Annotated in this window: 52 protein-coding genes (1 of these 52 only partly in view); 15 read left to right on the top strand and 37 right to left on the bottom strand. The window is 62.9% G+C overall.

Annotation, left to right across the window (positions count from 1 at the left end; translation table 11 throughout):
• From CO660_RS11250 to CO660_RS11280, 7 genes are all read right to left on the bottom strand, one after another.
• On the bottom strand, positions 1-161 hold a 161-nt coding region (locus tag CO660_RS11250), incomplete at its 3' end, for an ACT domain-containing protein (protein ID WP_141504835.1).
• 89 nt (positions 162-250) lie between these two features.
• On the bottom strand, positions 251-1558 hold the full coding sequence (gene glnT, locus CO660_RS11255) for a type III glutamate--ammonia ligase (protein WP_097598747.1): 1308 nt from the start codon (positions 1556-1558) through the stop codon (positions 251-253).
• Positions 1559-1637: 79 nt separating this feature from the next.
• Positions 1638-2966 carry an FMN-binding glutamate synthase family protein gene (locus CO660_RS11260; protein ID WP_097598748.1) on the bottom strand — a complete coding sequence of 443 codons (1329 nt, stop codon included), beginning with the start codon at positions 2964-2966 and terminating at the stop codon, positions 1638-1640.
• A 14-nt stretch (positions 2967-2980) separates the two neighbouring features.
• Positions 2981-3667 carry a GXGXG domain-containing protein gene (locus CO660_RS11265; RefSeq protein ID WP_097598749.1) on the bottom strand — a complete coding sequence of 229 codons (687 nt, stop codon included), beginning with the start codon at positions 3665-3667 and terminating at the stop codon, positions 2981-2983.
• Between the two features lie 56 nt (positions 3668-3723).
• Positions 3724-4629 (bottom strand): glutamine amidotransferase family protein, encoded by a 906-nt coding sequence (locus tag CO660_RS11270; RefSeq protein WP_097598750.1) that lies wholly within the window; start codon positions 4627-4629, stop codon positions 3724-3726.
• An 89-nt stretch (positions 4630-4718) separates the two neighbouring features.
• Positions 4719-5402, bottom strand: coding sequence for a helix-turn-helix domain-containing protein (locus CO660_RS11275; protein WP_085781211.1), 684 nt, complete (start codon positions 5400-5402; stop codon positions 4719-4721).
• Between the two features lie 78 nt (positions 5403-5480).
• Positions 5481-6440, bottom strand: coding sequence for a GlxA family transcriptional regulator (locus CO660_RS11280; RefSeq protein WP_097598751.1), 960 nt, complete (start codon positions 6438-6440; stop codon positions 5481-5483).
• 86 nt (positions 6441-6526) lie between these two features.
• On the opposite strand from CO660_RS11280, the gene CO660_RS11285 reads away from it, so the two are divergent.
• From CO660_RS11285 to CO660_RS11300, 4 genes are read left to right on the top strand one after another with little or no spacing between them, the layout of a single operon-like run.
• Positions 6527-7777, top strand: coding sequence for a sarcosine oxidase subunit beta family protein (locus CO660_RS11285; RefSeq protein ID WP_097598752.1), 1251 nt, complete (start codon positions 6527-6529; stop codon positions 7775-7777).
• Positions 7778-7790: 13 nt separating this feature from the next.
• Positions 7791-8072 (top strand): sarcosine oxidase subunit delta, encoded by a 282-nt coding sequence (locus CO660_RS11290; RefSeq protein WP_085740046.1) that lies wholly within the window; start codon positions 7791-7793, stop codon positions 8070-8072.
• Positions 8069-11023 (top strand): sarcosine oxidase subunit alpha family protein, encoded by a 2955-nt coding sequence (locus tag CO660_RS11295; RefSeq protein ID WP_097598753.1) that lies wholly within the window; start codon positions 8069-8071, stop codon positions 11021-11023. Before CO660_RS11290 ends, CO660_RS11295 begins: the two co-directional genes overlap by 4 nt.
• The gene (locus CO660_RS11300) at positions 11016-11561 is read left to right on the top strand and encodes a sarcosine oxidase subunit gamma family protein (RefSeq protein WP_097598754.1); all 546 of its coding nucleotides are present in this window, start codon (positions 11016-11018) and stop codon (positions 11559-11561) included. The genes CO660_RS11295 and CO660_RS11300 overlap by 8 nt, the downstream gene beginning before the upstream one ends.
• A 115-nt stretch (positions 11562-11676) precedes the next feature.
• Here CO660_RS11300 and CO660_RS11305 read toward each other — a convergent pair whose 3' ends face one another.
• Both CO660_RS11305 and CO660_RS11310 read right to left on the bottom strand, forming a co-directional pair.
• Entirely contained in the window at positions 11677-12954 is a 1278-nt protein-coding gene (locus CO660_RS11305; RefSeq protein WP_097598755.1) for an L-fuconate dehydratase, read from the bottom strand.
• An 80-nt stretch (positions 12955-13034) separates the two neighbouring features.
• Positions 13035-13769: an SDR family oxidoreductase gene (locus CO660_RS11310; RefSeq protein WP_085781217.1), complete on the bottom strand. Its 735-nt coding sequence runs from the start codon at positions 13767-13769 to the stop codon at positions 13035-13037.
• 300 nt (positions 13770-14069) lie between these two features.
• Between CO660_RS11310 and CO660_RS11315 the strand changes: the two genes are divergently transcribed.
• The 3 genes from CO660_RS11315 (at position 14070) to CO660_RS11325 (ending at position 16657) form a co-directional block, all read left to right on the top strand.
• Positions 14070-14852: an IclR family transcriptional regulator gene (locus CO660_RS11315; RefSeq protein WP_097598756.1), complete on the top strand. Its 783-nt coding sequence runs from the start codon at positions 14070-14072 to the stop codon at positions 14850-14852.
• 303 nt (positions 14853-15155) lie between these two features.
• Positions 15156-15992 carry an amidohydrolase gene (locus CO660_RS11320; protein ID WP_097598757.1) on the top strand — a complete coding sequence of 279 codons (837 nt, stop codon included), beginning with the start codon at positions 15156-15158 and terminating at the stop codon, positions 15990-15992.
• Positions 15993-16252: 260 nt separating this feature from the next.
• Positions 16253-16657 (top strand): helix-turn-helix transcriptional regulator, encoded by a 405-nt coding sequence (locus tag CO660_RS11325; protein WP_085781220.1) that lies wholly within the window; start codon positions 16253-16255, stop codon positions 16655-16657.
• Positions 16658-16698: 41 nt separating this feature from the next.
• Here CO660_RS11325 and CO660_RS11330 read toward each other — a convergent pair whose 3' ends face one another.
• The 13 genes from CO660_RS11330 to CO660_RS11385 all read right to left on the bottom strand — a co-directional run bounded on the left by CO660_RS11330 (position 16699) and on the right by CO660_RS11385 (position 29494).
• Complete coding sequence (locus CO660_RS11330) at positions 16699-16965, bottom strand: hypothetical protein (protein ID WP_003594963.1); 267 nt, start codon at positions 16963-16965, stop codon at positions 16699-16701.
• A gap of 65 nt (positions 16966-17030) precedes the next feature.
• A complete protein-coding gene (locus CO660_RS11335) occupies positions 17031-17774 on the bottom strand; it encodes a TfuA-like protein (protein ID WP_085781221.1) in 744 nt (247 codons plus the stop codon).
• Entirely contained in the window at positions 17771-19033 is a 1263-nt protein-coding gene (locus CO660_RS11340; RefSeq protein WP_097598758.1) for a YcaO-like family protein, read from the bottom strand. Before CO660_RS11340 ends, CO660_RS11335 begins: the two co-directional genes overlap by 4 nt.
• A 15-nt stretch (positions 19034-19048) precedes the next feature.
• The gene (locus CO660_RS33285; RefSeq protein ID WP_176536271.1) at positions 19049-19192 is read right to left on the bottom strand and encodes a hypothetical protein; all 144 of its coding nucleotides are present in this window, start codon (positions 19190-19192) and stop codon (positions 19049-19051) included.
• A gap of 103 nt (positions 19193-19295) precedes the next feature.
• Complete coding sequence (locus CO660_RS11345) at positions 19296-21251, bottom strand: BTAD domain-containing putative transcriptional regulator (RefSeq protein WP_097598759.1); 1956 nt, start codon at positions 21249-21251, stop codon at positions 19296-19298.
• 270 nt (positions 21252-21521) lie between these two features.
• Positions 21522-22388 carry a carboxylating nicotinate-nucleotide diphosphorylase gene (nadC, locus tag CO660_RS11350; RefSeq protein WP_097598760.1) on the bottom strand — a complete coding sequence of 289 codons (867 nt, stop codon included), beginning with the start codon at positions 22386-22388 and terminating at the stop codon, positions 21522-21524.
• Position 22389: 1 nt separating this feature from the next.
• Positions 22390-23934 carry an L-aspartate oxidase gene (locus CO660_RS11355; protein WP_097598761.1) on the bottom strand — a complete coding sequence of 515 codons (1545 nt, stop codon included), beginning with the start codon at positions 23932-23934 and terminating at the stop codon, positions 22390-22392.
• Positions 23931-24902: a quinolinate synthase NadA gene (nadA, locus tag CO660_RS11360; protein ID WP_097598762.1), complete on the bottom strand. Its 972-nt coding sequence runs from the start codon at positions 24900-24902 to the stop codon at positions 23931-23933. Before nadA ends, CO660_RS11355 begins: the two co-directional genes overlap by 4 nt.
• 69 nt (positions 24903-24971) lie before the next feature.
• Entirely contained in the window at positions 24972-25910 is a 939-nt protein-coding gene (locus CO660_RS11365; protein WP_176536272.1) for a hypothetical protein, read from the bottom strand.
• 78 nt (positions 25911-25988) lie between these two features.
• Positions 25989-26804, bottom strand: coding sequence for a 3-methyl-2-oxobutanoate hydroxymethyltransferase (locus CO660_RS11370; RefSeq protein ID WP_176536273.1), 816 nt, complete (start codon positions 26802-26804; stop codon positions 25989-25991).
• A gap of 26 nt (positions 26805-26830) precedes the next feature.
• Positions 26831-28057: an FAD-dependent oxidoreductase gene (locus CO660_RS11375; RefSeq protein WP_097598763.1), complete on the bottom strand. Its 1227-nt coding sequence runs from the start codon at positions 28055-28057 to the stop codon at positions 26831-26833.
• 11 nt (positions 28058-28068) lie between these two features.
• Positions 28069-28383 carry a MocE family 2Fe-2S type ferredoxin gene (locus tag CO660_RS11380; RefSeq protein ID WP_097598764.1) on the bottom strand — a complete coding sequence of 105 codons (315 nt, stop codon included), beginning with the start codon at positions 28381-28383 and terminating at the stop codon, positions 28069-28071.
• A 22-nt stretch (positions 28384-28405) separates the two neighbouring features.
• Positions 28406-29494 (bottom strand): fatty acid desaturase family protein, encoded by a 1089-nt coding sequence (locus CO660_RS11385; protein ID WP_097598765.1) that lies wholly within the window; start codon positions 29492-29494, stop codon positions 28406-28408.
• 131 nt (positions 29495-29625) lie between these two features.
• Here CO660_RS11385 and CO660_RS11390 point away from each other — a divergent pair, with 131 nt between their 5' ends.
• Positions 29626-30654: a LacI family DNA-binding transcriptional regulator gene (locus tag CO660_RS11390; RefSeq protein ID WP_085781298.1), complete on the top strand. Its 1029-nt coding sequence runs from the start codon at positions 29626-29628 to the stop codon at positions 30652-30654.
• Between the two features lie 162 nt (positions 30655-30816).
• Positions 30817-31629: a TIM barrel protein gene (locus tag CO660_RS11395; protein WP_097598766.1), complete on the top strand. Its 813-nt coding sequence runs from the start codon at positions 30817-30819 to the stop codon at positions 31627-31629.
• 58 nt (positions 31630-31687) lie between these two features.
• Here CO660_RS11395 and cobM read toward each other — a convergent pair whose 3' ends face one another.
• Positions 31688-32446, bottom strand: a complete 759-nt coding sequence (cobM, locus tag CO660_RS11400) for a precorrin-4 C(11)-methyltransferase (RefSeq protein ID WP_097598767.1) — start codon at positions 32444-32446, stop codon at positions 31688-31690.
• Positions 32447-32450: 4 nt separating this feature from the next.
• On the bottom strand, positions 32451-33683 hold the full coding sequence (gene cbiE / locus CO660_RS11405) for a precorrin-6y C5,15-methyltransferase (decarboxylating) subunit CbiE (protein ID WP_097598768.1): 1233 nt from the start codon (positions 33681-33683) through the stop codon (positions 32451-32453).
• On the opposite strand from cbiE, the gene CO660_RS11410 reads away from it, so the two are divergent.
• Entirely contained in the window at positions 33682-34452 is a 771-nt protein-coding gene (locus CO660_RS11410; protein ID WP_097598769.1) for a cobalt-precorrin-6A reductase, read from the top strand. The genes cbiE and CO660_RS11410 overlap by 2 nt on opposite strands.
• On the opposite strand, the gene CO660_RS11415 is transcribed toward CO660_RS11410, so the two are convergent.
• From CO660_RS11415 to cobF, 5 genes are all read right to left on the bottom strand, one after another.
• Positions 34416-35180 (bottom strand): precorrin-3B C(17)-methyltransferase, encoded by a 765-nt coding sequence (locus tag CO660_RS11415; RefSeq protein WP_097598770.1) that lies wholly within the window; start codon positions 35178-35180, stop codon positions 34416-34418. The two genes, CO660_RS11410 and CO660_RS11415, sit on opposite strands and share 37 nt — an antisense overlap.
• Entirely contained in the window at positions 35177-35908 is a 732-nt protein-coding gene (locus CO660_RS11420; RefSeq protein WP_097598771.1) for a precorrin-2 C(20)-methyltransferase, read from the bottom strand. Before CO660_RS11420 ends, CO660_RS11415 begins: the two co-directional genes overlap by 4 nt.
• Positions 35905-36537, bottom strand: a complete 633-nt coding sequence (locus CO660_RS11425; protein ID WP_097598772.1) for a precorrin-8X methylmutase — start codon at positions 36535-36537, stop codon at positions 35905-35907. Before CO660_RS11425 ends, CO660_RS11420 begins: the two co-directional genes overlap by 4 nt.
• A 2-nt stretch (positions 36538-36539) precedes the next feature.
• The gene (gene cobG, locus CO660_RS11430) at positions 36540-37919 is read right to left on the bottom strand and encodes a precorrin-3B synthase (protein WP_097598773.1); all 1380 of its coding nucleotides are present in this window, start codon (positions 37917-37919) and stop codon (positions 36540-36542) included.
• 63 nt (positions 37920-37982) lie between these two features.
• Positions 37983-38747 carry a precorrin-6A synthase (deacetylating) gene (cobF, locus tag CO660_RS11435; RefSeq protein ID WP_097598774.1) on the bottom strand — a complete coding sequence of 255 codons (765 nt, stop codon included), beginning with the start codon at positions 38745-38747 and terminating at the stop codon, positions 37983-37985.
• 201 nt (positions 38748-38948) lie between these two features.
• Between cobF and repA the strand changes: the two genes are divergently transcribed.
• From repA to CO660_RS11455, 4 genes are all read left to right on the top strand, one after another.
• Positions 38949-40145: a plasmid partitioning protein RepA gene (gene repA, locus CO660_RS11440; RefSeq protein ID WP_085781242.1), complete on the top strand. Its 1197-nt coding sequence runs from the start codon at positions 38949-38951 to the stop codon at positions 40143-40145.
• Complete coding sequence (gene repB, locus CO660_RS11445; protein ID WP_085781243.1) at positions 40142-41137, top strand: plasmid partitioning protein RepB; 996 nt, start codon at positions 40142-40144, stop codon at positions 41135-41137. The genes repA and repB overlap by 4 nt, the downstream gene beginning before the upstream one ends.
• Positions 41138-41291: 154 nt before the next feature.
• Entirely contained in the window at positions 41292-42506 is a 1215-nt protein-coding gene (repC, locus tag CO660_RS11450; protein ID WP_097598775.1) for a plasmid replication protein RepC, read from the top strand.
• Positions 42507-42662: 156 nt separating this feature from the next.
• Positions 42663-43796 carry an RHE_PE00001 family protein gene (locus tag CO660_RS11455; protein ID WP_097598776.1) on the top strand — a complete coding sequence of 378 codons (1134 nt, stop codon included), beginning with the start codon at positions 42663-42665 and terminating at the stop codon, positions 43794-43796.
• A gap of 122 nt (positions 43797-43918) precedes the next feature.
• On the opposite strand, the gene CO660_RS11460 is transcribed toward CO660_RS11455, so the two are convergent.
• The 3 genes from CO660_RS11460 to CO660_RS11470 are packed head-to-tail and all read right to left on the bottom strand — an operon-like array spanning position 43919 to position 45943.
• A complete protein-coding gene (locus CO660_RS11460) occupies positions 43919-44629 on the bottom strand; it encodes a Bax inhibitor-1/YccA family protein (protein WP_097598777.1) in 711 nt (236 codons plus the stop codon).
• 20 nt (positions 44630-44649) lie between these two features.
• On the bottom strand, positions 44650-45417 hold the full coding sequence (locus CO660_RS11465; RefSeq protein WP_097598778.1) for an anti-sigma factor: 768 nt from the start codon (positions 45415-45417) through the stop codon (positions 44650-44652).
• A complete protein-coding gene (locus CO660_RS11470; RefSeq protein ID WP_097598779.1) occupies positions 45404-45943 on the bottom strand; it encodes a sigma-70 family RNA polymerase sigma factor in 540 nt (179 codons plus the stop codon). Before CO660_RS11470 ends, CO660_RS11465 begins: the two co-directional genes overlap by 14 nt.
• 201 nt (positions 45944-46144) lie before the next feature.
• Between CO660_RS11470 and CO660_RS11475 the strand changes: the two genes are divergently transcribed.
• Positions 46145-46381, top strand: coding sequence for a hypothetical protein (locus CO660_RS11475; protein WP_245421317.1), 237 nt, complete (start codon positions 46145-46147; stop codon positions 46379-46381).
• 24 nt (positions 46382-46405) lie between these two features.
• Here the strand turns inward: CO660_RS11475 and cueR are convergent, their stop codons facing one another.
• The 5 genes from cueR to CO660_RS11500 all read right to left on the bottom strand — a co-directional run.
• Positions 46406-46795 (bottom strand): Cu(I)-responsive transcriptional regulator, encoded by a 390-nt coding sequence (gene cueR, locus CO660_RS11480; protein WP_097598780.1) that lies wholly within the window; start codon positions 46793-46795, stop codon positions 46406-46408.
• A gap of 9 nt (positions 46796-46804) precedes the next feature.
• Positions 46805-49324 carry a heavy metal translocating P-type ATPase gene (locus CO660_RS11485; RefSeq protein ID WP_097598781.1) on the bottom strand — a complete coding sequence of 840 codons (2520 nt, stop codon included), beginning with the start codon at positions 49322-49324 and terminating at the stop codon, positions 46805-46807.
• A gap of 161 nt (positions 49325-49485) precedes the next feature.
• A complete protein-coding gene (gene treY, locus CO660_RS11490) occupies positions 49486-52095 on the bottom strand; it encodes a malto-oligosyltrehalose synthase (RefSeq protein WP_097598782.1) in 2610 nt (869 codons plus the stop codon).
• A gap of 60 nt (positions 52096-52155) precedes the next feature.
• Positions 52156-54237: a penicillin-binding protein 1C gene (gene pbpC / locus CO660_RS11495; RefSeq protein ID WP_097598783.1), complete on the bottom strand. Its 2082-nt coding sequence runs from the start codon at positions 54235-54237 to the stop codon at positions 52156-52158.
• A protein-coding gene (locus CO660_RS11500; protein ID WP_097598784.1) for an alpha-2-macroglobulin family protein crosses the window boundary here: on the bottom strand, positions 54234-57177 show its 3' portion. 2528 nt of this gene lie beyond the right edge of the window; only the last 2944 of its 5472 coding nucleotides appear in the window; its start codon lies beyond the right edge, outside the window; the stop codon is at positions 54234-54236. The genes pbpC and CO660_RS11500 overlap by 4 nt, the downstream gene beginning before the upstream one ends.

Genomic DNA, 57177 nt, shown 5'->3' on the forward strand with positions numbered 1-57177 from the left:
TCGGAAATGAAGCTGACGCGCATGAAGAACCTGCCGGTATCGAGATCGTCGAACTGGCTGGAGTCGACGATGTTGCAACCCTTCTCGGCCAGATAGCTCGAAATCGCTGCAACGATGCCGCGCGTCGACTTGCAGGATACGGTAAGTATGAAGCTCTTCATGCTGTCTCTTCCTTCGCCCTTTCAGGTACAGAGAGTCCGGTCATGCCGAGCTGTCCAACCCGGCATGGCGAAGACGTCGGTCCGGCTGCTCAGATGTCGAGCGTGCTGTCGCGTTCCCACTGGGTGAAATGCGAGCAGTAGGCATTCCATTCCAGGTGCTTGAGCTTGAGATAGGCGGAGGAAAACTCAGCCCCGATTGCCGCCTTCAAGCCCTCGTCGGCATCAAAGGCGCGCAGCGCATCGAGCAGGTTGAGCGGCAGGCGCGGCGCATCCTTCACCAGGTGGCCCTCGGCATACATATCGATATCATAATGCTGGCCTGGGTCCGCCTGGCTGCGGATGCCGTCGAGGCCGGCCGCAATGATGATCGCCTGTAGGAGGTATGGATTGACCGCGCCGTCCGGCAGGCGCAGCTCGAAGCGCCCCGGTCCCGGCACGCGCACCATGTGAGTGCGGTTGTTGCCCGTCCACGTCACGGTGTTCGGCGACCATGTCGCGCCCGAGGTGGTGCGCGGCGCGTTGATGCGCTTGTAGGAATTGACCGTCGGATTGGTGATCGCGGCCAGCGCCGAGGCATGCTTCATGATGCCGCCGAGGAAGGTTTTACCCTGAGCCGACAGCCCAAAGGCCATTTCCTTGTCCGCGAAGGCGTTTACCCTGCCATCGACGTCCCAGACCGAGATGTGCGCATGGCATCCGTTTCCGGTCAGGCCCTTGAAGGGCTTCGGCATGAAGGTAGCGCGAAGGCCGTGCTTTTCGGCGACCGATTTGACCATGAACTTGAAGAAAGAGTGCTTGTCAGCGGTCTTCAGGACATCGTCATATTCCCAGTTCATCTCGAACTGGCCGTTCGCATCCTCGTGGTCGTTCTGATAGGGCTTCCAGCCGAGTTCCAGCATATAGTCGCAGATCTCGGCGATGACATCGTATCGACGCATCACGGCCTGCTGGTCGTAGCAAGGTTTCTCGGCGGTATCGAACTGGTCTGAAATCACCGAACCGTCAGCAGAGATGAGAAAGAATTCGGGCTCCACGCCGGTCTTTACCCGAAGTCCTTCCTTCGCAGCTTCAGCCACCAGTCTTTTCAGCACGACACGCGGTGCCTGTTCGACAGGCCGTTCGTCCATGACGCAGTCGGCGGCGACCCATGCGACGTCCTTCTTCCAGGGCAATTGGATGACGGAGGAAGGATCGGGAACAGCAAACAGGTCCGGATGGGCCGGCGTCAGATCGAGCCAGGTTGCAAAGCCTGCAAAACCGGCGCCATCCTTCTGCATGTCGGCGATGGCTTCCGCGGGGACCAGCTTGGCGCGTTGACCGCCGAACAGGTCGGTATAGCTGATCATGAAATATTTGATGCCTTTGTCTCTCGCAAAAGCAGCAAGGTCCAGTGTCATTCTCGTTCCCCTTTGGATTTCTTCGAGACACTTTGGTTATGGATATGAGACGGCCGGGATATTGCCCGGCCGGTAGAAATCAGAAGCCTCCCTTGCCAGGGATCCAGTTGGTACCGGCGAGCGGCACCTGCGCCATGGCCGATGCCTCGATCGTCAATGCAACGAGGTCTTCCGGCTCGAGATTGTGCAGGTGGTTCTTACCACAGGCGCGTGCGATCGTCTGAGCTTCGAGCGTCATGACTTTGAGGTAGTTGGCGAGGCGGCGGCCGGCCGCAACCGGGTCGAGGCGTTTTGCCAGCTCCGGGTCCTGGGTGGTGATGCCCGCCGGATCCTTGCCTTCATGCCAATCGTCATAGGCGCCGGCCGTGGTGCCGAGCTTCTGATATTCCTCTTCCCAGCGTGGATCGTTGTCGCCGATGGCGACGAGCGCCGCCGTGCCGATCGCGACCGCGTCGGCGCCTAGCGCCAGCGCCTTCGCCACGTCGGCGCCCGAGCGGATGCCACCGGAGATGACCAGCTGCACCTTTCGATGCATGCCGAGATCCTGCAGCGCCTGGACAGCCGGACGTATGCAGGCGAGCGTCGGCATGCCGACGTTTTCGATGAAGACATCCTGGGTCGCCGCAGTGCCGCCCTGCATACCATCGAGCACCACGACGTCGGCGCCCGCCTTCACGGCAAGAGCGGTGTCGTAGTAGGGACGTGCGCCGCCGACCTTGACGTAGATCGGCTTTTCCCAGTCGGTGATCTCGCGCAACTCCATGATCTTGATTTCCAAATCGTCGGGGCCGGTCCAGTCCGGATGGCGGCAGGCCGAGCGCTGGTCGATGCCCTTCGGCAGGTTGCGCATGTTGGCGACGCGGTCGGAGATCTTCTGGCCGAGCAGCATGCCGCCGCCGCCGGGCTTGGCGCCCTGGCCGACCACGACTTCGATTGCGTCGGCGCGGCGCAGGTCCTTCGGGTTCATGCCGTAGCGCGACGGCAGATATTGGTAGACCAGCGTCTGCGAATGACCGCGTTCCTCATCCGTCATGCCGCCGTCGCCTGTCGTGGTCGACGTACCTGCGATCGTCGCACCCCGGCCGAGCGCTTCCTTGGCGTTGCCGGAAAGCGCGCCGAAACTCATGCCGGCGATGGTGATCGGCGTCTTGAGCGTGATCGGCTTCTTGGCGAAGCGGGAGCCGAGCACCACTGTCGTATCGCACTTCTCGCGGTAGCCTTCGAGCGGATAACGCGAGATGGAGGCGCCGAGAAACAGCAGATCGTCGAAATGCGGAACCTTGCGTTTGGTGCCGGCGCCGCGGATGTCATAGATGCCTGTGGCGGCCGCGCGGCGGATTTCGGCGAGCGTATAGTCGTCGAAAGTCGCGGACTTGCGTGGCGGGGTATAGGGGTTGTGATAGCTCATGAGTGTCCCTCGCCTCAATACGCGTCTGCGTTGTCGATGTTGAAATTGTAGAGCTTGCGGGCGGAGCCGTAGCGCTTGAACTCTTGGGGTCTGACGTCCGTCACACCTGCCTTGTCGAGCAGTTCGGCAAGCTTCTCCAGATGCTCCGGCCGCATCTCTTTCTCGATACAGTCGGAGCCGAGACTTTTCACCTCGCCGCGAACGAAAAGCTTCGCTTCGTAGAGCGAATCCCCGAGTGCATCGCCGGCGTCGCCAAGGACGACGAGATGGCCGGACTGGCCCATGAAGGCCGACATGTGGCCGATGCTGCCGTGTACAACGATGTCGATGCCCTTCATCGAAATGCCGCAGCGCGAAGCGGCATTGCCCTTGATGACGAGCAGGCCACCCCGGCCGGTCGCGCCGGCATACTGGCTGGCGTCGCCCTCGATGACGACGGTGCCGGACATCATGTTTTCGGCAACACCCGGTCCAGCCGAGCCATGAACCGTAATCTTGCCGCCGTCATTCATGCCGGCGCAGTAATAGCCGACAGATCCCCTGACAGCGACCGTCACCGGGCTGTCGATCCCGACGGCGACGGCATGGCTGCCGCGCGGGTTGATGACCTCGAATTCAGTGTCGTTGGCACCTTTGGAGAGAGCGTGTAGCGCGCTGTTCAATTCGCGAAGAGGCGTGTTGGAAAGATCGAATGTCGGCATTGAATCCTCATTGGTCCGGGAGACGGTCCGCGCCGCCTCTTGGCTTTCAGCGCGCCTCAGGCCGCCTTGTCGTGATCCCAGAAGTAGACAGTTGCCGGCTCCGGCTCCCAGACGCGGGCATTCTCGATGCCGGGAAGATTGACCAGCGCACGGTATTCCGAGCCGAAGGCGACATATTGCTCCGTCTCGGCCATGACGGCGGGCTTGCAAGCGATCGGGTCGCGCACCACGCCGAAGCCGGACTTGGTGCCGACGACGAAGGTGAAGAAGCCGTCGAGATCGTCGAGCGCACCGGCCAGCGCCTGGCCGAGATCCTTGCCCTTGGCCATTTCGGCCGTCAGATAGGCGGCGGCGACTTCCGAATCATTCTGCGTCTCGAAGGTCATGCCTTCGCGAAGCAGCTCGCGGCGCAGGTTGTTGTGGTTGGACAGCGAGCCGTTGTGCACGAGGCACTGGTCGGCGCCGGTCGAGAACGGATGGGCGCCGAGCGTGGTGACGGCGGATTCCGTCGCCATGCGGGTATGGCCGATGCCGTGGGTTCCGCTCATCGCGCGGACTCCGAAGCGCGCCACGACCTCTTTCGGAAGGCCGATTTCCTTGTAGATCTCGACGCTCTCACCCGAGCCCATAAGACGAACTGCCGGGCGAATCCGTTCGAGCGCCTCGCGCACTGCTCCAAGCTTGGAGGCATCAAGCTCAATGACCGCGTGCGTGCTCTTGATCCACACATGGGCTTTGATGCCGGCTGCCTCGAGGTCAGTGGCGAGGCCCTCGAAGTCCGCGCCTGGATTGCTGGACTGGATAGTGATTTTCGCCTTGCCCTCTGCAGAGCCGCCATAGATCGCGATACCGGCCGAGTCCGGCCCGCGATCCGTCATGGTGATCAGCATATCCGAAAGCAGGTTTCCGAGCTGAGGCTCAAGGCTCTTGTCCTTGAGGAACAATCCAACAATGCCGCACATCGCCTGTGCCTCCTTTCATGTTGAGAAAGGACTAGCAGGTCTATGTATGGACTTCAACTGGTAGGAATAAACTTTTCTTCTAAGGCAAGTCAGCTTCGCGAGTTCTGCTGGGGATAGCTGATGATCGAAAGGTACCTGCTCGGCAGTTTTACCAGTTGCTCCGGCCCATGCGGCGCATCGGCGTCGAAGAACAGGCTGTCGCCCGGCTGCATCTGGAAAAGCTGGTCGCCGTGGCGGTAGATGACCTCGCCTTCGAGCATGTAGAGAAACTCCATGCCCTCATGCTGGAAGGTCGGGAAAACATCGGAATCGGCCGTCAGCGTGATGAGATAAGGCTCGACGATGACGCCGCTGGTGTTGTTGTCGATATGGCCGAGCAGATTATATTGATGACCGGCGCGGGTGCCGCGCCGTTCCAGCTCGACGCCCTGCCCCGCCTTGACGAAGACGGCATTGCGCGGCTCCTCGTAGCGGCGAAAAAAGGCCGTCAGCGGCACGCCGAGCGCCCGCGACAACGATTGCAGCGTCGTCAGCGACGGCGAGATGTTGCCGTTCTCGATCTTCGACAGCATTCCGAGTGAAATGCCGGTCGCAGCCGCGAGATCGGTGACGGTGATGCCGAGTTTCTTGCGGTACGCCCGCACCTCATGGCCGATCGCCATTTCGAGGTTGTTTTCCTTCGGTTCCCGAACGGCGTGCGGGTCTTGGGAAAAGGGGGTGCGTCCGCCCTGCGCCTGTTCCGGTTGGTCTGCCGCTTCACCTTTGGCTTTCATCAGATTTACTGCTGCCTTCTCTTTTGGGTCAAGGCAACGCTATCGCCATAGTGAAAATTTCTCAACCGTGAAGAAAACTTATTCCCGCCGCGCCTCTCGCGGGGCGATGCCGTAGACGACACGGAACATCCGGGAAAAATGGCTGAGGCTGGAAAAACCGGTGGCAACAGCGATCTCCGAGACGGAAAGCGGGCTCTGCTTCAGCAGGCGATGGGCATGCTGAAGCCTGATCCTGCGGTATTGATCGTGGAAGCTGGTGCCGAGATGGGCCGCAAAGAGCCGGTCGAGATGGCGGGTGGTGACACCGGCGATCCGCGCCATGGCGGCGCGCTCGAGCGGCATCTCGATCGTCTCCTCCATCCGTTCGAGAACGCTGAGCAGGCCAGGGTGGTGGACACCGTATCGCTCGGCGAGAGACGCACGCTGCGGAGCAGCGGGTTCGTTGACCTCGGTGTGAAGATACCAGTCGCTGACCCGGCGGGCGAAATCCGGCCCCATCCGCTCGGCGATCAGCACATGCATCATGTCAAGTGGAGCGATACCGCCGCCGCAGGTGATCCTGTTGCTGTCGATCACGAAGCGCGCCTGGCGCGGCGTGAGATCCGGGAAGGCTTCGAGAAGGGCGGCCGCATGCTCCCAATGGATAGTGAAGTCGCGGCCCCCAAGCAGTCCGGCGGCGGCCATCAGATAGGGGCCGCCGGAAATGCCGCCGATCCGCATGCCTTCGCGCGACAACTGCCTCAGGCAGGCAAGCACGCCAGGATATCGCCAATCCCGAGGCAAGCCGCCGGCGCAGACGAAGGCGGTACTAAGGCCCGATCCCCTCATGGGAAGGGGATCCGCGGGCACGCTGACGCCGGAGGAGGAAAGGGCCGGCGCGCCATCCGGCGAATAGGTGGAGACACGATAGATCTCGCGGCCTGCCAGCAGATTTGCCGCCCGCAGCGGCTCCGTCGCCGAGGCATAGGACATCAGCGCAAATCCCGGAATCAGGATGAAGCCGATCGTCTGAACATTTCTGCCATCAAGCGAGGACATGTCCCTTTCTTAGCGACATATGTCCGTTTTGTGCAAGTCTCGTCGATTCTTTCTGGCATCATGCAGCTGTTCTTTCCGGGTGACCCATGCGCTATTCCGCTCTTTCGATTTTTCTGAACGGCCTTCGCGGCAACAAGGGCTGGGCGCCCGCCTGGCGCGATCCGGCGCCGAAGCCGCATTACGACGTCGTCATCGTTGGTGGCGGCGGTCATGGTCTGGCCACTGCCTATTATCTTGCCAAGGAGTTCGGCATCACCAATGTCGCCGTCCTGGAAAAGGGCTATCTCGGCTCCGGTAATATCGGCAGGAACACCACGATCATCCGTTCCAACTACCTGCTGCCTGGCAACAATCCCTTCTACGAACTGTCGATGAAGCTTTGGGAAGGGCTGGAGCAGGACTTCAACTTCAACGCCATGGTCTCGCAGCGCGGCGTGTTGAACCTCTTCCATTCCGACGCGCAGCGTGACGCCTATACGCGTCGCGGCAACGCCATGCGGCTGCACGGCGTCGATGCCGAGCTGCTCGACCGGCAGGCCGTGCGCAGGAAATTGCCCTTTCTCGATTTCGACAATGCCCGTTTCCCGGTCATGGGTGGTTTATACCAGCCGCGCGGTGGCACGGTGCGCCATGACGCGGTCGCCTGGGGTTATGCCCGCGGCGCCGACGGCCGCGGCGTCGACATCATCACCCAATGCGAGGTCACCGGCATTCGCACTGAAAACGGGAAGGTGACCGGTGTCGAGACCAGCAGGGGCTTCATCGGCTGCGGCAAGCTGGCGCTGGCGGCGGCCGGCAATTCCACCGTGGTCGCCGATATGGCCGGCCTTCGCCTGCCGATCGAGAGCCATGTGCTGCAGGCCTTCGTCTCCGAAGGGCTGAAACCCTTCATCGACAATGTCGTCACTTTCGGCGCCGGTCATTTCTACGTCTCCCAGTCCGACAAGGGCGGCCTCGTCTTCGGCGGCGACATCGACGGCTATAATTCCTATGCGCAGCGCGGCAATCTCGCCACCGTCGAGCACGTCGCCGAAGCCGGGATCGCGATGATCCCCTCCTTGTCGCGCGTGCGCTACCTGCGCTCCTGGGGCGGCGTCATGGACATGAGCATGGATGGCTCGCCGATCATTGACCGCACCCATATCGACAATCTCTATCTCAACGCCGGCTGGTGTTACGGCGGCTTCAAGGCCACGCCCGCCTCCGGCTTCTGTTACGCCCATCTGATCGCCCGCAACACGCCGCACCAGACGGCATGTGCCTTCCGGCTCGACCGTTTCGCGCGCGGCTATCCGATCGACGAAAAGGGCGTCGGCGCCCAGCCCAACCTGCACTGAGGACATTTAGACAATGGCAAGCCTGATTTCATGTCCCCATTGCGGCGTCCGCCCCAAGGAGGAATTCTCGATCCGCGGCGATGCGAACCTTGTCCGGCCGGCGCCGGATGCCGGCGCGGATGCCTGGTACGACTATGTCTACCTGCGCGACAATCCGAAGGGCCGCCACAGCGAATATTGGCACCATTCCTCCGGATGCCGCCGCTGGCTGATCGTCGAGCGTGACACCGTCACCCATGCGGTCCACGGCGTCAGGGATGCCGCCCTTGCCAAGCTCGGCGGAGAACCGGCATGACGAGCTTCCGTCTTCCCTCCGGCGGTCGCATCGACCGCGACAAGACACTCGGCTTCACCTTTGACGGCAAGGCGCTGCAAGGCCATCCGGGCGACACGCTCGCCTCGGCGCTGCTTGCCAACGGTATCCAGCTCGTCGGACGCAGCTTCAAATATCACCGCCCGCGCGGCATTCTGACGGCGGGGGCCGCCGAACCGAACGCGCTGGTGACGACAGGCAACGGCGGGCGCACCGAACCGAATACGCGCGCGACGATGATCGACCTTTACCAGGGCCTGGCGGCCAAAAGCCAGAACCGTTGGCCTTCGCTCGGTTTCGATGTCGGCGCGGTCAACGGCCTGCTCTCACCTTTCCTCAGCGCCGGCTTCTACTACAAAACCTTCATGTGGCCGGCAGCGCTCTGGGAAAAGCTCTACGAGCCGGTGATCCGCAAGGCTGCGGGCCTCGGCAGAGCCTCTTACGAGGCTGATCCCGATTCCTATGAGAAATGCTGGGCGCATTGCGATCTACTGGTGATCGGCGCCGGCCCTGCCGGCCTTGCTGCAGCGCTGACCGCCGGCCGCGCCGGCGCACGTGTCATTCTCGCTGATGAGAGCCCCGAACTCGGCGGCAGCCTGCTTTGCGAAAGCGGCGCAGTTGACGGCAAGCCGGCGGGGAGCCTTCTCGGCGAGCTGCTTGCCGAGCTGGAGGGCCTGGAAAATGTGCGCCGCCTGCCACGCACGACTGTTTTCGGCTGGTACGACGACAATGTTTTCGGAGCCGTCGAGCGCGTCCAAAAGCATTTAGCGCTGCCCGATCCGGATCGTCCGGTGGAACGGCTGTGGCGCATCATTGCCCGGCAGGCGATTCTTGCGACGGGGGCCGAGGAACGACCGCTGGTCTTCGGCGGCAACGATATTCCCGGCGTGATGATGGCAGGCGCCATGCGCAGCTATCTCAATCGGCAAGCGGTCGCGCCAGGCCAAAGCACGGTGATCTTCACCACCAACGATACCGGATATCACACCGCCGGCGACCTTGAAGCCGCCGGCCTTCGAGTTGCGGCGATCGTCGACAGCCGAGCCGATGGCGGCGAGAGCTGGCCGGGCCGCGCCGAGGTGCTGAGGGGCGCGCGGATCATCGATGCCCATGGCGGCAAGCGCCTGCGCGGCGTCAGCGTCAAGACCGAAGAGGGTGTTCGCCGGATCGATGCCGATGCGCTTGCCATGTCGGGCGGCTGGAGCCCGATCATCCACCTTGCCTGCCATCGTGGCGGCAAGCCGCAATGGTCGAACGAGGCTGCGGCGTTCCTGGCGCCGGCTGCGCAGGATGGTCTGGCCGTTGCCGGCTCGGCTGCCGGCCTTGCGCAGATTGCCGCCTGCCTCGGCGATGGAGCGGGAAAGGCTGCCGCCGCGTTGAAGGCAATCGGCTTTGCAGCGGAACCGGCCTTTGCCTCAGCCACCGAGACGGCACAGCGCACGAAGCCGCTGTGGTCGGTCAAAGGCTCGAAGGGCAAGGCTTTCGTCGATTACCAAAACGACGTGCATCTCAAGGACCTCGGCCTCGCCGTCCGTGAAGGTTACGGCCATGTCGAACTTGCCAAGCGTTACACCACATCAGGCATGGCGACCGATCAGGGCAAGCTTTCCAACGTCAACGCCATCGGCATTCTTGCCGCGGCGCGCGGCGTGTCGCCCGCTGAGGTGGGAACGACGACCTTCCGGCCCTTTTATACGCCGATCTCCTTCGGCGCTTTGACCGGGGCGTCCCGCGGCAAACATTTCCAGCCGGCGCGCAAATCGCCGCTGCACGGCTGGGCGAAAAAGAACGGCGCGGTCTTCGTCGAAACCGGCCTCTGGTACCGCTCCTCCTGGTTCCCGCGCGCCGGCGAAACGACCTGGCGCCAAAGCGTCGATCGCGAGGTACTGAACATCCGGAAGAATGCTGGCCTCTGCGACGTCTCGACCCTTGGCAAGATCGAGATCTTCGGCCGCGATGCCGCAGCCTTCCTCGACCGCATCTATTGCAACGGTTTTGCCAAGCTGGCCGTCGGCAAGGCCCGTTACGGCATCATGCTGCGTGAGGACGGTTTCATCTATGACGACGGCACCACCAGCCGTTTCAGCGACGATCATTTCTTCATGACGACGACGACGGCGCTTGCCGCCGGCGTGCTCACCCATCTCGAATTCTGCGCGCAGACGCTCTGGCCGGAACTCGACGTCTGCTTCGCCTCCTCGACCGATCAATGGGCGCAGATGGCGGTTGCCGGGCCGAAGTCGCGCGCGATCCTCTCGGAAATCGTCGACGAGGATCTTTCCGATGCGGCCTTCCCCTTCATGAGTGCCCGCAAAGTGTCGCTATTCGCAGGCAGCCTTGAAGGCCGGCTCTTCCGGATTTCCTTCTCCGGTGAACTTGCCTACGAACTCGCCGTCCCGGCCGGCTACGGCGAAAGCGTTGCCGACGCCATCATGGCATCAGGCGATAAACACGGCATCTGCGCCTACGGCGCGGAAGCGCTCGGCGTCATGCGCATCGAAAAGGGCCACGTCACCCATGCCGAGATCAATGGCACGGTCACACCGGGCGATCTCGGCTTCGGCCGCATGGTCTCATCGACCAAGCCGGATTTCATCGGCAAGGCGATGCTCGCCCGCGAAGGCTTGCAGGATCCCGAGCGGCCGCGCCTCGTCGGGGTCAAGCCGCTCAATCCGGCAAGCGGCTTCCGCACCGGCTCGCATATCCTTGCCGAGGGCGCTGCGGCGACGCTCGAAAACGATCAGGGCTATGTCACGTCGAGCGCGTTTTCGCCGAGCCTCGGCCATACGATCGGCCTGGCGCTCATCCGGCGCGGGCCCGAGCGCATCGGCGAGAAGGTGACGGTCTGGAACGGCCTGCGCAATGAATTCACCGAGGCGGTGCTCTGCCATCCCGTCTTCATCGATCCCGAAAACGAGAAGCTCCATGCCTGATCTTCCGCAACACAGACCGGTTCTTGCCGGCATGGCATATCGCAGCATAACCGGGGCCGGCATCCGGCTGGAAGCCTTGCCGGAAGGCCATCTGCTGCACGTGCTCGGCGGAATTGAGCCGGCGGCGCTTGCCGCTGAACTGACGAAGGCGGGCTTTGCGGAAAGTTCGATCCGTCAGGCCGGTTTCCGGCAATGGTTCGTTGCCGGCGACGAGCCGCTTCCGCCCGCAAATCTGGATGCTCTTAAGGCAGCACTCGCCGGAAAAGCCTTCGTCACCGACCAGAGCCACGGGCGTGTCCGCATTGGCGTGTCCGGCCCCTCCTCCCGGCTGCTTCTTTCCAAAGGCACGGCGGTCGATCTCGATCCCGGCGTCTTTGCGGAAGGCAGTTCTGTGATGACGATAGTCGGTCATATCTCCGTGCAGGTCGCCCGCACCGGCGACGACAGTTTCGAACTCACGGTCCTGCGCAGCTTCGCCGAGAGCCTCTGGGAGGATCTTAGGCATATGGCGGCGAGCGCCGTGAAGGACGGGGCATGAGCTACAGCGCTGCATGCCTTGTTCAGGCGGATGCTGCAGCGCTTCCAACCCGCGTCGGCCGATTCGCTCAGTGCGTCGCATCGAATTCGAATCATACCCTTACGGGCGACATGCTTTAGCCTCGAAAAGTATAGTCGCGGATCGAAGCCGGTTTCATCTCGATGGAAAAGCCCGGCAGGGTCGGCGGCATATAGGCGGCGTTCTCGATCCGGCAGGGATCGAGGAAATGTTCGTGCAGGTGATCGACATATTCGATGACGCGGCCTTCTTTGGTGCCTGAGACCGCGACGTAGTCTATCATCGACAGGTGCTGCACATATTCGCAGAGCCCGACGCCGCCGGCATGCGGCCAGACCGGCAGGCCGAATTTGGCGGCGATCAGCAGGACGGAAAGGACTTCGTTCAGCCCGCCCATGCGGCAGGAATCGATCTGGACGATGTCGATCGCGCCTTCGGCAATGAACTGTTTGAACATGATGCGGTTCTGGCACATCTCGCCGGTTGCGACCTTCACCGGTCCGATTGCCTGGCGGATCTTGCGGTGGCCGGCGACATCGTCGGGGCTTGTGGGCTCCTCGATGAAGAAGGGCTTGGCGAAGGCAAGCGCCTTGACCCAGTCGATCGCCTGACCAACGTCCCAGACCTGATTGGCGTCGATCATCAGGTAGCGATCGGGACCGATCACCTCGCGGGCGATCCGCAGACGCCGGATATCGTCTTGCAGGTCGCGGCCGACCTTCATCTTGATATGGTTGAAGCCGGCATCGATCGCCTCCTGGCAGAGGCGGCGCAGTTTCTCGTCTTCGTAACCCAGCCAGCCGGCCGAGGTCGTGTAGCAGGCATAGCCTTCCTTTTCGAGAGTGGCGATGCGCTCGGTCTTGCCGACTTCGGCGCGCTTGAGGATCTCGACCGCCTCGGCGCGCGTCAGCACGTCGGTGAGATAGCGGTAGTCGACGATATCGGCGATCTCTTCCGGCGACATGTCGGCGACGAGCCGCCAGACCGGCTTGCCGGCCTGTTTGGCGAGCAGATCCCAGACGGCGTTGACGACCGCACCGGTCGCCAAGTGAATGGCGCCCTTTTCGGGGCCTATCCAGCGCAACTGGCTGTCGCTGGTCAGATGCCGCCAGAATTTGCCGGGATGGGCAAGAACCTCGGCCAGATCGGTACCGACGACGAGATGGCGCATCGCCTCGATCGCCATGCAGCAAATGTCGTTGCCACGGCCGATGGTGAAGGTCAGGCCATGGCCGGCAAGGCCCGGGACATCCGTGTCGAGAATGACATAGGCGGCCGAATAGTCGGGATCGGGGTTCATTGCATCGGATCCGTCAAGGCTTTGCGAGGTGGGAAAGCGGAGATCGAAGACGCGAAGGCCGGTGATGCGGATCATGTTGTTCCTCCCGATTTAAGGTGCCAATTGCGATAGCCGGGGTCGGCCGGCACTCTGCCGGGCGCCTCACGAAGCCGACGTCAGATCGTCCAGCCGCCGTCGATGGCGATCGCCTGGCCCGACGTGTAGGTGGCGCCGGCGAGATAGACGGCGAGATCGGCGATCTCTTCCGGCGAACCGAGCCGGCCCATCGGCTGGCGGGCGATGAAGGCGGCGCGGGCCGCATCGTAATCGCCCTGTGCGCGCATGCGGTCCTGCAAGGACGGACTTTCCACCGTGCCGGGGCAGATGGCATTGCAGCGGATGCCTTGAGCAACATAATCGGCGGCGACCGATTTGGTAAGGCCGATGACCGCCGCCTTGGTGACGCCATAGGCGAAGCGATTCGGCACGCCCTTGATGCTGGAAGCGACGGAGGCCATGTTGATGATCGACCCGTCCTTGCGTTCGAGCATGCCGGGCAGCACCGCCCGGATGGTGCGGATCATCGCCTTGACGTTGAGGTCGAAAGCGAATTCGAGATCGGAATCCGGCATTTCCAGGATCGAGCCGGCATGGACGAAGCCGGCGCAGTTGAACAGAACGTCCACAGTGCCGATTTCGGCGACGAGCGCCGTGACCGCATCCCCGTCGAGCACGTTGAGCTTATGGGTGAAGACGCCGGTTTCCGCGGCAAGGGTTGCCAGCGCATCGGTGTTGATGTCGGTTGCATGGACCTTGGCGCCGGCCGCGGCAAAGGCTGCCGCCGTCGCCCGGCCGATGCCCTGGCCGGCGGCGGTAATGAGAACGGTCTTGCCGGAAAGTCTGTTTGTCATGTCACGGGCCTCTTCTGGATTGTCTACATGAGACGATGCATGCGGTTATCTTGCCGAAGGCCGCGCGGTGATGGAATAGGACGTCCATCAGGGCCTGCCATTTTCTCTCTTTGCGCCTTTCGGCCGGCGTAGGGCAAGGCGCGAAGCCCCGCCTCTCGTCGTTTCTGCTGATTGGCTGTCTTCAATTATGATTTGTCTGTTTATAGACAAACAGACGATTGGCCAACGGTCAAGCGCGAAGTTTTCCTTTTCCGGCCATGGTTCTGCGTATATGCAGAATAATATTCACAGGAGGAAGGAATGGAGACAGACGAGTCAGACCGCTATCGCGCTCCTGCTTTAGACAAGGGCCTCGATATCCTGGAGCTGCTCGCCGGCGTCGACAGCGGCCTCACCCAGGCGGAGATTGCCAAGCGGCTCGACCGCAGTCCCAATGAATTCTATCGTATGCTCGACCGGCTGGTGCGTCGCGGTTACGTCACCCGGCTGGATGGCGATCGCTACTCGCTGACGCTGAAGCTCTTTGGCCTTGCGCAATTGCATGCGCCTGTGCGCCGGCTTGCCTCCTATGCCACGCCGCTGATGCGCGACCTCGCCCAGCGCACCCGTCAGGCCAATCATCTCGCAGTTTTTGACCGTGGCGCCGCCGTTGTCATCGCCCAGCAGGAGGCGCCGGACTATTGGGGCTTTTCGATCCGCGTCGGCGCCCATATCAGCCTGTTCGACACCGGCTCGGGGCATGTGCTGCTCGCCTTCCGCAGCGACGAGGAGCGGGAGATGATGATATCGGAACATGCGCGCAACCGCGCCGAGATCGACCTTGGCGCCGAATTTTACGATCGCCTCGACCAGATCCGCGAGCGCGGCTACGAGATGATGGCGAGCGCCCAGACATCGGGCGTCTACAATCTGTCGGCGCCCGTTCTTGGGCCGGACCGGCGTTGTATCGCCGCCCTGACCTGCCCCTTTATCGCCCTTGTCAATGCGCCGTCCGCCCCCGACATCACCCAAACGATCACGCTGGTGCAGAAGACCGCCGCTCAGCTTTCGCTGCTGGCCGGGGCGGATGTCGGCCCGACCTGAGCATCGCGTTGCGGCCCCTCACATCCGGCTGCCGCCACCGACCGGGGTCGAGCTACGGGTCTCGACCCGTCCTTCGGACTCCCGCAGGCGGGGCGAAGGGGATATGCCGCGGCCTCTCCGTCCCTCTCCGACCTGTCACAAGGCACGTCCCCTCGCCCCGTTTTACGGGGAGAGGGTGAGGAAGGGCATGCTTTACGGCATGCCAGACTGAGGCAGCCATGCCCAGGCAGCAGAAATTTCTATTTGAATAATCCATTCACGAGAAATAGGTTGCGGCAAAGACCATTCCTGGAGGAGGAAAACGTGCTCATCGACACCCATTTGCATATCATCGACCGGTCGGCGCTTTCCTATCCCTGGCTCTCCGGCGTGCCGGCTCTCGACCATGACTTTCTCTATGAGACCTATGCGGCCGAGGCGCGGCGCTGCGGCATTATGACGGCGCTGCATATGGAGGTCGATGTCGATCCGGCCGTCATGCAGGCCGAGACCGACCACATTGCCTCGATCGCCAAAAGGCAAGGCAGCCTGATTGCCGGGGCGATTGTCTCCTGCCGTCCCGAGGAGGAAGGCTTTGCCGCCTATCTCGAGCTGCAAAAAGCCGATCCCTTCGTCAAGGGCTTCCGCCGCGTGCTGCATGTCGTGCCCGACACCGTCTCGGAAGGCGTCCTGTTTCGAGACAACATCCGGCGCATCGGTGGCAGCGGCCTGACCTTCGACCTCTGCACATTGCCGCATCAGGCTGGTCGCGTCACCGCTCTCGTCGATCTCGCGCCCGATGTGCAGTTCGTCCTCGATCATTGCGGCGTGCCGGATATCCGCTCCGATGCCTTCGAGCCATGGAAGGCCGGCATATCGGAAATCGCCCGCCGGCCGAACGTGATCTGCAAGATATCAGGCGTCGTCGCCTATGCGGATGCGCAGACATGGACTGCACAGACGCTGACGCCCTATATCGAACATGTGATCGCAAGTTTCGGCTGGGATCGTGTCGTCTGGGGCAGCGACTGGCCGGTCTGCACGCTCGGCGGCGGCCTTTCCACCTGGGTTGCAGCGACCCATGCCGTGCTCGCCGGCAGCAGCGAGGCGGAGCGTTCCAAGCTGCTCTTCGCCAATGCCCAGCGTCTCTGGTCATTGTAACTTTTATTTACGCCGTGCCGATCCTTCGGCTGAAAGGTCCGCAGCAAACTACCATGCTCGGCACCCTGAAATCGGATGATGTAACCCCCCAAAAGTGCTACTTTGGCATGTTTTTTGCTGCTGCTAATATGAAGCGATGCGATGGTTCGGTTTGGGACGACTTTCAGCCAGACAATTGCTAGCTTTGTGTGTCTCAGTTAAAAGTGTCAGACACGGATATGGCGAATAACCTCATGTCCGTGTCCTCAGGAGGGAAACAAATGAAAGAAGAACCGCACGCAGTGGATGTTCATGTCGGAAAGACGATCCGCATACAGCGTCTGCTGCGCAAAGTTTCGCAGACGGAATTGGGCGATCGTGTCGGCGTAACGTTTCAGCAGATCCAGAAATACGAAAAAGGCTCCAACCGCGTTTCCGCCAGCATGCTAGTTGAAATCGCCGGCGCGCTGAACGTCGACGTCAGGACGTTCTTCGACGACCTCTCAACGCCCGAGACGGCTAACGACAACCCCGCTCCCAGCGAAGAATTCGTCATTTCGCGCGAGGGTGTGCTTCTGAATGCGGCGTTCTTCTCGATCAAAAACGAAGCTCTTCGCAAGAAGATCCTGAAGCTTGTTCAGGCAATCGCCCACACCGAACAGGTCGAGGGTGAAGCGGCCGAATAGGCCGGATCTCCTTCACGCGATTCTAACGGACGGCATAAAGGTCAATGGCGATCGATCAGGATTAGATTCTCGCTAGCGTCCTTCATTGCGATCTTGGCCTTGCTGCCGAGCAGTTTCTCGAGGTTGACGTCAAGTTCCCTGTCCGGATCTATGCCGTCCCAATCGATTACGACCTGCAGCAGTGCCATGTTCGTCAGGTGCATCAGATTACGCAGCTGAAGCTTTTCAGCCTCCTCCTTGGCTGCCGACAGCAGCCGGAAGATCCTTGCGTATTCGCTGCCTGTACCTTCGTTACGTTGTTCAAACATTGTTCCCGCCCCTTTGGCCGTGAAGCCTCAGATTCCATCACCCCTGCATCATCTAGCCGAGACCGTTATTCAAGCGTTACAGGAGTCACGTTGCGGGTGACTTCGGCATGCAAAAGCTCCCAATGCGAGGTTGCGGCAAAGCGCCAGTCACGGTTGACGGGTGCGAATTGCTCGCGGTGCAGCCACTCCAGCACTAGCCGCGCGTCGTCATGTTTGCGTTCGACCCTATTCTTGCGGAGAGCGGCGAGGAGGAGGTCACGACGCGGCTTGCGAAAATGGCACTCGTCGACCACGCGCGCATAGGTGCGCTCGGAGAAATGCAGGAAGCGGCCGGCGAGCAGTAGTTTCTTGCGCTCGGCCGTGGAGATCTCGCCGCGGGCATGAAGCGCATCAACCGTGGGCTCGAAATCGACCCAGGGTACGGAAAGCGGCAGCCAGCCAAGCGCCTGCGGCGCATGCACGAGTGCGACGGCCTCATCGTCCAGCAGCCGCCCGGACTCGTAATCCTCGAAGATCGAGCCGAGCCCGACCATGCCGAACGGAGCGCATTCTGCAGCCCGCAATGCGCCCATGCTGGCGCCGCCGGCTACGGCGACATCATGTTCGAGCGCGTAGAGAATTTCCTTGTGCCAGACCGATGGCAGCTCGCCGAAATAGCCGTCGACAAGGCCGATCGCGGTGGCGCCGTCTTCTACTGCCTTTAGGATGTCGCCGCGGGCGGCGGGCGGGCGGAAATCAATGCAGGGAGACATGTTTCTCGCTGCGGCAAGACCGCCACCAAGGCTCGGACCGACGAACAGAACCTTCATGATTGGGCTCCTCTCATGGTGTTGACGGCGCGAAGGCCGAGCTGGACGTACTGGCCTGATATATCGACCTCCAGGCCCGGCACGATCACCCTGACGACCGAGACCGGCAAAGTCGGATGGGCAAAGGGCACGGCGACGATCTGTTCGATCCCGCTCGCCACCAGCCGGTCGGCTATGTGGCGGATGGTCTCCTGGATCGTCGCCGCACGGCGATGGCGGTTCTGAAAGGCGCGCATCCGGCCGTCGCTCTCGCAGAGTTCGACCAGCTGCTGCATAGCCGCACTCCGATCGAGCCGCTTGTAGATGCGCGGCGAGAAATCGTCGCGGCTGCCGGCGATCGCCGTCAGCCGGCTCTGGGCCGCTTCGGTGATGGCGCGCAGTGCGGCGCGCACAGGATCGGGATGGCAGCCGCAGCCCCCGCAGACATGTGACCAGCGCGCATCGGCGCGGTCGGAAAGATTGCCAGGCATGATGACGGCCAGAAAAGCCGGAACGCCGATATCTGTGGTCATGTCGAGCAGCAGCAGCCGCATGCCGGCGCGTGTGATCCGGTCGGTCATGACGTCGATGACCGTATCGCCGAAGGAGGCGGGGTCGATGCGGCTCTCCTTCAGGCGCTGTGGTGATTTCAACTGGGTCAGAGCCCAGGCATCGCGCTCGACCAGCTCGCAAAGTCCGTGCAGGACCGCTTCGGACGACGCATTGCCGGAGGCAAGCCCATCGCTCGATTGCTCGAAGCCCGGCGGCCGCTCGCCGCGATGGTCGAGGCCGACAAGCCACCAGGGGACGAAGACGCTACTGCCGGACAGAATGTCGAGGCCGGAGCACCAGGGGATGGGGTCACCGCCGATTTCATCGGGCGCGCATCGTGCGACATTGTCGAGATCGATCATGGCGGCGCCTTCCGCCCGCATGCTCTCCACCGTCGCCTGCGTCAGGTCGGCGGGCGGAATTTCCGCGATCCGCGTCTCGATCGCCTCCATGGCGGCCGAGGCCATGGCGGCATCATTGTCGATGCCTTTGCCCTGGAAGACCGAAAGCGTGTGGCTGTTCGGCCTCGTCGCGAAGGCGACGGGGATATTCAGCACGTCGAGAGCGGTCAGCAGGCCGACGCGCGTGATGCCGAATTCGCGCAGATGCGGCCTGATGGCCACAAGTGTCTGCGCCGGCGTGATTGCACGGTCGTGATAGTCGCTGACGCCAGCCGATGATCGTCTGAGATCATCGGCTAGCGTTTCAAGATCGGCGAAGGCGGACATACCGATCTCGCCCCTTTAGCGGAACTTCAGCGCATGGGTCAGGTTTTCGAGAGCATTTGCCGTGACATTGAGTTCGTCCTGCTTCATCGCAGCCTTGGCTGCGGCCGAGAAGCGCGGCTGGGAAGGCATTGCTGCATGGGTTTCAACAGTGGTTTTCATTGTCCATCTCCAATGGGATAGGCAGCCGGCTGCCGTTAACCATTGCAGAGGAACATTGTCTGCGTCATTTAACCGTTACAGGCTTCGTTAAAAGGCCATGCAATCAGGGAAGTCCGGCCAGTTGGAGGCCATGAATCAGCGTTTCCGTATAGCGGGGATCGCGGTCGGGAACGAAATGGCGGATGTCCTCGCTGCGGAAATCCGGGAAATTTTCCAGGACGACTTTAGCGTATTTGCCGGCCTTTTTCATATCGCCCGCCATGGCGTGGGCGGCTGCCAGCAGTCGCGCGGTCGCCTGTTTCGACTGCACCGGCTCAAGCGCCTCGATCGCCTGATTATATTCGCCGCGGTCGAAGTGGATGCCGCCACGATTCCAGTAGTAATAATCCGGCGGCAGCGGATTGAGCTTGAATGCCGCATTGTTCAGATCCAGCGCCTTGTCAAAGTCGCCGTAGTGGCAGAGCGCGTCGGCGTAATCGGCGAGGATGTCGGCGTCGTTGGGATTGAGATCCTGGGCCTGCTGGAAATAGTCCAGGCTTTCGTCGAAACGGCGGCGGTACAGCGCCACGAAGCCGAGCTCGCGATAGGCCCGGCCGCTGTTCGGGTCGGACTGTTGCGCCAGCCGGGCGGCGCCATTCGCCTCGTCGAGCAGTTCGGTGTCCTGCATGCCGCGGATCAGCCATTCCATGCCGAGCGCACGCGACACGCCGGCATGGGCAGCCGAGAAATTCTCATAACGATTGAGCGAGGATCTGAACCATTTGCGCGCCTGGCGCAGATGCTGCAGATCGGTCTGGGCGATCAGCCGCTTGCCTTCGAGATAGAGACGGTAAGCGGATGGCGGCGCCTCGCCGATCGGCATCGCCAGCTCGTGGCGTTCGACGGTGTCGGCGAGCGAGGAGACGATGCGCCGCGTCAGATGCGCGAAGGATTCGCTGATCTTCTGCATGACCAGCGGCAGTTCCAGAGCCCAGATCACCTCCGATGTCGTCGTCCGCGTCAGACGGCAGGTCGCATAGACATCCTCCTCGCGGCCCTGGATGGTGACGTAAACCGCGTAATCGAAGCTGAGGTCGAGCGCACGGGGCACAGCGCGGGCCGGATCGACCGAACGGCTGAGGATTTCGAGGCTCGTATGGGCTGCGATCACCTTGAAGCCGCGCTGCTGGCTGAGGCCGATGGTCACGTCCTCGAGAAGGGCTCTGCCGACGCGCTCCATCAGCGGATCGGTGAAAATGCTTTCCGGCGGCAGGATGATGATCCGCGGCTGGCCGAGCAGATCGGCGAAGGCGCCGGGCGCTGGCGATGGACGTTCGGCGGCCGCCGGCTGAGCTGCCGGGATCAGGCCGAGTTCGCGGGCAAGCGCGGTGGTGCTTTCCTCCGGTTCGGTTTCGAACTCGTCCTTCAGCTGGCTCTTGCACTTCAGATAGGACTGCCGGGCCGCGGCCGGGTCGTTCATCCTGACATAAATGCGCATCAGGGCCCGATAGGCCGTCTCGCTGGCGGGGTCGAGCTCCAGCAGGCGACGGGCAAAGGCCACCTGCTCTTCGTCCGATCTGTCGTCAGCAGTTTCGACCAGCCGCGTCAGATGGACGGCGCGCAGTTCATCGATACGCTGGCGTTCGAAGGTCAGCCAGTCCTCGGCGCCCTGCGTCGGCGACTTGGCGCCTTCTAGCAATTCGCCATTCAGAATGTCGCCGTCTTCGGCGGCGAGAGGCGCTTTCTGTTTGAGTATATGAATATCGACTTCCCAGCCGTCGGCAAGGCCGATATGGGTTCGGGTCGCTTTCAGCAGCGGCGGAAGGCCGGCGGGAATGCTTTGCTCGATGCGCGCCAGCAACTGGCGCAAACTGCCTGCGCGTTTTTCCGGCGCTTCCGATTGCCAGAGCTGCCGCCTGACGGTTTCCCGGTCGAGTTCGAGATCGGCTTCGGCGGCGAGCATTGCGAAAAGAAAATAAGACTTCTCCGGCAAAGGGAGTTCCCTCCCCGCTGCCAGCAATCGCGGTCTTCCGAGCAGGCAGAGCCTGTTCGTCGACATCTGTCCGGATGTCCGTTGCATCCCGCTTCTCACCCCTGAAGACCAGGCGCGCATGCACACCGGCCGCGCAGGAACATGTTAGAGCGTTAATTGGCCCGCGCATAGCGCAAAAAGAGGTTTTTACACCGAATATTTGCATTTTCTCACATTAGCCGGCCGGGAATGCTTGCCAACACTTTGCCCCCGGACCTGATTTGGCGCAGTTATTTCCGCTGCGGCCTCCATAGCCGCAACCAATAGCAAGCGAGCCTAAGCGATCACAGTATTCGGCGCGATCTATTTGGTGCTGGTTTACGCCGCGCTGGCGGCCTCGACGAAATCGAGGCCGATATCCAGCACGGGCGCGCTGTGCGTTAGCCAACCGACCGAAATGAGGTCGACTCCGGAAGCGGCGATTGCCGCGGCCGTTGCTGGCGTCACCCGGCCCGAAGCCTCGGTGATCGCCCGCCCGGCGACGATGGCGACGGCCTCGCGCAGCTGATCCGGCGTCATATTGTCGAGCAGAACGGCATCGACACCGACCGCCATCGCTTCCTGCAGCTGATCGAGCCTGTCCACTTCGACCTCGATCTTTACCAGATGGCCGATGCCGGCCCGCGCCCGGCGGATCGCCTCGGCCACGCCGCCTGATATGGCCACGTGATTATCCTTGATCAGCACCGCGTCATAAAGCGCGAAACGGTGGTTCATGCCGCCGCCGGCCCGCACTGCATATTTCTCCAGCGCCCGCAGCCCGGGCGTCGTCTTGCGCGTGCAGGCGACTGAGGCCCTGGTGCCGCTGATAGCGGCGGCAATCCCGGCCGTGACGGTGGCGATGCCCGAGAGATGGCTGAGGAAATTCAGCGCGGTGCGCTCACCGGTCAAGAGTCCGCGCGAAGGGCCCTCGATGGTGGCGATGACGTCACCTGATTTGACCGCATCGCCGTCCTCGATGTGGCGGCGCATGACAATTTCGGGATCGACGAGCGTGAAGGCGAGGCCGGCCGCATCAAGGCCGGCGATCACGCCGGGCTGGCGGGCGGCCATCACCACCGTGGAGCGGTGATCCGAGGGAACGACCGACGCCGAGGTGATGTCGCCGGCAAGGCCGAGATCTTCGAGCAGGGCTGCCCGCACCAAGGGTTCAATAATCAGGCGCGGAAGGGGGGCTAGGCTCATGTCAGGCGCTCCTGGCAAGCGAATAGGGTGGTGTGGCGCGGGCAATCTCCAGCGCTTGGGAAAGGCGCATCCGGCGGCGCTGCGCATCGGCGAGCTTCAGGGGAAAATCGGTGCGGGCGTGGGCGCCGCGCGATTCCATCCGCAGGCTGGCAAAGACGGCGACCAGCAATGCGACGATGGCCGGATCGGAGGCAGGACCGTCGGCCTCGACAAGTGGCAGTAATGCGGCGATTGCACCGTGAAGGGCATCGGCATTGCGCAGCACGCCGAGATGACGCGAGACAGTCATGCGGATGGAGGATGCGTCGGCCGGCGCCGGTAGCTGTTCTGCGAGGATGGCGCCGGTGCGGTCTGCTGGCATGGCCGATATGTCGCGCGCCGCCCGCATGCCCATGACAGCTGCCTCGAGCAGCGAATTGCTGGCAAGTCGGTTCGCGCCGTGCAGACCGGTCGACGCGGCCTCGCCGGCGACCCAGAGGCCGGGAACCGAGCTGCGGCCATTGTCATCCGTCGCGACGCCGCCCATGTGGTAGTGAACGGCTGGGCGCACCGGCACGAGGTCTTTGGCCGGATCAATGCCGGCCTCGCCGCAAAGGGCTGATATGACGGGGAAGCGTGCGGCAAAGCGGCTGCCGAGCGCCTTGCGGGCATCGAGGAAGACGCGGCCGCCGCGGGCGATCTCGGCACTGATGGCGCGCGCCACCACGTCGCGAGGCGCAAGTTCGGCGCCCGATATGCGGGCCATGAACCGTTCGCCGCGTTCGTTGACGAGCAAGGCCCCCTCGCCGCGCACCGCCTCGCTGACAAGCGCCAGGGGCCTGCGGCGTGAATCGAGCGCCGTCGGATGGAACTGCACGAATTCCATATCCGCAAGCTCGGCACCCGCCCTTGCCGCGAGCGCAATCCCCTGACCGACATTGCCCATCGGATTGGTGGTCGCATCATAAAGCCCGCCGATCCCGCCGGTGGCGAGCACGAGCCTCGCAGTCGGAAGGACGGCGGCCCCGCCGCTTGCGGTCGCGCAAAGCAGGCCGGCGACGCGCTCGCCGTCCATCAGAATACGCCGCGCCTCAAAGCCTTCGAGCACGGTGATGGCGGGCGTCCGCGCCACCGCCCGCACCAACGCTGCGATGATCGCCGCACCCGAGCCGTCGCCTTCGGCATGGACGATGCGGCGGCGGCTATGGGCGGCCTCCAACCCGAGCGAGAGTTGTCCGGCGTCATTGCGGTCGAAGGGAACGCCGGCGCGCTCCAGTGCGGCAATGGCTGCCGCCGCCTCGGCGGTGATGCCCGCGGCAATGCTCCGGTCGCAGAGCCCGTCGCCGGCCGCAAGCGTATCGGCCAGATGCAGCGCGGCGCTGTCGTCGGCGCCGATGCTGGCGGCAATGCCGCCCTGTGCCCACGCGCTCGAGGTCTCGGCACCGAGCGCGGCGCGTGTGACGATGACGGAAGGTTCCGGCGCCAGCGTCAGCGCCGTCATCAGCCCGGCGAGGCCGCTGCCGACGATGACGGTGCGGCCGCTCAACTGTTCGATGATCTCGGTCATATCGCCAGCATCCTCTCGACGGCGCGGCGGGCGGCCATGGCTATGGCCGGATCGACCGTCACTTCATGGCGATTTTCCTCAAGTGCGGCGCGGATATTGGCAAGCGTGATCCGCTTCATGTGGGGGCAGAGATTGCAGGGGCGGATGAACTCGACGTCAGGATGGTGCACGGCGACGTTGTCGCTCATCGAGCATTCCGTCAGCAGTACCACTCGTGCCGGCTTCTGCCTGCCGACATAATCGGACATGACAGCGGTGGAGCCGGCGAAATCGGCCTCTGCCACCACGTCGGGCGGGCATTCCGGGTGGGCGAGCACCGTCACGCCGGGATGGTTTTCACGCAGCTGGCGGACATCGTCAGCGGTAAAGAGTTCGTGCACTTCGCAGTGTCCATGCCAGGCGACGATCTCGACATCGGTCTCGCGGGCGACGTTGCGGGCGAGATATTCGTCGGGGATCATCAGCACCTTCGGCACGCCGAGCGACTCCACTACCTGTTTGGCATTGCCCGAGGTGCAGCAGATGTCGGAGGCTGCCTTCACCGCGGCCGAGGTATTGACATAGGTGATGACGGGGACGCCGGGGTGCGCTTGGCGCAGCAGCGCGATATCCTCAGGCGTGATCGAATCAGCCAGTGAACAGCCGGCGCCGAGATCGGGGATCAGCACCGTTTTTTCAGGATTGAGAAGCTTGGCGGTCTCGGCCATGAAATGCACGCCTGCCAGCACGATGACATCGGCATCGACCTCGATCGCCTTGCGGGCGAGCGCCAGGCTGTCGCCGACGATATCGGCCACGCCGTGAAAAATCTCGGGCGTCTGATAATTGTGGGCGAGAATGACGGCGTTGCGGCGGCGCTTGAGCTCGAGAATGGCGTTGATGTCATCCTCGAACGACATCCATTCGGCTTTGGGAATGACGCGGCTGACGCGGTTGTAGAGCGAGGATGCGGAAACTGGGTGATTCATGACCGGCTCCTAATTATGCTCGATTTGAGCATATCATTGACAAAGACATATTCTCGCTGTGAGCATATGTCAATTGCGGGAGAGCGGTAATTTCGTTCCTGCGAGCGCCCGTTCTTCGAGCACCGTGTGGCGGAAGCGGAAGAGCTTGGCCGGCCGGCCGCCGGTTTCGCTTTCCGTTCCACCGGTTTCCTCGACCAGTTCCTGCTGTTCGATCAGGCGGCGGAAATTCTGCTTGTGCAGCGTCAGTCCGGCCAGCGCCTCGATTGTGCGCTGCAGCCGCAGAAGCGTAAAACTCTCCGGCATCAGTTCGAAGACGACAGGGCGGTATTTGATTTTGGCGCGCAGCCGGGCGATCCCGGTCGCCAGAATGCGGCGGTGATCGGCAAACATCGCTCGCCCAAGATTGGCTTCCACCCCGCATCCGGCTTCGGCCACAAGGCCGGCTTCATACAGCAGTTCGTAGCGCTGCAAGGCCAGATCCTCGTTCCAGCCGCCGCCGTCGAGCCCGAAGGTGAAGTCGGCGCGGCGATGGCGATGATCGCGGCGGGCCGGATCGGCATCCGCCCAGGTTTTGAGGCGTGCCATGATCTCGTCCAGCACGGCCGGCCGGCCCTGCCGATGGTCTTCCCAGGGAAAATAGTCGTACCAGCCGTGCCACCCCGGCCGGCCGGCGCCCGCCTGCTCGTTGACGAGGCCGAGATAGCTGATCGAGATCGTCCGCCCGCCAAGAATCTCATTGTTCCGGTCGCGGTCGGCGAAGGTATAGAGTTGTTCGAGATAACCGACCGGGTGTTCGGTCTGCTCTTGCACCCATTCGCGCAGGCCCGATTGCAGGGTTCGATGGCCCATTTCGAACGGACCTGACGGCAGCGCATTGCCGGAGCGGATGGTCATGACGCGCGGCTCATCCCCCGTCACCGCGACGAGCACTGCAATCAGTTCCGCATGCGCAAAGCCGATCGTCACAGGGGACCGAATACTCCGTTCCGAATGAATCGAACGGATCATTCCTGCCACAGGCGGCGACGGAAGCCAATGGAACTTTCCCCCTCTCCCCACTGGGAAGAAGGGAGTCGCCGGTAAGCGTCAGCGCTTTCCCGTCTCGTTGGTCAACCGGTCGAGGAAAATCTTCAGTTCGGCCTCGTCGATACCGACGCAATGACGCTTTTCCGGATAGGCGCCGGTCCTGACATCCTCGGCGAATTCGGTGAAGGCGGCGATGCGTTCGCGCTGCAGCCTGTCATATTCAGCGGCGAAGTTGCGGTAGACCTTGGCATGGCGCGGATAATGGTCGCAATTGGCGCCGAGCACATCGTCGGCGAAGAGATATTGGGCGTCGCAGCCGCTGCCTGCCCCCATGGAGATCATCAGCATCGAGGTGTTGCTGCTGATGGTAGCGGCGACATCCCCCGGCACGACTTCGATTTCGGCGGCGAAGGCGCCGGCCTCTTCCAGCGCCTTGGTCTGCCGCCAGATCTCGGCCGCACTTGCCGCCGTCTTGCCGACGGCGCGAAAGCCGCCCGTCCAGGTCGCTTTCGAGGGGATCAGCCCGAGATGGCCGCAGACGGGAATGCCCTCGTCGCGCAGGCGTCGGATCGTCTGCAGGCTGGCGGCGCAATAGACGGCATCGCCGCCGGCCTTCAGCGCTGCGAATGCGGCGCGCAGATAATCTTCCGCCGAGACATGATCGCCATATTCGAGACCCGGAATGGCAAAGGGCGTGGGGGCGATCTCGCGGAAGACCGGACCGAGCAGCGACGGCGGCACCGAGACAATGTCGATCCCGGCCTTTTCGGCGGCTTCGGCCTCCTCGAGCGAGGTGACGCGCAGCATGGTCAGCTGGCGCTTGCCCTTTTCCGCAAGCAGATCGGCAACGGTTGCACGCTTATGTTTTTTCATCATCAATTCCTTTGAAAATATCGGGAGGCTCAGGCGGCCAGAAGGGATTTCAGCTTGATGTTGCTTGCTGTCAGCGCAGCAGGGTCTGGATGGGCGCCAGCCGCGATCAACATTTCCGCAAGCCTGATGTCGCGCGCCACGGCATTGCCCGGTCCGATGCCGCTTGCGGCGATCAGCCGGCGATCGGCGTCGAGGTGGAAGAGAATGAAGGCGTCCGGGCCGAGGTCGCGGCGCAGATGCAGAGCCGCCCCTTCGGCGAGGCCCGCTATCTGCAGCGTCATGTCATATTGATCCGACCAGAACCACGGCACGGATGAAACGGGTTCGCCGAGGCCGAGCATGTTGGCTGCGGCCAGTGTGCCCTGCTCCTGGGCATTGCGCCAGGATTCGAGCCTTACCCGCCGGCCACCATAGACCGGCAGCGGAAAGGAGCAGCAGTCGCCGGCGGCAAAAACATCAGGCGCGGAGGTCCGCAGATAGGTGTCGACGGCAATGCCGTTTTCGATTGCAAGCCCCGCCCTTTCGGCGATGTCGACATTCGGCCGCGCGCCGATGCCGACCAGGGCGAGATCGGCCTCTACCACCTCGCCAGTCGATAGGTTGACGACCACCTTCCCGCCTTCCTCGGTCAATGTCTCGATCGAGACGCCGCAGCGGATATCGACACCTTCGGCCCGGTGGCGTTCGGTGAGCAGATGGGCGATCTCTTCCGGCACGCCGCGTTTCAGCACCCGCTCCAGCCCCTCGATAACGGTGACGTCGGCGCCAAGCAAGCGCGCCGTCGCGGCAAGTTCCAGCCCGATGAAGCCGCCGCCGATAATGGCGATATGCCGCCCCGGCTTCATGGCTTCGCGCAGGGCGGCCGCATCATCGTGGGTGCGAAGCGAACGAATATGCGGATTGCCTTCCGGGGCGCCGGGAAACGATCGGGCGGCCGCGCCCGTCGTCAGCAGAAGCTTGTCGTAGGAGAGCGTGGTGCCATCCGCAAGCATGACCGTCCGGGAGGCAGGATCGAAATCCCTGGCCTCAATGCCGGTCAGTAGCCGGATGGCGCTTTCGGCGTATTTTTCCGCAGCGGCGATGAATTTCGGATCGCCGGCATCGGCAGCAGACGCCTTGGAAAGGGGCGGTCGCTCATAGGGGTGAAGGGGTTCGGCGCCAACGAGCGTTATCTCGCCGGCAAAACCTTTTTCCCGCAGAGCAAAGGCGGCGCGGGCACCGCATTCGCCCGCACCGAGGATGACGAAATGAGCCACATCAGCCTCCCTCAGACCGAAATGAAGACGGAGCCGCCTTCGACCTTTACGGGATAGGTCCTGAGATTGACGCAGACCGGCGCACCCTTGGCCTCGCCCGTCTTGTAATTGAAGCGGCCGTTATGTTTCGGGCATTCGATGATTTCATCCATGACAAGCCCGTCGGCAAGATGGATATGTTCGTGTGTGCAGAGCCCGTCGGTGGCGAAGAATTCGTCGTCGGGGCTGCGGTAGACCGCGAAGGTGCGCCCGCCATGATCGAAGCGGATGACATCCTCTTCGTCGATCTCGTCCTTGCCGCAAACTTCGATCCAGTTTCCGCTCATCTTTCATTTTCCTCGATTGTGATTATTGCGCCGCCGGGGCGAGTTCGTTGTGGAATTCCTCGCGGTAGGGCCGCGCGGTGGCCGGCAGTTCCCGCTTCAAGAAATAATCCTCGTTGCGCAACTGGCGCAGGAAAGCCGGGATCATCTCGCGGTAGCCCGACCAGATCGATCGGTTCGGCGCCGGCAGATCGTGCTTGATCATTGCGTGCAGCCGGGGGAGCGCGTGATAGGGCACCATCGGGAACATGTGATGTTCGACGTGGTAGTTCATGTTCCAATAAATGAAACGGCTGATGGGGTTCATATAGACCGTGCGGCTGTTCAGCCGGTGATCGATGACGTTGTCAGCTAGGCCGCCATGCTGCAGGAGCCCGGTCAGCACGTGGTGCCAAGCGCCGTAGAGGCGCGGCAGGCCGATCAGCATCAGCGGCAGGATCGAGCCGGTGGCGACCGCGACGGCGATCGTCGCCAGATAGATCGCCAGCCAGACACGGGCGAAGCGGATCGCCTTCGGCTGCTCCATCTCCGGAATGAAGGTCTTTTCCGCCGCGCTGATGACGCCGAAGGCATTGCGCAGCATATCGACCATCGCATGCCAGACGTCGAGGATGCCGAAGAAATTGAGGATCAGCCGGAAAAGGTCCGGCGGCCGCATGACGGCGATTTCCGGATCGCGGCCGACGATGACCGTATCGGTGTGGTGGCGTGTATGGCTCCAGCGCCAGGTCACCGGATTGCGCATGATCATGAAGCAGGCGATCTGGTAGACTGCATCGTTCATCCAGCGCGTTTTGAACGCGGTGCCATGGCCGCATTCGTGCCAGCGGCTGTCCGAGGCTGAGCCATAGAGCACGCCATAGGCGAGAAAGAAGGGCAGCGCGATCCAGGAACCCCAAAAATAGATGCCGAGACCGGCAAAGACGACCATGCTGCCGAGCCAGATGGCGGTGTCACGGATCGCCGGCGCATCGGAGCGCTGCATCAGCGCCTTCATCTCCTTGCGCGGAATCTCCGTGTGATACCATTCGGCAGCCGCCAGTCCCGTCTCCACCGCGGTGCGACCGCTTTCCCCGAGCAAGTCGTAGTCACGTTTCTTTGTCTGGGTCGCCATTATCCGCCTCCCGCTATGCTGTTGCCGAGAGAATAGGTTGACTTTGGGCGACGCTCAATGCAGGCTTGATGTAATCTATCAAAAGCCATCATGCATGGCTCGCATCCATGAGCGAATACATCAGGGATACCATGCGCCGCCCCACCATCTCCGATCTCGCCCGCGCCTCCGGCGTCAGCGTCGCCACCGTCGACCGCGTTCTCAACGCCCGTCATCGTGTGCGGGAGGAAACGGCGCGGCGGGTCTATGATGCGGCGCAGGAGATCGGCTATCACGCCGTCGGCCTCATCCGGCAGCGCGTCTTCGAAGATCTGCCGCAATACAAGCTCGCCTTCCTGTTGCAGAAGCCGACGCAGGCCTTCTATCAGACCTTCGCCCGCGAAATCGAAACAGCGGCGCGCGCCGTCACCACCGCCCGTCTCCAAATCCAGATTGAATACCCGTCTGCGACGACCCCTGCCGCCATCAATGAGAAGATCAAATCGCTCGGCGCCCGCAATCAGGCCGTAGCGGTCGTCGGCCCGGACTATCCCGCGGTGACCACCGCGGTGGAGGAATTGAAGGAGCGCGGCATTCCCGTCTTCTCGCTGCTCTCCGATCTCGCCACCGGCGTGCGCGACGCCTATGTCGGCGTCAACAACCGCAAGGTGGGACGCACCGCCGCGTGGATGATTGCGCGCACCGCGCACAGGCCAGGCAAGGTCGCCTGTTTTGTCGGCAGTCACCGCTTCCACGGCCATGAACTGCGGGAGATCGGTTTCCGCTCCTATTTCCGGGAGAACGCGCCGGAATTCGATGTCGTCGAAACATTGATCAACCTGGAGACCGCCGAAATCACCCATGAGGCAACGCTGACGCTGCTGCAGAAACATCCCGACCTCGTCGGCCTTTATGTCTGCGGCGGCGGCATGGAGGGGGCAATTTCGGCGTTCCGTGAAGAAGGTGTCGGCGGCCGGATCGTGCTTGTCGTCAATGAGTTGACGCCGGAGAGCAAGGCCGGTCTCGCCGACGACATCGTCACCATGGTGGTCGCCACTCCCCTGCCCGCGCTCTGCAAGGAGCTTTTATCGCTGATGCTCGGCGCGATAGAGCATGGTGAGGCCGCCGTTCCCGGCCAATCCTTCCTGCCTTTCGACATCTACATTTCCGAGAATATCTAAGGAATGATGGAATTCTCTCATCTCGGCTGAAATTCTTTCAGCAATGAGGGCGAGCGCCGGCGATGACGGATGGTTTGCTCGGCAAATTCGGATAGAGATTCGCTCGCCCATTCACGAATACCGCTCCGCTTATGTCGCGGAGATGAGGAGGAGATATCCGTCATGACTTCGATCCGTTTTGCGCTGAACCATATGGCTGCGCCGTCCCTCGCAATCGATGATTTCTTCGCGCTGGCAAAGTCGCTCGGCATCGACTCGGTTGAGATCCGCAACGACCTTTCCGGCAATGCCATTCTCGACGGCACCAAGCCCGAAGCGATCAGAGAAGCCGCCGCCCGCCACGGCCTGACGATCATTTCGATCAACGCCCTGCAGCGCTTCAACGAATGGAATGAAACGCGCGCCAGGGAAGCGCAGGAATTGATCGACTATGCCAGCGCATCGGGCGCCAAGGCGCTCGTCCTCGTTCCGAAGAACGACGGCACAGGCTGCGCCGACGGCGAACGCCAGGCGAATCTGCGTGAGGCTTTGTCCGCACTGAAGCCGATGCTGGATAAGGCCGGCATTATCGGCCTCGTCGAGCCGCTTGGTTTCGAGATCTGCTCGCTGCGCTCAAAAACCGAGGCGGCCGAGGCGATCAAGGAACTCGGCGCGCGATTCACCTTCAAGCTCGTTCACGACACCTTCCACCATCACCTTGCCGGCGAAGCCGCAACCTTCCCCGAACTGGCCGGCCTCGTGCATATTTCCGGCGTCAGCGATCCCTCGGTTTCCGTTGCCGATATGCGTGACTCCCATCGCGTGCTCGTGGACGGCGACGACCGACTCGACAATGCCGGGCAGATCAAGGCGCTGCTGCAGGCGGGCTATAAGGGTCCGTTCTCCTTCGAGCCCTTTGCTGCGGAAGTTCATGCGGTCAAGGACCCGGCCGCTGCGCTGCGCGCCAGCATGGATTATCTGACCACGCGGGTCTGAGGCCCGATGCACGCTTCTCTTCACGATCGGCCGCCGGCGAGCGGTCGATCGTAAGCCACTATTCCCGGCTTCTGAATCGGCGCTGATAGGCCGGATCATAGAGCGAGCTCTCACGAAAATCTTCCGCCTCGAGCGACGGTCCGACGAAGATGATCGCCGTGCGTTCGATCGGTTCGGCCGCAACCTTTGCTTCGATATCGGACAGCGTACCGCGCAGGATGCGCTCGTCCGCCCAGGAGGCCTTGACGACGATGACGACCGGGCAGTCTGCACCGTAGAGCGGCGTCAGTTCCTCCACGACCTGCTTCAGCGCATGGATTGCCAGATGGATCGCGAGTGTGGCGCCCGTCGCGCCGAATTTCGCCAGCGTCTCGTCGTTCGGCATCGGCGAGGCGCGGCCGGAAACGCGGGTGAGCACCAGGCTTTGGGCGACGGCCGGGATCGTCAGTTCTCGTCCGAGTGCCGCGGCCGCGGCCGCAAAGGCTGGAACGCCCGGTGTCATCGTATAGGCGATTCCGTGCTTCTGCAGTCGGCGCACCTGTTCGGCGACCGCGCTCCAGACGGAGAGGTCGCCGGAGTGCAGCCGGGCGACATCCTGGCCCGCGGCGGCAGCGCGCAGATATTCCGCCTCGATCTCATCGAGCGACATCGGGGCAGTATCGATAATGCGCGCCCCAGGCGGGCAATATTGCAGCAGTTCCGGCGAGACGATCGAGCCGGCATAGAGGCAGACCGGGCAGCGGGCGACGAGATCGCGGCCACGCACTGTGATCAGATCCGCGGCGCCCGGCCCCGCTCCAATGAAATGCACCGTCATCCCGCTATCCTTTCGTCCAGCGCCATTGCGTCACCGGCATCGCCGGCCGCCAGCCGCTCATGCTGCCGAGCGGCGCAGCGCGCGATATTTCGATCCGCGTGAGGGAGCCGCCGCGTTTGCCATGTTCGCAGATCAATGCCGCCTCCATGTCAAGCGTCACGCCATTGGCGACGAGCCGCCCTCCCCGCTTCAGCGCAGTGATGGCAGTGTCGATGACATCAGGTACGCTGCCGCCGCCGCCCAGGAAGATCGCATCCGGTTCCGGCAGGCCTCTCAGCGCATCTGGCGCTGAACCCTCGACAACGGCCAGATGCGGCACGCCGAAGGCAGTTGCGTTGCGGGCAATCCGCGCCGCCCGCTCCGGCGATTGCTCGACGGCGATCGTCTTCAGCGATGGATCGGCCAGCATCCATTCGATGCCGATCGATCCCGAGCCGGCGCCGATATCCCAGAGCAGTTCGCCGTGACGTGGCGCAAGCGCCGAAAGCGTCATCGCCCGGATTTCCCGTTTGGTGATCTGACCGTCATGCTCGAACAAATCGTCCTCGAGACCTGCGGCAAAAGGCAGGATGCGAGCCCCCTTCCCTGCCGTAACCTCGAGCGCGCAGACGTTCAGGGGATCGATGTCAGTGAGATCGAAGTCCGACGCCACGGCGTGTCTCTGTCGTTCCCGCGCACCGCCCAACGCTTCGAGTACGGTAAGTCTCGACTGACCGAAGCCGATGGCGACAAGCAAGGCAGCAAGCTCGCCGGGTCCATTTTCATCAGAGGTCAGAGCAATGATGCGCCGCCCGGGGTGCAGATGCGGTCGGACAAGGTCGAGCGGGCGTCCATGCAGCGAGATCGTCGTTACGTCCTGCTGCGGCCAGCCGAGCCGGGAGGCGGCAAGGCTGAAGGCCGAAGGCGCGGGAATGACGCGCATCTCTTGCGCCGCGACACGGCGGCAGAGGGTTGCGCCGACGCCATAGAGAAACGGATCGCCGGAGGCGAGCACGACAACAGGCGTGCCGCGCCGTTCAAGGACGGCATCGATCGAGCGCTCGAACGGGCTCTGCCAGGCAAGTTTTTCGCCCGATATCAGCGATGCGGCAAGCGCGTGGTGCCGCGCTCCGCCGAACACCGCCGGTGCGGTGGCGATCAGCCTCTTCGCCTCCTCGCCCAGCCCTGCTGGACCATCTTCGCCGATGCCGATAATAGTCAGCCAGTGATTGCTGCAAGTGGGAAAGACATCAGACATGGGAAGACTTCGCATCCTGATTCTCGGCGGCACGAGCGAAGCGCGCCTGCTCGCCGAAGCGCTCGCGGCGCGTGATGATTGCGATATTCTGCTGTCGCTGGCAGGACGTACCGAGAAACCGGGCGAGCAGCCTGTTCCGGTCCGTATTGGTGGTTTCGGCGGTGCCATGGCGCTGGCCGACTTTTTGAAAGCCGGCGGCTACGGGCTGCTTATCGACGCCACGCACCCTTTCGCCGAACGAATTTCCGAAAATGCCGCCATCGCGGCTGCGGCCGCCCCTCTCGCTGCGATCGCTCTGCGCCGTCCCGAATGGCAACGCTTGCCGGGCGATCGCTGGCGGGAAGTGCGGAGCATCCCGGCGGCCATCGAGGCGCTCGGCCAATCTCTCCGCCATGTCTTCCTGGCGACGGGCCGGCAGGGCGCTCACCACGCAGAAGTGGCGCCGCAACATCACTATCTCATCCGCAGCGTCGACCCCGTCAAACGGCCGCTTAGGCTTGCGAATGCCGAATACATCCTCGATCGCGGCCCCTTCACGCTGGAAAGCGAATGCACTTTGCTGAGGCAGCATCATATCGATGTCGTCATTGCCAAGAACAGCGGCGGCACCGCCAGCTATGCGAAGATCGAGGCGGCGCGCCTGCTCGGCATCGAGGTGATGATGGTGGCGCGCGCGCCGTCGCCGATCATCACATGGGTCGAAACCGTCGAGGCGGCGCTTGCGGCGGTCGATCACCTCTTTCCTCCCGCCATGAAACGCGGCGTGTAGACCAGGTCGGGCTTGCCGGAACGCGCGACGATCCGCGTTTCGGCGGAGCCGATGATGATGCAGGTCGCCATATCGGCGATCGATGCATCCGCTTTCGATAGCCGCTGCACCGCGACGTGCTCGTTTGCCCGCCCGGCCGCGCGCCCAAAAATCACCGGCGTTGTTGTCGGCAGATGGTCGCGCAGCAGCTTGAAAGCCTCGCCGAGTTGCCACGGCCGCGCCCGGCTGATCGGATTATAGAGCGCGATGACGAAGCCCGCCTTTGCCGCCAGTTCAAGCCGAGTTTCGATGATGTTCCAAGGCTTTAGGTTATCTGATAGCGATATTGCGCAGAAATCGTGCCCAAGCGGCGCCCCGGCTCTTGCTGCCACCGCCAGCATCGCCGTGACGCCGGGAAGCACGGTAAGATCGACGGCGCGCCACGCCGCCGGCCCGTTCTCGATCGCCTCGCAGACGGCAGCGGCCATGGCGAATACACCGGGATCGCCGCCGGAGACGATGCAGACGTTGGCGCCATCCGCTGCCATGGAAAGCGCCGCCCCTGCCCTGTCGAGCTCCTCGCGATTGTCCGACGCATGCCGCAGCTGATCGGAGCGGAGCTGCAGCCGTTCGAGATAAGGTCCGTAGCCGAAGAAATCCGTCGCCGCATCGACGGCGGCCAGCGCTTCCGGCGTCATCTGCTCGGGATTGCCGGGACCGGTGCCGATGACGAAAAGCCTGCCACTCATCGGCTGCCCTCCCAGCCCGGCACCAGCACGAGCGAGAAATAGGGCGCATCGCCGTCGCTCCTGTCGGCAAGCTTTTCCATCGCCGCGTTCGCCATGGTGCCGCGCTCGACATACAGGGCGTCCGTAAGCCGGCCGGCTGCCGAAAGCGCCCGGCGGATTTTCGGCAGATTGCGGCCGACCTTCATGATGACGGCAGCTTGGGTATCGACAAGGCGCCGCGTCAGTTCGTCCTCGGCCATCGTACCGGGCAGTACGGAAAGCACGTCGTCGCCCTGGACGATCGGCATGCCGGCCAGCGACCAGCAGCCCGACATGGCGCTGATGCCGGGGATCACTTCAGTGGGGTAGTGCGTGGAAAGCCTGACGTGCAGGTGCATATAGGAGCCGTAGAAGAGCGGGTCGCCTTCGCTGAGAACGGCGACGGTCCGCCCGGCGTCGAGATGCCCGGCGATGTCTCTTGCAGACCGGTCGTAGAACTCGGTGATCAGGCTCTGATAGCGTTCGTCATTCTTGTCGATCTCGGTGGTGACGGGATAGTAGAGCGGCAGCAGAGTGACCCAAGGTTTCAGCAGCGGCTCGACGATCGCCTTGCCGTTACCGCCCCTGCCCTGCTTGGCAAAGTAAGCGATGACTTCCGCGCGTTCGATGGCGCGCACGGCCTTGAGGGTCAGAAGCTCGGGATCACCGGGACCCGTGCCAACGCCGATGAGACGGCCTGGTGTCGTCATAGGCCCGGCCTCGCCAGCGCATTAATGGCGGCAGCCGTCATGGCGCTGCCGCCGAGCCGGCCGCGCACGATGGCGAAGGGAACGCCATAGGAATTTTCTGCCAGTGCATCCTTCGATTCGGCTGCGCCGACGAACCCGACGGGCATGCCGAGGATCGCCGCGGGTTTAGGCGCGCCGTCGCGCAGGAGTTCGAGCAGATGGAAGAGCGCGGTCGGCGCGTTACCGATCGCGACGATGCTCCCGCCGAGCCGATCGAGCCAGAGATGCATGGCGGCGGCCGAGCGTGTATTGCCGATCTCGCGTGCGAGCTCCGGCGTTGCGGGATCGCGCAACGTGCAGATCACCTCGTTCAGCGCCGGCAGCCGCGCCCGCGTGACGCCATGCGACACCATTTCCGCATCGCAGAAGATCGGCGCGCCGGCCTTCAGCGCATCGCGTGCGGTGCTGACGAAATCGGTGGAAAAGAGGAAATTCTTCGCCGCTTCCACGAGCCCGCAAGCATGAATCATGCGAACGGCAATTTCAGCCTCGTCTTCGGTGAAAAGCGAAAGATCGGCCTCGGCGCGGATGATCGCAAAGGAACGCTCGTAGATCGCGTCGCCGCTGCGGATGTAATCGTAGTCTGGCATTCTTATTCCTGTCGCGGCACCTTCGAAACGCCGGTTGCGCCAAGCCGTGTAAGGCAGGCGGCGGCCGATTCGCCAGCGTTCCTGTTGTCTTCGATGAACCGGGCGAGCCTCTCTATAGCGAAATCGATCCGACTGCCAGCGATCCGTTCATCCGGCAGATCTGAAGCGAGCCCGTTGAGAATGAGACCGAAACCATCCGCCGATCCGGTCAGCGTCAGCGCCGGCCCGGCATGGGCGCAGCCTTTCGAACAGCCGGAGAGATGGAACGTCAGAGATCCGTCGAAGAGAACGGGTGCTGCGGTAATGAGCCGGTGCGCCAGGGCTCTCGTCTCGTAAAAAGCGGAGCCGCAGGCGCCGGCGCCGGCGCAGGCAGCGACATATTCGCTTTTCTCGCCGGGTTGCACGGTGAAGCCATGTTTGCTCGAAGTTATCTGCAGAGCCGGCGCGGCCCCTGCCGGAAAGCCGGTGAAGAAGAAGCCGCGGCCGGGCGCAAGTCGGATAGCTGTTGCGCCGTGAGCTGTTGCGTCGTCGAGCAGGGCGGTCAAATCGGGGGCCCGCATCTGGCCGAATTCCGGCCGCACACCAAGCACGTGTTTTCCGTCCTTCAGCCGGTGCAAGCCGGAAAGCGGCGTCTGTTTTTGATGTGACGGAAGAAATCGGATGATGTCCATGGCGGGAAAGCGCGCCCGCAGAAGGGCCGGATCGATATCCCTCGCTCGCAGGCTCTGCCTGACCGCCAGCAGATCGAGAATTTCGCCAACGGCCGATATCGCCGCTTCTGCTGCACCCTTAGCCACAGGCGTTGCCGTCTCGTCGTCGCCGTTGATCGCTACGAGCCATTGTGCCCCGGGCTGTGCGACGATACGGATATCGGCCGAGAGCGCCGACAAACCGAACGCTCCGCCGCCGTCGATAATGAGGGAGAGTTTTGGCGCGAGCCGCGGCGAGGCGAGCAGCTTTACGAGCTTGCTGCGCAAGGTCTTTTCCAGTGCTGCTGGATCGCCTGTCTCCTCAGGATCGATACCGTGCAGTGGCGATATTTCGATTGCCGGCCCGTCCGGCACGGCGATCCCGGCGGCATCGATATCGGCGGCGAGCCGCTTGACGGTTTCAGCCCGCAGTCCGCGGATCTGCAGGTTGCCGCGGGCGGTGATTTCCAAGATGCCGTTTCCATGCTCTGCAGCCGAGCGGGCAAGCGCTGAGAATTGCGCTAGCGTCAAGGCGCCACCGGCCGGGCGCAGCCTTACGAGCAAACCATCGCCGGTCGGCAACGGTGCGGCAAGGGCGGGGCAGGCGCCGCGCGGGCGTGGCTTCGCTGGCGGCCGATCATCGAGATCCGCCTCGCCTGTCCCGTCGATTGCCTTGGCGGCCTTCGTGCCCATTCTCAATCCTCTGATCATCTCTTACATGATCGCGGCCGGTGCGGCAAAACACGACGGCGACGGCTAGTCCTCGAAGTCGCGTCCCTTGCGTAAGAGATATATGTCCATGATCCAGCCGTGCCGCTGTCTCGCCTCGGAACGCACCGCCTGAATATCGGCGGCGATGTCTGCGAGCCGTCCCGATCGGATGATCTCGTCCCCGGTGCCGAGATAGGCGCCCCAGAAGATCTCGGCGTCGGCATCATCGATCTTCGTAAAAGCCTGTTCGCCATCGAGCATGATGACTGCGCTGCCGCCTCGAAATCCATCCCGCGCCAGCCGCCGCCCGGTGGTGATCTCAACCGGCTTGCCGACGAGGTTGAGCGGGATTTTGTGACTGGCGGCCAGAGCCTGGATACTGGTGATGCCTGGAACGACGCAGTAATCGAAATTAATGCTGTTTGCTTTCCGCACGCGCTCGATGATGCGGATCGTGCTGTCGTAAAGACTGGGATCACCCCAGACGAGAAAGGCGCCGGTGCCGCCGTCCGGGAGGCCCGAGATCAACTCTCTATAGATATTGGCGATCTCGCCGTGCCAGGAATCGACGCTTTGCGAGTAGCTTCTGTCTGCGGTCTGCCTTTGCGGCACCGCGAATTCCACGATTCGGACAGCTGGCCGAGTGAGGTAGCGCTCGCAGATCTCCCGCCTGATCTCGGCGAGCTCTTCTTTGCCGGCGCCCTTGAGCGGCAGGAAGATCACGTCGGCAGCGTTCATGGCGTTGATCGCCTGTATGGTGACGTGTTCCGGATTGCCCGTGCCGATTCCAATTATATTGATATGCTTCAAGCGGATCTTCCCCGTGAGTCCAAGCGGTCTTGCCCAAAAATCGGGCGGGCCGCAAGGGCGGACAGGGAGTTGGCCGCGGCCAACTCGGCCCGCCACGACGGCTTGACCCCTATTGTTGCCGTAACTCCCGAATCGTGTCACTTTCGATACGCTTTTTGACGCTATGTTGACAGAAAAGCGCATCGAAAAGGATTGGGTGTTTTGGACAACATTAGCGTATCGACGACAGACGTGCGGATCGAGCGGCATGCGAACCAGCTTTCGCGGCAACTGAAGCTTCTCCGCGACAAGCTGTTTCCGCCGCTTGCGCAGAAGACGCTGCGCACATTCTCCTCCGGCGAAGCCGCCCAGATGATCGGCGTTTCCGATGGTTATCTTCGCCAGCTTTCGCTGGATGGCAAGGGGCCGCAGCCGGAGCTTTCCTCAAATGGTCGACGCTCCTATACGCTCGGGCAGATCAATGAATTGCGCCATTACATGGCGAACCTCAAGCCGAAGGATGCGCTGAGTTATCTCCCGTGGCGTCGCCCCGGCGAAAAGCTGCAGACGGTCGCCGTCACCAATTTCAAGGGTGGTTCGGCCAAGACAACGACGACGCTCTATCTGGCGCAATATCTGGCACTGGAGGGGTACCGGGTTCTGGCGATCGATCTCGATCCGCAGGCCTCGCTCTCCTCCATGCTGGGCGTGCAGCCGGAATTCGATCTTTCCGACGGCGATACGCTTTATGGGGCCATTCGCTACGATGCGGCTCGTAAGCCGCTGAAGGAGATTGTCCGCAAGACCTACTTCGACGGACTCGATCTGGTGCCCGGCAATCTCGAACTGATGGAGTTCGAGCATGAGACGCCGCGGGCGCTCAATGATCGCCAGAAGCCGGCCGAGCTGTTTTTCCGCCGCGTCGGCGTCGCGATTGCCGAGGTCGAGGCCGATTACGACGTGGTGGTGATCGACTGCCCGCCGCAGCTCGGCTACCTCACCCTCGGTGCCGTTTGCGCTGCCACGTCGCTGCTCATCACCATCCACCCGCAGATGGTCGATGTTGCCTCCATGTCGCAGTTCCTGTTGATGACGTCGGATCTTCTCTCTGTGGTTCGCAGGGCCGGCGGCGACCTGCAGCACGACTTCATCAAATATGTCGTCACCCGCCACGAACCCTTTGATGCGCCGCAGTCGCAGATCGTCGCGCTGCTGCGCAGCCTGTTCGGTGACGACGTGCTGACGGCAACCATCCTCAAATCAACGGCAATCGCCGATGCCGGGCTGACGAAGCAGACGCTTTACGAAATTGAGAAGGGGCAGGTGCGCCGCTCGACGTATGACCGGGCGCTGGAATCTGTCAACGCTGCCAATGGCGAGGTTCTTGCCGGCATTCACAAAGCCTGGGGCCGCACATGAGCAGACGCGATCGCCTGAAAGGCTTGTTCGACGATACGGCGCAGGAGTTGGCCGCGGCCAACTACGAGGAGCCGTCTTCGCGCGGATCGGCCGGGCCGGTGCGGACAATGGCGCTGACCCTCGGCCGCATGGAGGAAGAGAGCAGGGCGATGCAGGAGGCTTTGCTCTCCGGCGAGCGAATCGTCGAACTCGATCCCGATCTGATCGATTCTTCCTTCGTCCGCGACCGCCTTGCCGACCAGCCGCTCGATCTTGAGGACGAGCTGGTGCAGTCGATTGCCGACAATGGCCAGGAAGTGCCGATCCTTGTTCGGCGACATCCCGAAGTCGGCGAGCGTTACCAGATCGCCTACGGCCATCGCCGGCTGCAGGCCGTCAAGCTGCTCGGACGCAAGGTGCAGGCGATCGTCCGTCAGCTCGACGACACCGATGTCGTTATTGCGCAGGGCATCGAGAATTCTGCGCGCCGGAACCTTTCCTATATCGAACGCGCCGTCTTCGCTCTCAATCTCGAGCTCAAGGGTTTTGAGCGTCCTGTCATCATGAAGGCGCTGTCTACAGACAAGACGGAGCTATCGAAGCTGTTGTCGGTCGCCAAGGCCATTCCGGCCGAAATCATCAGGTCGGTGGGGGCCGCGCCCGGTATCGGACGACGCAAGTGGATGGCGCTTGCCCAAGACTGGAATGGGACGGCGGCGCCGCGGCTTGCGAAGCTTATCGCCTCGGATGGGTTCAGGGCGGAGGAGAGCGACCGCCGATTCGAGCTTCTGGTCGCCGAACTCGCCAGGAAAGAGGCGAAGCCGGAGCCCTCCGAATATGACTGGAAGCCGAAGAACGGCGGCAAGATTGCCGGCCGAATCAGACGCGCCGGCAATTCCTTCACGATCGCGTTGAAAACAGGCGATGCGCCGGATTTCGGCGCTTACATTTCACGCCGTCTCGATGAGCTTTACGAAGCCTATCAGGCCGGCAAGTTGCAAGCAGGAGAGTAGGCCGCAAAAGAAAAAAGCCTCCGAACGTTGCCGTCGCGGAAGCCTTTCTCATATCTGGACAATCTGAGAATCGCACTTCCTCGAATCAGTGTCAAGCATCTTCGGCATCCTTTTGGGTGGTAGATTTCTTTTGCCTTGAAAAAAGGTGAGGGACATGGAGCCTCAATATGTATCGACGCCCTTCGGGCGGCGATCGATGACGCTTGGCATGCTGGCAAGTCAGGAAAGCGCCAGCAGGATCGATGCGGACGCATCGGTCGACAAATGGAAGATCTTTCGCGCGCTCTGCGAAGCAAAGAGCATGATCGGCGTGTCCGACCGTGCGCTTGCCGTTCTCAACGCGCTGTTGACCTTCTATCCGAAGAACGAGATTGCCGAGGCCAACGGTTTCGTCGTCTTTCCGTCGAATGAGCAGTTGTCGCTGCGCACCCATGGCATGGCCGGAACGACGCTGCGGCGAAATCTGGCGATGCTGGTGGAGGCAGGCCTGATCATCCGGCGCGACAGTCCGAACGGAAAACGTTTTGCCCGCCGCAACGGCGAGGGCGGGCTTGGGGAAGCCTTCGGCTTCAGCCTGGCGCCACTCCTCGTGCGCGCTCGCGAGATCGAAGCCCAGGCGGCGCAGGTGCTTGCCGACAAGCTTGAATGGAAGCGTCTGAGGGAACGGCTGAGCCTTTGCCGGCGTGATATCGCCAAGCTCATCGAGATCGCGCTGGAAGAGGAAATTGCCGGCGAATGGATCGAGATGCAGCAGCATTTCAATCGCCTCTCGGCAAGCCTGCCCCGCCGCCCATCGACCGCGGAGATCCGGAGTCTGCTGACCGATCTCGAAGCTTTCCGCGAACTGATCGTCAAGACGCTGGAATCGAAGACAAAAGCAAAAAAAACAGACGCCAATGACAGCCAAAACGGTCGGCACATACATAATTCAAACCCACACCCCACATCTGAACTTGAACCAAGCTTCGAAACGAAGCAGGGCGCAAAGCCGGAGGAAGAACCGCGGCCGTGGCGGGAGCCACCGAAATCCTTCCCCCTTGCCATGGTGCTGCAGGCCTGCCCTGAGATTGTTGCCTACGGGCCGGGTGGCGGGATCGGCAGTTGGCGGGATTTGATGGTCGCCGCCGTCGTCGTCCGTTCCACCCTCGGCGTCAGTCCCAGCGCCTACCAGCAGGCCTGCGATGTCATGGGGCCGGAAAATGCTGCCACGGTAATCGCCTGCATTCTCGAACGCGGCGGCCATATCAATTCGGCGGGCGGCTATCTGCGCGATCTGACGCGACGGGCGGAGCGCGGTGAATTCTCGCTCGGTCCGATGCTGATGGCGTTGATGCGGGCCAATGGTCCGATGGCGAGAAAAACCGGATGACCGCCCCAAAAGCTTCGCGTCAGTTGCAGAGGTTAAAGGGATTGTGGATCGGCGATCTTCTTCGCTTCCTGTTGAAATAAACCGTTAACCATGTCATAGATGGCGGAAGGAAATGGCTATTTTGCTTCCATTTGTGAAAAACCATAAAGCTTAACAATGCGCTATGATATCGACGGTGTAATGCTTCAAACCCTGCTTCCATTGCTTGCCGCGGCGGAGGATGCGGTGGCGCGACTGGACGAGCGGGTGTTGCGTTCGTCGGTTGGTGAGGGATTTGCTGAACGCAGTCACTTTTTCGATGCCGCAGGTGCGTTATGGGTCGCCGGCGAGCTCGTTCATGTCGAGGATCTCGTTCTGCACGACGCGCATATGGATAGCCGCGCTCCTAGCCACGAGCTGACGATCGCCCATTCGGTGCTGCGGACGCGTCGGCGCATATGGACCGGCGAACCGTCCTGGGCTCTCGGCGCCTCGGGGCTGGCAACGCTGACAGCGACCACAGGGGAAGGGGAGGGCCTCACTCAGGAAGCCAAGAGCCGGGCGGCTGCGGTCGAGGCCGACGATGAGGGCGAGGATGAAGACGCGCCGCTCGCCGCCGAAATGGCCGAGATCGATGCCATTCTTGCCCGCTCGCAGAAGCTCATCGACATCCATACGGGCAAAGCGCCGCCCGGCGAGGCGGCCGCAGTATCACCGGCCAAGCGCAACGATGACCCTCTCGGCCTGCTTGGCGACGAGGAATGGGATGAGGAGCAGCGGCTTTCGGAGTGGCGGTGCGTGCTGCCCCTGGCCGACAACCTGCCGCCGGTTCTAGGCGCCGTGATCCTGTTCGAAGCCTGGGACAGGATCGAGCCGTTGCGGCGTCAGCATTGGCTCGGCGGGCTTCTGGTCGAAAGCTACCTGCGCGCCCGCGGCAAGGTCGCTTCGCATCTCTTTTCCTTTTACGGCGGGCTGAAATTGGTGCGCCACGAGCGGCGTCGGGCCCGTGACCGGGTGACGCGGCTGCAAGCTTTTGTCGAAGCGATGCAGCTGGCTGCGGCGGCCGGCCTCAAGGAAATCGACCGGTTATCGCTGGCCCGCACGCAAATGGAGCTGCGCTTTCGCGGCCGTCGCTCGAACAGCAGCCTGCCGGAGCTTGCCGATTTCATCCTGTCGCGGCCGATGGTGTCGGCAGCGATGATCGCCCGTCAGCTGCGCATCACACCGCGCGGCGCGCTGAACCTCGTCAACGAGATCGGCATTCGTGAAATCACCGGCCGCGGCCGCTATCGCGCCTGGGGCATCATCTGAAATAAAAAACCGGCCGGGTGGACCTCCGGCCGTACCTTTGGGAGTGAGCGCCCGGTCTGCCATCCTGTCACAGATTGCAGACCGGACGCTCTTGCGCTTCCATTGCCCCCAGAAGCGCGGTCCTATTCCCGCTCGCCGGTGAAGTTGAGCAGAAGCTGGAAGATGTTGACGAAGTTCAGGTAGAGCGAGAGCGCACCGAAAACGGCAAGCTTCTGGTTCGATTCCTGATCGTAATTTTCCGAATATTGTTCCTTGATGTTCTGCGTGTCGTAGGCGGTCAGGCCGACGAAGACGACGATGCCGATCACCGAGATGGCAAACTGCAGCGCGCTCGAACCCAGGAAGATGTTGACGATGGCGGCGATGATGATGCCGAAGAGACCCATCATCAGGAACGAGCCCATCTTCGAGAGGTCACGCTTGGTGGTGTAGCCGTAAAGGCTGGTGGAGCCGAACATGGCCGCGGTGATGAAGAAGGTCTGGGCGATGCTCGTCTTGGTGAAGACCAGGAAGACGGAGGCAAGCGACAGGCCCATCACGGCGCAGAAGGCCCAGAAGGTGATCTGAGCGGTGCTCGCCGACATCGTCTGGATGCGGAAGGAGAAGAAGAAGACGAAGGCGAGGGGCGCGAGCATCACCACCCACTTCAGCGGTGAGCCGAAGATCGGGACATAAAGCGCCGGCGTCGAGCCGACGATGAAGGCAACGATGCCGGTGATGACGAGGCCAAGGCCCATATAGTTGTAGACGCGCAGCATATGCTGACGCAGACCCTCGTCGAAAAGGGCCTGTGAGCCGGCGACGGCTCCATAGCGGGGATTGATCGGGTTCATGCTGATCTCCTCGGTTTGAACTAGTAGAGCGAGCGGGCGAGCCGTTCGGCCGCCTGATCGAGATTGAGGCCGCTATCGTCGGCGATCAGCGCATAGGCGACGTCGCCGATCTGCCAATAGGCGGCTTCTGCTTTTTCGAGTGCGAGATGGCTCACCTGCCGGACCTCGAAGGCTCCCGGCCGGACGGCGAAAAGCGACAGCCGTTTTCCATCGGCCACCGTGATCGCCATCTCGACGCTCGGTCCGAATTCGGACGGGAATATCTGCACGTCGGCGATCTTCCAGTCTTTCGGCAACTCAGGCATGACGATCGCGGTGGCGGCGCGGATGTCCTCGGCGCTATAGCTGGTCGGGGTCTGCGAAGGCATCGAGGCGCGAAGGGCCGCGGTCTGATAGGCGCGGACGGCATCCTCGACATAAGCAGGCGCCGGAACGGAAGCCGCCACCTCGGTCGCCGAAAAAGCGCCGAAGGAATTATGCGCCACCCAGCCGGCGGTGACCAGAATGCCGACGGCGGCGATGCGCTGCATGGAATGAAGGATACGGCCATAGGAAAGGCCGCGCTCCAGCCGGCGGGCGGCATCGCGGGTCTCAGGACGGCCGAAGGCATTTTCGCCGGCAAGCGCCAAGCGCAGCTCACCTTTCATGCTGAGATCGGCCATGACCTTGGCGGCAATCGCCGGATTCTCCGAGAGATAGGACTCGACCTGAATACGGCGGGCGACATCGAGCTCGCCATCCACATAGGCATCGAGATCGGCATCGATGATCGGATCAACTGCTTTCATTGCCGCTCCCTCCGATTAATTTGAGATGCGAAACGCGCGGCGTCTTCTCCTCGAATTCGCGCAGTTGCGCCCGGGCACGGGAGATGCGCGACATCAGGGTGCCGATCGGAATACCGAGCGCATTGGCGGCTTCCTGATAGGAAAGGTCTTCGATGGCAACGAGATGCAGCGCCTCGCGCTGTTCCTCCGGCAGGTCGAAGAAGGCGTCGCGCACCTGCTGCAGGCGCACCGCATGTTCCTGGCCGGCCGGCAACGACTGCTCGCCTTCGACAGCCGCTTCGTCGTGGCGACGCGTCAGCGACCGGTTCCGGCGAAGACGATCGATATGGACATTGTGCAGGATGGAAAGCAGCCAGGTGCGCAGATTGCCACCGCTTCGGAAGCTTTTTCTCTTCTCTAAGGCGCGCACCAGAGCATCATGCACCAGATCCTCCGCCTCATCCGAGTTGCGCACCAGGGAGCGCGCATAGCGCCGCAGCGCTGCAAGCTGTCCGATGACATCGAAGGGGCGGTCTTTGCGTTCCATGCTTGAGTATACGCAACCGCTGCGGATTTTATTCCCGGCGGCATAAAAAATGATGCGGGGAAATACCACCCGTCAGCGCATGCCCTTAAATCGGCGATTGTTTATGACAATTACATGACAGATCATCACCCCGCTGATTTGCAGGGACGATATAGGATGTAGGAAAAGAAGCGGGTCTACGAAGCTCTCGTGGACGGCGCCATGGAAGGGCTAACGGGTGAGGCACTCTATGATTTCGTCAAGGCGCGATGCCCGAAAGCCACCAGCAAGAAGATCGTCAGAGCTTCGCTTCTCGCTCTGACCGATCCTCATCTCAAAGACCGCAATATTCTCGACGTGATTTACGCGCTTGCGATCAAGCACCGCCTCGATGAGGGCGCGTTTGACGACGGCGACGATGAGCCCGCCGAACTGGCGCCGTTCCAGACGGTGAGCTAGAGCCTTCCGGCTTTCCCAGGATGGTCAGCGACCGTCCGAGAGCTCTTCGAGAATCGGGCAATCCGGTCGGTCGTTGCCATGGCAGGCATGCACGAGGTGCTCGAGGGTGCGGCGAAGTTCCGTCAGCTCGCGGATCTTGCGGTCGATTTCTCCGAGTTTCGTCTCGGCAATGTCCCTGACATCGGCGCTCGCCCGGGCTCTGTCCTCATAAAGCGCCAGCAACTGCCGGCATTCCTCGACGGAAAAGCCGAGGCCGCGCGAACGCTGCAGGAAGCGCAGCTTGTGAACATCGGCCGCAGTATAGTCGCGATAGCCGTTTCCGCCCCTTTCGGGGCGGATCAGGCCAATATCCTCGTAGTAGCGGATGGTCTTCGAAGGCAGGCCGGACCGCTCAGATGCTTCGCCGATGTTCATGGCCGTCTCCTATAATTTTGCAAAGCGCAGTCTCAGCGCATTAGCGATCACCGATACGGACGAGAGGCTCATCGCCGCCGCCGCGATCATCGGCGAGAGCAGCAAGCCGAAAACGGGATAGAGGATCCCGGCAGCGACCGGAACGCCGAGCGCGTTATAGCCGAAGGCGAAGCCGAGATTCTGGCGGATATTGCGCATCGTCGCCTCCGCCAGCCGCCGCGCCCTGACGATTCCATTGAGATCGCCTTTGACCAAGGTAATGCCTGCGCTTTCCATTGCAACATCGGCGCCGGTGCCCATGGCGATGCCGACATCGGCTGTCGCAAGAGCCGGGGCGTCGTTGACGCCGTCGCCTGCCATGGCGATCACCGCGCCCTTGGCGCGCAGTTCCTCGATCAGCGCTTTCTTGCCTTCCGGCAGCACGTCGGCGCGGACCTCGTCGATGCCGAGACTTTTCGCGACTGCCCGCGCCGTGCGCTCGTTGTCGCCGGTCGCCATGATGATCTTTAGCCCGCTGTCGTGCAGCGCCTTGATGGCAGCTGATGTCGTCGGCTTGATCCGGTCGGCGACGGCGACGAGACCGGCGAGCTTGCCGTCGAGGGTCACGAACATCACCGTCTTGCCATCGCCGCGCAGGGCTTCGGTCTTCTCCGATAGCGCCGACGGATCGACGCCGAGATCGGTGAGCAGCGCCGCATTACCGAGTGCCACCTTTGTACCGTCGGCCATGCCTTGGACCCCCTTGCCGGTCTTCGCCTCGAACCCGCTCACCTCCACGAAGGCGGCACCGCGCTCTTCGGCGCCGGCAACGATCGCCTCGGCCAGCGGATGCTCCGAGCCGCGCTCAAGGCTTGCGGCCAGCGACAGCAGCCGGTTCGCCTCGACGCCGCCTGCGGCGACGATGTCGGTGAGCACGGGCTTGCCTTCGGTCAGCGTGCCGGTCTTGTCGACAATCAGCGTGTCGACTTTGGAAAAGCGCTCCAGCGCTTCGGCGTCCTTGATCAGCACGCCTTCGCCAGCGCCGCGCCCGGTCGCGATCATGATCGACATCGGCGTCGCAAGGCCGAGCGCACAGGGGCAGGCGATGATCAGAACGGCGACGGCGGCAAGCAGCGCGTTTGCCAGACTCGGCTCCGGCCCGATCGCTGCCCAGACGACGAAGGCAAGCATGGCGACGGCGACGACGGCGGGCACGAAGAAGGCCGACACCCGGTCGACCGCGCCCTGAATCGGCGCCCGCGAACGCTGCGCCTTGGCGACCATGTCGACGATACGAGACAGCACCGTGTCTGCGCCGACTTTCTCGGCCGACATGACGAGAGAGCCGTTCTTGTTGATCGTGCCGCCGGTCAGCCCGTCGCCCGTCGTCTTCTCGACGGGCAGGGGCTCGCCCGATATCATCGATTCGTCGACCGTCGACTGGCCCTCCAGGACGGAACCGTCCACCGGTACGCGCTCGCCGGGGCGCACGCGCAGCCGGTCGCCGGTCTGGATCTCCTCTACCGGCACGTCCGTCTCACTGCCATCGGCATCAATGCGCCGCGCCGTCTTCGGCGCGAGATCGAGCAGCGCGCGGATCGCCGAGCCGGTCCGCTCGCGTGCCTTCAATTCCAGCACCTGGCCGACGAAGACCAGGGCGACGATGACGGCGGCCGCTTCGAAATAGACAGGCACGGTGGCGCTATGGCCGCGAAAGCTCATCGGGAAAATTCCGGGGACAAGTGTGGCGACGACGCTGTAGAAATAGGCGGTGCCGACGCCGAGGCCGATCAGCGTCCACATGTTCGGGCTGCGATTGACGAGAGAGGCCCATGCGCGGCGGAAAAAGGGCAGGGCGGCCCACAGCACGACCGGCGTTACGAGGGCTAGCTCAATATAGGTTGCCCGTGGTTCGCCGATCGCTTCGCGAAGCGGCAGGCCGAGCATCGGCCCCATGCCGAGCGCCAGCAGCGGCAGGGCAAGACCGGCGCTGACCCAAAGCCGCCTGATGAAGTCGACAAGCTCCGGATTCGGTCCTTCATCGGCCGGAGGAATGCCCATCGGCTCCAGCGCCATGCCGCATTTCGGGCAGTCACCGGGCCGGTCGCTGACGACTTCCGGATGCATCGGGCAGGTATAGAGCGTACCCTTCGGTGCCGGCTTTGCCGCCGGACGGGCGCCGTCGCGATAGGCCGACGGGTCGGCCTCGAATTTGGTTTGGCAAGCGGCCGAGCAGAAGTAGAATTTATCGCCCTCGAATTTGACGAAGTATTTTGCCGTCGAACGATCAACGGTCATGCCGCAGACGGGATCCTTCGCCGTCAGATAATCCTGCGGCTGAGCCGCAAACTTCGTCCGGCAACTCTCGGAGCAGAAATGATAGACACGACCCATGTGGTCGAACGAGGGTTTGCCGGCTTGCGGATCGCCCGTCATGCCGCAGACGGGATCGCGGATGACCACTTCGGTCGCCTTCTCCTGATGATCATGGCCGCAATGGCAGTGACCGTCGCCGTGGCTGTGGTGACGGTGGTCGTGCTTGGTATCCATGACTATCTCCTATGCCCGAAGGGCAGTTGGAGAGGCTTATCCACCTTCCACCAACTGGAAGGTCAAGCACTAAATGTAACGACGACGTCGATTTTATCGAAAACTGCCGCTTCGCGTGTCGCTGTGGTGGCATTGCCGATTTCTCAGGTCCCGCCCAATCCTCAAATCGGGCTGATCAGACCGAGCGGCTGGCTCCCGAGCAGTGCGGCCACCGAAATGCTGCCTCCCGGCTCGATCGTTTTTCCGGTCACGAGATCCGCCTTCAACCCATGAAGAGGGGAGGGGACCGCGATCGCCGTATCTTCCCAGAACTCCGGGCCGGCAAAAAGCACGCCGGGATCGAGCCACCCGAACATCAGCCGCGGGGCGACGGTGATCGCGAATTCGCTGTTGTGCACGCGGGCAAAGGCCAGCACATGATCACGGCGGCTGCCTGTCGTCTTCAACGGCAGATAGTCACCCCGGGCAAAGAGAACCGGGTGCCGCTGGCGCAGCTGCAGGCCGATTGCGATGATGCGCTGCTTCAAGGCCGCCGCCTGAAGCTTGGCGATCGGTCCGGCTTCATCAAGCCAGGCTGCTAGCTGTGCATGATCGACCGGCCGGCGATTGTCGGGATCGACAAGACTGAAATCGAAGCCTTCCGCGCCTTGGTAGATGTCGGGAATTCCCGGCGCGGTCAGCTTGAGCAGCGTCTGCGAAAGGCTGTTCACGTACCCCGCCGCAATGAAGGGCTGCAGCACTCGTTCGAAATCTTCCAGAAAGGCGTCATTGTCCGGCGACACCAGCGCCGCCGCATAGGCGGTGATCGCCTCCTCGTAAGCGTCATCCTGTTCGGTCCAGTCGCTTCGCAATTTCGCCTCGCGCACTGCCTTGACCGCGTAGTCGGTGAAGCGCGCGCGAAGGTCTTCCCTTTGTGCTCTGTCGAATTCCTCCGGCCAGACGCCGGCGAGCGCCTGATACAGCATCCATTCGGTATTCGGTTCCGGCGCCGCACCACCCGGCAGATCCTTCAGCCAGGACAGGTTCATGTCACGCCAACGCTCCACCGCCTGGGCAAAAACGTCCGCGCCCTCGCTCAAGACATAGAGCCGCGCGCGTGCATCCTCGCCGCGTTTGGTGTCGTGAGTGGAGCTTGCCGAAAGCCCGTGCGGCTGCAGCCGCGCCCGCTCGGCCATGCGACGATGGAATCCGTCCGGCCCCTCGGGTGCCTTTCCGGGTTCGCCGCCGACCTCGTTTCCGGCAAGCAGCCTGTTATAGCGGTAGAACAGCGTATCCTCTGTCGCCTTCGCCATGACAGGCCCGCTCAGCTGCTGGAAACGGATCCGGAATTCGTGGGCCACAGGACCTTCGATCTTGCCTTCCAGAAGCTTCAGCACGTGATCGAGCGCGCGCCGGTCGTCGAGAAGCGGCATGACCTGCGATGCGGTCGCGGCAAGGACGGACGAATCCTGCCAGCTCAGCGGACCGCCGTCGCCATAGGTGCGGTAGACGGGGAATGCGATCAGCAGCTCGCGCACGGCGGTGGCGATCTCTTCCCGGTTTACCTCGGGAAAGATGCCCGCTGCCATCGCGACCAGCCTGCCGGTCTCGCCGGCAAAATTGCGCTCGACCATCTGTCGCTTGGCTAGCCGCCGCCCTTCCTCGAAATCGCCCGCCTCGCCGGCGAGGCCGCGATAGGCATCGTCCAATATCCGCAGGCCGCCGGCGTCGATGAAGAGCTCGCCGAGGGCGGCGATGAATTCATATCCGGTGGTGCCGGCGACCGGCCAGCTCTCCGGCAGGACCTCACCCGCCCCGAGGATCTTTTCGACGACAATGTAGGTGTCGGCCCCGACAGCTGCCCTCAGCCTGTCGAGATAGGCCTTGGGTTCGGCAAGCCCGTCAACATGGTCGATGCGCAGGCCCTGCACCTTGCCATGGCGCACGAGTTCGAGCACCAGCCGATGCATGTCTTCGAACACCAAGGGATCCTCGACGCGGATCCCGACCAGTCCGGTCACCTCGAAAAAGCGGCGGTAACTCAGATGCCGCGCCGCTTCCTTCCAATGCATCAGCCGCCAATGCTGCTCGTCGTGCAGGCTTCTCACGAAATCGCGATCGGACGAGACATCCTCGAGTTTCTCCCGAAGGACTGCCTGATCGCCGCCCTCGAAGAGGATGTCGCGCAGAGCGCGGGCGAAGTCCTCGCCTGACGTCACGGCCGCGGCCTCGGCCATTCGGGTTGCGACCGGATTGTCGAGCCGACTTGCGACCGCGCCGTAGCTGCCGGGTTTGACCGGCAATAGCGTCTGAAAATAGGCCAAGGCGAAGTTGCCGTGCATCTCGTCGAGCACGAGGCGCAGTTCGCCTGAAGCCAGCGCCTCTTCGAAATCCTGGCCGAGTTGCGGCAGGGTCAGCGGCTCGCTCCAGTCGATGTCGAAATGGCTGGCATAGGCGCTCTGCGGGCCGAAGGTCAGCACGTCCCGCCACCAGGCGTTATCAGGCGAAGCGGCCATATGGTTCGGAACGATGTCGAGAACCAATCCCATGCCCGCCGAGGCGAGGCGCTCCGTCAGCCGGTCGAACCCCGCGCGGCCGCCAAGTGCCGGATCGATCTCATTGGCGTCGATGACGTCATAGCCGTGAGTCGAGCCGCTGACGGCGGTGAAGATCGGTGAGGCATAGAGATGGCTGATGCCGAGCGTCTTGAGATAGGGAACGAGGTCGCAGGCACGATCGAAAGTCATGCCGTTGCGGAACTGTATCCGGTAGGTCGCCGTCGGAAGAGTCATGAGGCCGTCTGACGTTGGAGGGAGACCTTTTCCAACGGTTGTCGGACTAATTTGGTTCCTTCAGTCGATGAAAACGCCGACACTTGCGGCGCGTCCGGCTGAATCGATGACGGTCAGTTTCGAATAGCCGCCGCCGTCGGGCAGCCATTGCTGGGTGCGACGGCGCGAGAGATCGGGTAAGGGCTTGCCGTTGGCAAGCCACCGGAAGGGCGCACGGCCGCCCTGCAGCTTCAACAGCAGCGGCGACAGATCGCCCCCCTTCGCGCCGAGATCGATATGGGCGCCCTCGGGCGGATAGACGATCTGCGGCGCGGGCTCGCGGCCGGAAGCGACGAGCAGGCCGCTGGCATTCAGCGCAAAACGCCGCTGGCTAATCGGCAGCTCGGCCTGGGCGATGCGCACGGCGCCTGCCGGCGGGCGGGGCAGGGGCGTGGTGGCGATGCCGGATTTGGCGAAAGCCTCGAACAGGATCGGCGCGGCGGTGCCATAGCCGGTCAGACCGGGCACGGCGCTGTTATCAGGCCGTCCGACCCAGACGCCGAGCACATACCGGCCGTCATAGCCGACCGACCAGGCGTCGCGATAGCCGTAGCTCGTGCCGGTCTTGTAGGCGATGCCGCGCTGCGGCGCGCCGGCGGGAGGAATGACGCCCGAGAGAATATCGGCGACGTTCCAGACGGCGATCGGCTCCAGCAGCGGTTCGCCGTCGATTTTGGCCGGTGTGCCGGTAACACCGTCGCCGAGCCGTGCCGGCTGGCCGCGGTTGGCGAGCGCCGTATAAAGCTGCACCAGATCTTTCAGCGTGAGGCCGACGCCGCCGAGACCGATCGCCAGTCCGGGTGTCTCGTTCGACGGCAGGGCCGGGCGCACCTCGGCGCGGCGGAAGCGCACCAGCAGCCGCGACGGCCCGACGGCGTCGAGCAGCTTGACGGCCGGCACGTTCAAGGAGAGCTGCAAGGCCTCGCGCACGGTGACATCGCCCTGATAACTCATGTCGAAATTGCGCGGCCGGTAGCCGAAGAAATCGGCGGGCCGGTCTTCGATGATCGTCTCCTGGGAAACGAGGCCCTGCTCGAAGGCGAGCCCGTAGATGAAAGGCTTCAGCGTCGAGCCGGGCGAACGGTTGACGCGGGTCATGTCGATCCAGCCGGAGCGGCTGGCGTCAAAATAATCGGCAGAGCCGACCTCGCCGACGATCGCACCGGTCTGCGCATCCGCCATTACCATGGCGAGCGAAAGCTTCGGGCCGAGTTTCGTCGTCGCGGCGCGCGCGACGGATTCCAGCCCCTGCTGCACCTGCTTCTTCAACGTCGTCCGATGCTTGAGGACCAGAGGCTCCTTGCGCAATGCGGCTTCGCCGACATGGGCGGCAAGGGCAGGCAGTTGCAGGCGCCGCGATGGAATGGCGACAGCTTCGGCCCGTTCCGCCTCGCCGTCGCCGATGGCCTCGGCCACTGCGACGCGGTCGAGCACGCGCTTGCGCGCCTCCTGTGCCGCCTCGAGATTGCGGTCCGGCCGCCGCCGTTCCGGCAATTGCGGCAGGGCGACGAGCAGCGCCGCCTCGGCCACTGTCAGGCGGCGCGGCTCCTTGCCGAAATAGGCAAGGCTTGCGGCGCGCACGCCCTCGAGGTTGCCGCCATAGGGCGCATGCGTCAGATAGAGGTCGAGGATCTCTTCCTTCGACAGCCGCCGTTCGATCTGCACGGCGCGTGCGAGCTGCAGAAGCTTTGCTGAAAACGAGCGTTCGGCGCGCGGCTCGATTAGCCGGGCCACCTGCATCGAAAGCGTCGAGGCGCCGGAGACGATGTGGCCGTTGCGGACGAACTGCAGGCTGGCGCGCCCGAGCGCCCAGATATCGATGCCGCGGTGATCGTAGAAACGCTGATCCTCATAGGCAACAAGCATGCGCAGAAATTGCGGATCGACGTCGGCGACCACAGTCTTCAGCCGCCAACGGCCCTCCGGCGTCGCGAAAGCGCGCAACAGCTGCCCATCGGCATCCAGCACCTCGGGTGAAACCACAGCCGCCTTGTCGAGCGGCGGCGGAAAGGCGCGGTCGGCGGCGTCGAGCACGAGGAGAGCCCCGACGGCAAGAAGGATGCCGGCGGCGGAGCCGATCGCGAGCTTGTGCCACAGCCTCATTTTTGCGCTGCTACGACCTCCATCTTGCCGGTCGCCGTGCGGGCCGAAAGCTCCGGCCGGTACATGTCCTCGACGCTTGCCGCCGGGTGGTCGTAGGTGCCGGGGGTGACGGCGCGCACGACATAGGCGACGTTGAATTCACGCTCGTCGCCCGGCGCGCGGTTGAAGGCGGCGACAAAGCGGTCATAACGGAACTCGGTATGGGCGGCTGATATTTCGCCGATCCAGTCGAGATTCGTCATCTGGGCGCTGTCGACGAGATTCGGATTGTCGATCTCGAAGCCGGCCGGCAGAAGGTCGGTGATGACGATGCGCGATTGCCAGTCATTGGTCTCGCGCACGTGGATTACGACCACGTAGCGCTCGTTCTGCTTCGCCTCGCTGATATTGGCCCCCTCGCCGTCGAGCGTGTAATAGCTGCGCTCGATGAGGAAGCCGTCGCCGCCGGCCGGCAGCGGCACGGTGGGGGCGGCGACTGTGGTGACGACAGCGGAGACGGAGTCGTTCGTTTGGTTGGTCAGCGTCAGCGGATGATCGGCGAGCGCATCGCCGGTCATGCGTGCCATATAGGCGCCGCTGTGGGCGGCGCCATTGACATCGATCTTCAGACCGTCATCACCGCCCTGGAGGGCGCGCGCGGCAAGCAGCATCCAGGCCTCTTCCTGGGTGCTCTTATATTTGCTGCGGCCCCATTCCTTGGCAACGGCCTTGGCGAGATCCGGGATGACAGGCGGTACCGGCCGGCTTTCGGCGGCGAGCGCCAGGATCGCCGCACCGTCGCGCAGGATCGTGCCGTAATCGGTGCGTGACAGGTTGACGCGCGACACCATCGATTGCTGCGACATCTGCAGCGCGTCGATGAAAATATTCTTCGAACGCTGGGCGTCGCCATAAAGCGCCAGTGCGGCGGCGATATGCGCCTTGGCAAGCGGCGTCGGGAAGTCGTTGATCATCGTGTCGGCATAATAACGCAGATCGCTGATCGCGGCCTTCTTGTTGCGGGCGAGAACATAGATGGCATAGGCGATCTGGTCGCCCTGGCCCTTGATGTCGGTGGTGTAGGAGAGCGTGTTCTGCAGGTTTTCAAGCGCCTGCACGAAGGCCTTTTCCGGCACGTCATATTTCATTTCGCGGGCCCGCGTCAGGAAATCGGTGACGTAGGAATCGAGCCAGACGTCGCCGGAATCCGGACCCCAGAGGCCGAAGCTGCCGGCCGAGGCCTGGTAGGAGAGCACCCGATAGATCGCGTCCTGCACTCTGCTGTGAACGTCGTCATCATTTTCGATGCCGGCCTGTTTCGCCACTTCGGCGAAGTAGAGCAGCGGTAGCGCCCGGCTGGTGGTCTGCTCGGCGCAGCCGAAGGGGTAGCGGTCGAGCGTCATCAGCAGCGCCGGAATGTCGAAGGCCGCCGAACGGGTGACGTTGACGCTGATCGAGGCGCCGGGCAGCACGCTGTCGGCCAACAGGTTCTTGTCCACCGTCAGCTTGGCGCCCGGCTTCAGCGCCAGCACCCTGCGCTGGGTGATCGGCAGGGATGAGGGGCGCACCGGCACGTCGACGACCTGGTCGAGCGAAAGGCCGGAGGCGTCCGAAAGGTTGATCAAGACGCTGCCGGCGCCCGGCTGATTGCCGATGAGCGAAAGCGTCAGTTCGGATTTCCCCCCGGCTTCGAGGCGGATTGTCTGCGTGGCGGAAGCCTGCTCGATGCCGATGGCGTCGTTGCCGGTCAGCTGCAGCTTGTAGTCGCCTGCCGGCGCATCGGTATTAGCGATGTCGAGGCGCAGATTGGCCTTGTCGCCGGGAGCGAGGAATTTCGGCAGGCTCGCCGTCACCACCACGGGATCGCGGATGATGACGTCCTTGACGCCGTGGCCGACGCCCGTCTTCGACCAGGCGATCGCCATGACGCGCGCTGTGCCGTTGAACTGCGGAATGTCGAAGGAGACCTTCGCCTTGCCCTCGGAGTCGAGCTTGACCGGGCCGGAGAAGAAGGCGACAAGCTTCTGCGTCGGCGGGCTTGCCTGCAGCGCAATGGCGCCACCGTCGCCGCCGGTCCTGAGCTTGCCGGTCGCGCCGAGCGAGCCGTCGATCAGCCTGCCATAGAGGTCGCGGATCTCGAGGCCGAGCTGACGCTGGCCGAAATACCAGTCTTCTGGGTTCGGCGGTTCATAACGCGTCAGATTGAGAATGCCGACATCGACGGCGGCAACCGTCACGTAGGCATCCTCGTTGGCGCCCGCGCCGGTCACCTGCAGGCCGATGTCAAGCGGTCCGCGCGGCAGCATCTTTTCCGGCGTATCGAGCTTAACCTGCAGCGCGCGCTGTTCGGGATCGACCTTCAGCCATTTGATGCCGATCGAGCGCATCGGCATGTGACTGTCCTGCGCGTCGCCAGGGCGGAAGAGCGTTGCCGTGACATAGGCGCCGGCGCCCCAGTTTGCCGTGACCGGGATGTCGATCTCGCCGCCGGTCTCGCCGATCGTGGCGTTCTCTACGGCGACGAGCTTTTCGGTTCCGGCCGTCACCATCAGTTCGCCGCCATAGCGCGACGTGATTTTCAGCTTGGCTGTTTCGCCGATCTTGTAGCTGTCCTTGTCGAGGGCGATTTCCAGGCCATCCGGCGTTTCGGTCGAGGTCGAGGCAACGAACCAGCCGGCGTCGAATTCGGCGCTGGACGTCGGGCCATCGGCATCAGGGCTTTCCACTTCGAGGCGGTAGCGGCCCCAGGTTACCGGCACGGAAATCTTGCCGCCATCCATCGTCGCTTCGACGCTGCCGTTGGAAACCTGCTCGGCGGTATAGACCGGCTCGTATTTCCAGGCCGTCCCTTCGCGGTACCATTGGTATTCGCGGTTGAGGCTGTAGAACTTCCAGCGCAGGTCCTTCATCTCCTGCTTCTGTCCGTTAGCATTGACGCCAATCACCGTGAAATTGGCGATG

Origin of the sequence: Rhizobium sp. L9 (assembly GCF_002531885.1) — a bacterium.
Lineage (GTDB): Bacteria > Pseudomonadota > Alphaproteobacteria > Rhizobiales > Rhizobiaceae > Rhizobium.

Coding starts and splice junctions, on each gene's coding strand:
- CO660_RS11275 (WP_085781211.1), bottom strand. CDS start 5,402: ATGAAAGCCAAAGGTGAAGCGGCAGACCAACCGGAACAGGCGCAGGGC.
- CO660_RS11460 (WP_097598777.1), bottom strand. CDS start 44,629: ATGAACCCGATCAATCCCCGCTATGGAGCCGTCGCCGGCTCACAGGCC.
- glnT (WP_097598747.1), bottom strand. CDS start 1,558: ATGACACTGGACCTTGCTGCTTTTGCGAGAGACAAAGGCATCAAATAT.
- CO660_RS11465 (WP_097598778.1), bottom strand. CDS start 45,417: ATGAAAGCAGTTGATCCGATCATCGATGCCGATCTCGATGCCTATGTG.
- pbpC (WP_097598783.1), bottom strand. CDS start 54,237: ATGAGGCTGTGGCACAAGCTCGCGATCGGCTCCGCCGCCGGCATCCTT.
- nadA (WP_097598762.1), bottom strand. CDS start 24,902: ATGAATCACCCAGTTTCCGCATCCTCGCTCTACAACCGCGTCAGCCGC.
- CO660_RS11485 (WP_097598781.1), bottom strand. CDS start 49,324: ATGGATACCAAGCACGACCACCGTCACCACAGCCACGGCGACGGTCAC.
- CO660_RS33285 (WP_176536271.1), bottom strand. CDS start 19,192: ATGAAAACCACTGTTGAAACCCATGCAGCAATGCCTTCCCAGCCGCGC.
- CO660_RS11355 (WP_097598761.1), bottom strand. CDS start 23,934: ATGACCGAGATCATCGAACAGTTGAGCGGCCGCACCGTCATCGTCGGC.
- CO660_RS11295 (WP_097598753.1), top strand. CDS start 8,069: ATGACGAGCTTCCGTCTTCCCTCCGGCGGTCGCATCGACCGCGACAAG.
- treY (WP_097598782.1), bottom strand. CDS start 52,095: ATGACTCTTCCGACGGCGACCTACCGGATACAGTTCCGCAACGGCATG.
- CO660_RS11325 (WP_085781220.1), top strand. CDS start 16,253: ATGAAAGAAGAACCGCACGCAGTGGATGTTCATGTCGGAAAGACGATC.
- CO660_RS11425 (WP_097598772.1), bottom strand. CDS start 36,537: ATGCCAGACTACGATTACATCCGCAGCGGCGACGCGATCTACGAGCGT.
- CO660_RS11265 (WP_097598749.1), bottom strand. CDS start 3,667: ATGCCGACATTCGATCTTTCCAACACGCCTCTTCGCGAATTGAACAGC.
- CO660_RS11410 (WP_097598769.1), top strand. CDS start 33,682: ATGGGAAGACTTCGCATCCTGATTCTCGGCGGCACGAGCGAAGCGCGC.
- CO660_RS11285 (WP_097598752.1), top strand. CDS start 6,527: ATGCGCTATTCCGCTCTTTCGATTTTTCTGAACGGCCTTCGCGGCAAC.
- CO660_RS11415 (WP_097598770.1), bottom strand. CDS start 35,180: ATGAGTGGCAGGCTTTTCGTCATCGGCACCGGTCCCGGCAATCCCGAG.
- CO660_RS11345 (WP_097598759.1), bottom strand. CDS start 21,251: ATGCAACGGACATCCGGACAGATGTCGACGAACAGGCTCTGCCTGCTC.
- CO660_RS11280 (WP_097598751.1), bottom strand. CDS start 6,440: ATGTCCTCGCTTGATGGCAGAAATGTTCAGACGATCGGCTTCATCCTG.
- CO660_RS11305 (WP_097598755.1), bottom strand. CDS start 12,954: ATGATCCGCATCACCGGCCTTCGCGTCTTCGATCTCCGCTTTCCCACC.
- cbiE (WP_097598768.1), bottom strand. CDS start 33,683: ATGTCTGATGTCTTTCCCACTTGCAGCAATCACTGGCTGACTATTATC.
- CO660_RS11340 (WP_097598758.1), bottom strand. CDS start 19,033: ATGTCCGCCTTCGCCGATCTTGAAACGCTAGCCGATGATCTCAGACGA.
- cobG (WP_097598773.1), bottom strand. CDS start 37,919: ATGGGCACGAAGGCCGCCAAGGCAATCGACGGGACAGGCGAGGCGGAT.
- CO660_RS11315 (WP_097598756.1), top strand. CDS start 14,070: ATGGAGACAGACGAGTCAGACCGCTATCGCGCTCCTGCTTTAGACAAG.
- CO660_RS11455 (WP_097598776.1), top strand. CDS start 42,663: ATGCGCTATGATATCGACGGTGTAATGCTTCAAACCCTGCTTCCATTG.
- repB (WP_085781243.1), top strand. CDS start 40,142: ATGAGCAGACGCGATCGCCTGAAAGGCTTGTTCGACGATACGGCGCAG.
- CO660_RS11380 (WP_097598764.1), bottom strand. CDS start 28,383: ATGAGCGGAAACTGGATCGAAGTTTGCGGCAAGGACGAGATCGACGAA.
- cueR (WP_097598780.1), bottom strand. CDS start 46,795: ATGAACATCGGCGAAGCATCTGAGCGGTCCGGCCTGCCTTCGAAGACC.
- CO660_RS11260 (WP_097598748.1), bottom strand. CDS start 2,966: ATGAGCTATCACAACCCCTATACCCCGCCACGCAAGTCCGCGACTTTC.
- CO660_RS11390 (WP_085781298.1), top strand. CDS start 29,626: ATGCGCCGCCCCACCATCTCCGATCTCGCCCGCGCCTCCGGCGTCAGC.
- nadC (WP_097598760.1), bottom strand. CDS start 22,388: ATGAGCCTAGCCCCCCTTCCGCGCCTGATTATTGAACCCTTGGTGCGG.
- CO660_RS11290 (WP_085740046.1), top strand. CDS start 7,791: ATGGCAAGCCTGATTTCATGTCCCCATTGCGGCGTCCGCCCCAAGGAG.
- CO660_RS11420 (WP_097598771.1), bottom strand. CDS start 35,908: ATGACGACACCAGGCCGTCTCATCGGCGTTGGCACGGGTCCCGGTGAT.
- CO660_RS11385 (WP_097598765.1), bottom strand. CDS start 29,494: ATGGCGACCCAGACAAAGAAACGTGACTACGACTTGCTCGGGGAAAGC.
- CO660_RS11310 (WP_085781217.1), bottom strand. CDS start 13,769: ATGACAAACAGACTTTCCGGCAAGACCGTTCTCATTACCGCCGCCGGC.
- CO660_RS11330 (WP_003594963.1), bottom strand. CDS start 16,965: ATGTTTGAACAACGTAACGAAGGTACAGGCAGCGAATACGCAAGGATC.
- CO660_RS11395 (WP_097598766.1), top strand. CDS start 30,817: ATGACTTCGATCCGTTTTGCGCTGAACCATATGGCTGCGCCGTCCCTC.
- CO660_RS11365 (WP_176536272.1), bottom strand. CDS start 25,910: ATGATCCGTTCGATTCATTCGGAACGGAGTATTCGGTCCCCTGTGACG.
- CO660_RS11470 (WP_097598779.1), bottom strand. CDS start 45,943: ATGGAACGCAAAGACCGCCCCTTCGATGTCATCGGACAGCTTGCAGCG.
- CO660_RS11270 (WP_097598750.1), bottom strand. CDS start 4,629: ATGTGCGGCATTGTTGGATTGTTCCTCAAGGACAAGAGCCTTGAGCCT.
- CO660_RS11300 (WP_097598754.1), top strand. CDS start 11,016: ATGCCTGATCTTCCGCAACACAGACCGGTTCTTGCCGGCATGGCATAT.
- CO660_RS11370 (WP_176536273.1), bottom strand. CDS start 26,804: ATGATGAAAAAACATAAGCGTGCAACCGTTGCCGATCTGCTTGCGGAA.
- CO660_RS11335 (WP_085781221.1), bottom strand. CDS start 17,774: ATGAAGGTTCTGTTCGTCGGTCCGAGCCTTGGTGGCGGTCTTGCCGCA.
- CO660_RS11475 (WP_245421317.1), top strand. CDS start 46,145: ATGGAAGGGCTAACGGGTGAGGCACTCTATGATTTCGTCAAGGCGCGA.
- cobM (WP_097598767.1), bottom strand. CDS start 32,446: ATGACGGTGCATTTCATTGGAGCGGGGCCGGGCGCCGCGGATCTGATC.
- repC (WP_097598775.1), top strand. CDS start 41,292: ATGGAGCCTCAATATGTATCGACGCCCTTCGGGCGGCGATCGATGACG.